Annotated in this window: 45 protein-coding genes and 1 pseudogene (1 of these 46 running past the window's edge); 36 read left to right on the top strand and 10 right to left on the bottom strand. The window is 35.5% G+C overall.

Going from position 1 to position 57,671, the window contains the following annotated elements; genetic code table 11:
- From ACFOUY_RS17720 to ACFOUY_RS17630, 19 genes are all read left to right on the top strand, one after another.
- A protein-coding gene (locus ACFOUY_RS17720; protein WP_378962555.1) for a 4-hydroxyproline epimerase crosses the window boundary here: on the top strand, positions 1-801 show its 3' portion. The gene continues 201 nt to the left of window position 1, outside the view; only the last 801 of its 1,002 coding nucleotides appear in the window; its start codon lies beyond the left edge, outside the window; its stop codon occupies positions 799-801.
- Positions 802-877: 76 nt separating this feature from the next.
- Complete coding sequence (locus ACFOUY_RS17715; RefSeq protein WP_378962554.1) at positions 878-2,116, top strand: NAD(P)/FAD-dependent oxidoreductase; 1,239 nt, start codon at positions 878-880, stop codon at positions 2,114-2,116.
- 218 nt (positions 2,117-2,334) lie between these two features.
- A complete protein-coding gene (locus ACFOUY_RS17710) occupies positions 2,335-3,237 on the top strand; it encodes an AraC family transcriptional regulator (RefSeq protein WP_378962553.1) in 903 nt (300 codons plus the stop codon).
- Positions 3,238-3,322: 85 nt separating this feature from the next.
- Positions 3,323-5,113: a DUF885 family protein gene (locus ACFOUY_RS17705; protein ID WP_378962552.1), complete on the top strand. Its 1,791-nt coding sequence runs from the start codon at positions 3,323-3,325 to the stop codon at positions 5,111-5,113.
- A 33-nt stretch (positions 5,114-5,146) separates the two neighbouring features.
- Positions 5,147-6,571: an APC family permease gene (locus tag ACFOUY_RS17700; protein WP_378962550.1), complete on the top strand. Its 1,425-nt coding sequence runs from the start codon at positions 5,147-5,149 to the stop codon at positions 6,569-6,571.
- Positions 6,572-6,627: 56 nt separating this feature from the next.
- Positions 6,628-6,849, top strand: a complete 222-nt coding sequence (locus tag ACFOUY_RS17695) for a hypothetical protein (RefSeq protein WP_378962549.1) — start codon at positions 6,628-6,630, stop codon at positions 6,847-6,849.
- 97 nt (positions 6,850-6,946) lie between these two features.
- Entirely contained in the window at positions 6,947-9,235 is a 2,289-nt protein-coding gene (locus ACFOUY_RS17690) for a S9 family peptidase (protein WP_378962547.1), read from the top strand.
- Between the two features lies 1 nt (position 9,236).
- Entirely contained in the window at positions 9,237-12,782 is a 3,546-nt protein-coding gene (locus ACFOUY_RS17685) for a family 43 glycosylhydrolase (protein ID WP_378962546.1), read from the top strand.
- Positions 12,783-12,927: 145 nt separating this feature from the next.
- Positions 12,928-13,161 carry a hypothetical protein gene (locus tag ACFOUY_RS17680; protein ID WP_378962545.1) on the top strand — a complete coding sequence of 78 codons (234 nt, stop codon included), beginning with the start codon at positions 12,928-12,930 and terminating at the stop codon, positions 13,159-13,161.
- Positions 13,162-13,357: 196 nt separating this feature from the next.
- Positions 13,358-13,912 (top strand): hypothetical protein, encoded by a 555-nt coding sequence (locus ACFOUY_RS17675; RefSeq protein WP_378962544.1) that lies wholly within the window; start codon positions 13,358-13,360, stop codon positions 13,910-13,912.
- A gap of 73 nt (positions 13,913-13,985) precedes the next feature.
- A complete protein-coding gene (locus ACFOUY_RS17670) occupies positions 13,986-14,483 on the top strand; it encodes a cupin domain-containing protein (RefSeq protein ID WP_378962543.1) in 498 nt (165 codons plus the stop codon).
- 133 nt (positions 14,484-14,616) lie between these two features.
- Positions 14,617-15,345 carry an acyl-CoA desaturase gene (locus ACFOUY_RS17665; RefSeq protein WP_378962542.1) on the top strand — a complete coding sequence of 243 codons (729 nt, stop codon included), beginning with the start codon at positions 14,617-14,619 and terminating at the stop codon, positions 15,343-15,345.
- A 246-nt stretch (positions 15,346-15,591) separates the two neighbouring features.
- Positions 15,592-15,921 carry a DUF1475 family protein gene (locus tag ACFOUY_RS17660; protein ID WP_378962541.1) on the top strand — a complete coding sequence of 110 codons (330 nt, stop codon included), beginning with the start codon at positions 15,592-15,594 and terminating at the stop codon, positions 15,919-15,921.
- Between the two features lie 83 nt (positions 15,922-16,004).
- The gene (locus ACFOUY_RS17655; protein WP_378962540.1) at positions 16,005-16,808 is read left to right on the top strand and encodes a DUF1295 domain-containing protein; all 804 of its coding nucleotides are present in this window, start codon (positions 16,005-16,007) and stop codon (positions 16,806-16,808) included.
- A gap of 68 nt (positions 16,809-16,876) precedes the next feature.
- Positions 16,877-17,944, top strand: a complete 1,068-nt coding sequence (locus tag ACFOUY_RS17650) for an SAM-dependent methyltransferase (RefSeq protein ID WP_378962539.1) — start codon at positions 16,877-16,879, stop codon at positions 17,942-17,944.
- A 27-nt stretch (positions 17,945-17,971) separates the two neighbouring features.
- Positions 17,972-19,255: an NAD(P)/FAD-dependent oxidoreductase gene (locus ACFOUY_RS17645; protein WP_378962537.1), complete on the top strand. Its 1,284-nt coding sequence runs from the start codon at positions 17,972-17,974 to the stop codon at positions 19,253-19,255.
- A gap of 118 nt (positions 19,256-19,373) precedes the next feature.
- Entirely contained in the window at positions 19,374-20,177 is an 804-nt protein-coding gene (locus tag ACFOUY_RS17640; RefSeq protein ID WP_378962536.1) for a DUF1365 domain-containing protein, read from the top strand.
- A gap of 17 nt (positions 20,178-20,194) precedes the next feature.
- On the top strand, positions 20,195-21,433 hold the full coding sequence (locus tag ACFOUY_RS17635) for a class I SAM-dependent methyltransferase (protein WP_378962535.1): 1,239 nt from the start codon (positions 20,195-20,197) through the stop codon (positions 21,431-21,433).
- 299 nt (positions 21,434-21,732) lie between these two features.
- A complete protein-coding gene (locus tag ACFOUY_RS17630; RefSeq protein ID WP_378962533.1) occupies positions 21,733-24,162 on the top strand; it encodes a TonB-dependent receptor domain-containing protein in 2,430 nt (809 codons plus the stop codon).
- 153 nt (positions 24,163-24,315) lie between these two features.
- Here the strand turns inward: ACFOUY_RS17630 and ACFOUY_RS17625 are convergent, their stop codons facing one another.
- Entirely contained in the window at positions 24,316-25,785 is a 1,470-nt protein-coding gene (locus ACFOUY_RS17625) for an ABC transporter substrate-binding protein (protein ID WP_378962532.1), read from the bottom strand.
- 211 nt (positions 25,786-25,996) lie between these two features.
- Between ACFOUY_RS17625 and ACFOUY_RS17620 the strand changes: the two genes are divergently transcribed.
- Positions 25,997-26,449 (top strand): substrate-binding domain-containing protein, encoded by a 453-nt coding sequence (locus ACFOUY_RS17620; RefSeq protein WP_378962531.1) that lies wholly within the window; start codon positions 25,997-25,999, stop codon positions 26,447-26,449.
- Positions 26,450-26,631: 182 nt separating this feature from the next.
- A complete protein-coding gene (locus tag ACFOUY_RS17615; RefSeq protein WP_378962530.1) occupies positions 26,632-27,705 on the top strand; it encodes a DUF2891 domain-containing protein in 1,074 nt (357 codons plus the stop codon).
- Between the two features lie 52 nt (positions 27,706-27,757).
- On the opposite strand, the gene ACFOUY_RS17610 is transcribed toward ACFOUY_RS17615, so the two are convergent.
- Positions 27,758-28,279 (bottom strand): NADPH-dependent FMN reductase, encoded by a 522-nt coding sequence (locus ACFOUY_RS17610; protein ID WP_378962529.1) that lies wholly within the window; start codon positions 28,277-28,279, stop codon positions 27,758-27,760.
- 183 nt (positions 28,280-28,462) lie between these two features.
- Between ACFOUY_RS17610 and ACFOUY_RS17605 the strand changes: the two genes are divergently transcribed.
- The 9 genes from ACFOUY_RS17605 to ACFOUY_RS17565 all read left to right on the top strand — a co-directional run bounded on the left by ACFOUY_RS17605 (position 28,463) and on the right by ACFOUY_RS17565 (position 40,728).
- Positions 28,463-29,266, top strand: coding sequence for a ParA family protein (locus tag ACFOUY_RS17605; RefSeq protein WP_056870038.1), 804 nt, complete (start codon positions 28,463-28,465; stop codon positions 29,264-29,266).
- 8 nt (positions 29,267-29,274) lie between these two features.
- Positions 29,275-30,180, top strand: a complete 906-nt coding sequence (locus ACFOUY_RS17600) for a ParB/RepB/Spo0J family partition protein (protein WP_378962528.1) — start codon at positions 29,275-29,277, stop codon at positions 30,178-30,180.
- The gene (locus ACFOUY_RS17595) at positions 30,180-30,899 is read left to right on the top strand and encodes a DUF5683 domain-containing protein (RefSeq protein ID WP_378962527.1); all 720 of its coding nucleotides are present in this window, start codon (positions 30,180-30,182) and stop codon (positions 30,897-30,899) included. Before ACFOUY_RS17600 ends, ACFOUY_RS17595 begins: the two co-directional genes overlap by 1 nt.
- Before the next feature lie 21 nt (positions 30,900-30,920).
- Positions 30,921-31,655, top strand: coding sequence for a 4-hydroxy-tetrahydrodipicolinate reductase (gene dapB, locus ACFOUY_RS17590; protein ID WP_378962526.1), 735 nt, complete (start codon positions 30,921-30,923; stop codon positions 31,653-31,655).
- Between the two features lie 80 nt (positions 31,656-31,735).
- The gene (gene lepB / locus ACFOUY_RS17585) at positions 31,736-32,932 is read left to right on the top strand and encodes a signal peptidase I (protein ID WP_378962525.1); all 1,197 of its coding nucleotides are present in this window, start codon (positions 31,736-31,738) and stop codon (positions 32,930-32,932) included.
- 142 nt (positions 32,933-33,074) lie between these two features.
- On the top strand, positions 33,075-34,268 hold the full coding sequence (locus tag ACFOUY_RS17580; protein WP_378962524.1) for an ROK family protein: 1,194 nt from the start codon (positions 33,075-33,077) through the stop codon (positions 34,266-34,268).
- A 93-nt stretch (positions 34,269-34,361) separates the two neighbouring features.
- Positions 34,362-37,628: a SusC/RagA family TonB-linked outer membrane protein gene (locus ACFOUY_RS17575; RefSeq protein ID WP_378962523.1), complete on the top strand. Its 3,267-nt coding sequence runs from the start codon at positions 34,362-34,364 to the stop codon at positions 37,626-37,628.
- Positions 37,629-37,648: 20 nt separating this feature from the next.
- Positions 37,649-39,244, top strand: a complete 1,596-nt coding sequence (locus ACFOUY_RS17570; protein WP_378962522.1) for a SusD/RagB family nutrient-binding outer membrane lipoprotein — start codon at positions 37,649-37,651, stop codon at positions 39,242-39,244.
- Positions 39,245-39,297: 53 nt separating this feature from the next.
- Positions 39,298-40,728, top strand: coding sequence for an alpha-L-fucosidase (locus tag ACFOUY_RS17565; protein WP_378962520.1), 1,431 nt, complete (start codon positions 39,298-39,300; stop codon positions 40,726-40,728).
- Position 40,729: 1 nt separating this feature from the next.
- On the opposite strand, the gene ACFOUY_RS17560 is transcribed toward ACFOUY_RS17565, so the two are convergent.
- From ACFOUY_RS17560 to ACFOUY_RS17535, 6 genes and pseudogenes are all read right to left on the bottom strand, one after another.
- Positions 40,730-41,815 (bottom strand): Ldh family oxidoreductase, encoded by a 1,086-nt coding sequence (locus ACFOUY_RS17560; RefSeq protein WP_378962519.1) that lies wholly within the window; start codon positions 41,813-41,815, stop codon positions 40,730-40,732.
- Between the two features lie 105 nt (positions 41,816-41,920).
- A complete protein-coding gene (gene bshC, locus ACFOUY_RS17555; protein WP_378962518.1) occupies positions 41,921-43,507 on the bottom strand; it encodes a bacillithiol biosynthesis cysteine-adding enzyme BshC in 1,587 nt (528 codons plus the stop codon).
- A 69-nt stretch (positions 43,508-43,576) separates the two neighbouring features.
- A pseudogene (locus ACFOUY_RS17550) lies at positions 43,577-45,334 on the bottom strand (alpha-L-fucosidase).
- A gap of 324 nt (positions 45,335-45,658) precedes the next feature.
- Positions 45,659-47,602 carry a DEAD/DEAH box helicase gene (locus ACFOUY_RS17545; RefSeq protein WP_378962516.1) on the bottom strand — a complete coding sequence of 648 codons (1,944 nt, stop codon included), beginning with the start codon at positions 47,600-47,602 and terminating at the stop codon, positions 45,659-45,661.
- 145 nt (positions 47,603-47,747) lie between these two features.
- Positions 47,748-48,536: a hypothetical protein gene (locus ACFOUY_RS17540; protein ID WP_378962515.1), complete on the bottom strand. Its 789-nt coding sequence runs from the start codon at positions 48,534-48,536 to the stop codon at positions 47,748-47,750.
- A 188-nt stretch (positions 48,537-48,724) separates the two neighbouring features.
- On the bottom strand, positions 48,725-49,192 hold the full coding sequence (locus ACFOUY_RS17535; RefSeq protein WP_378962514.1) for a DUF4293 domain-containing protein: 468 nt from the start codon (positions 49,190-49,192) through the stop codon (positions 48,725-48,727).
- 194 nt (positions 49,193-49,386) lie between these two features.
- Between ACFOUY_RS17535 and truA the strand changes: the two genes are divergently transcribed.
- From truA to rlmF, 6 genes are all read left to right on the top strand, one after another.
- Entirely contained in the window at positions 49,387-50,139 is a 753-nt protein-coding gene (gene truA / locus ACFOUY_RS17530) for a tRNA pseudouridine(38-40) synthase TruA (protein ID WP_378962513.1), read from the top strand.
- Between the two features lie 109 nt (positions 50,140-50,248).
- Entirely contained in the window at positions 50,249-52,012 is a 1,764-nt protein-coding gene (locus ACFOUY_RS17525) for an ABC transporter ATP-binding protein (RefSeq protein ID WP_378962512.1), read from the top strand.
- Positions 52,013-52,069: 57 nt separating this feature from the next.
- Complete coding sequence (locus ACFOUY_RS17520; RefSeq protein ID WP_378962511.1) at positions 52,070-53,095, top strand: isoaspartyl peptidase/L-asparaginase family protein; 1,026 nt, start codon at positions 52,070-52,072, stop codon at positions 53,093-53,095.
- Positions 53,092-53,928 carry a cyanophycinase gene (locus ACFOUY_RS17515; protein WP_378962510.1) on the top strand — a complete coding sequence of 279 codons (837 nt, stop codon included), beginning with the start codon at positions 53,092-53,094 and terminating at the stop codon, positions 53,926-53,928. Before ACFOUY_RS17520 ends, ACFOUY_RS17515 begins: the two co-directional genes overlap by 4 nt.
- Before the next feature lie 60 nt (positions 53,929-53,988).
- The gene (gene dctA / locus ACFOUY_RS17510; RefSeq protein WP_378962509.1) at positions 53,989-55,248 is read left to right on the top strand and encodes a C4-dicarboxylate transporter DctA; all 1,260 of its coding nucleotides are present in this window, start codon (positions 53,989-53,991) and stop codon (positions 55,246-55,248) included.
- A 242-nt stretch (positions 55,249-55,490) separates the two neighbouring features.
- The gene (gene rlmF, locus ACFOUY_RS17505; RefSeq protein ID WP_378962508.1) at positions 55,491-56,489 is read left to right on the top strand and encodes a 23S rRNA (adenine(1618)-N(6))-methyltransferase RlmF; all 999 of its coding nucleotides are present in this window, start codon (positions 55,491-55,493) and stop codon (positions 56,487-56,489) included.
- A 154-nt stretch (positions 56,490-56,643) separates the two neighbouring features.
- Here rlmF and ACFOUY_RS17500 read toward each other — a convergent pair whose 3' ends face one another.
- Together ACFOUY_RS17500 and ACFOUY_RS17495 are read right to left on the bottom strand one after the other, a co-directional pair.
- Positions 56,644-57,333 carry a VIT1/CCC1 transporter family protein gene (locus ACFOUY_RS17500; protein ID WP_378962507.1) on the bottom strand — a complete coding sequence of 230 codons (690 nt, stop codon included), beginning with the start codon at positions 57,331-57,333 and terminating at the stop codon, positions 56,644-56,646.
- A gap of 86 nt (positions 57,334-57,419) precedes the next feature.
- Positions 57,420-57,575 carry a cupin domain-containing protein gene (locus tag ACFOUY_RS17495; RefSeq protein ID WP_378962506.1) on the bottom strand — a complete coding sequence of 52 codons (156 nt, stop codon included), beginning with the start codon at positions 57,573-57,575 and terminating at the stop codon, positions 57,420-57,422.
- Positions 57,576-57,671 lie beyond the last annotated feature (96 nt).

Below are 57,671 nucleotides of genomic sequence, written 5' to 3'. Positions count from 1 at the left end.
CCTCATAACCCAGAAAATGATGTTGCTGTTCTTTTTATCGAAACCAGTGGCTGCTTACCTATGTGTGGGCATGGAACCATCGGAACCATAACTATTGCGATTGAAGAAGGCCTTATCCAACCGAAAATACCTGGGGTAATCCGTATGGAAGCACCTGCTGGTCTTGTTTTAATAGAATATAAACAGGAAGGAAAAAAAGTTAAATCAGTAAAACTGAAAAATGTGGCCTCTTATCTGGCTGCCGAAAACTTACAAATAGAATGCCCGGATTTAGGTTTATTAACCTTTGATGTTGCTTACGGCGGAAATTTTTATGCCATTGTAGATCCTCAGGAAAACTTCCCTGGACTTGAAAATTATACCGCTTCGCAGCTGATTACGTGGAGCCAGGCCATACGTAAACGCATTAATGAGCAATATACTTTTGTGCACCCGCTTGATGAGACGATTAATGGTTGCAGCCATATTTTGTGGACAGGTAAAACTTTAGACCCAACATCTACCGCAAGAAATGCAGTTTTTTATGGCGATAAAGCTATCGATAGGTCGCCTTGCGGAACAGGAACATCAGCTCGCATGGCGCAATGGTACGCCAAGGGAAAATTAAAACAAGGTGAAGATTTTATTCACGAAAGTTTCATTGGTAGCAAATTTACCGGAAGAGTAGAAGAAGAAGTAGATTTAAACGGTATTAAAGCCATTATTCCAAGTGTAGAAGGTTGGGCAAAAGTATTTGGGTACAATACCATAAAAATTGATGCTGAAGACGACCCTTATGCTTATGGTTTTCAGGTCATATAAATTCAAAAATACTATAGCCGATGTTGAACTATTTACATCGGCTTTTTCATTAAATTACTAAAAATAGAAATATCGCATGGCGAAGGTTTTAATCATAGGTGGTGGAATTATGGGTTTAAGTTCAGCTTATTACCTGCAAAAAAAAGGGTTCGAAGTAACAGTGCTTGATAAAGGCGATATCCGCGATAATTGTTCTTTTGGTAATGCTGGTATGATTGTGCCCAGTCATTTTGTCCCACTTGCAGCACCAGGAATGATTAGCCAGGGAATTCGGTGGATGTTTAACAGCAAAAGTCCGTTTTACGTACGTCCGTCGTTAAATGGAAACCTTATCAGCTGGGGATTAAAATTTATGAAACATGCAACAAACAAACATGTTAATCAAGCTGCAGAACCTCTACGCGATTTATCTTTATTGAGTAAAAAGCTTTACGAAGATTTAGCTAAAGAACCAGATTTCGATTTCGAATTAACAAACAACGGCATTCTTGCTTATTATAAAACAGAGAAAGCAGGAGAAGAAGAAGCGCATTTAGCAAAACGGGCAATAGAACTTGGTTTAGATATGGCCGTTTTAAATGCTGATGAATGTAAATTGCTTCAGCCAAAATTAAATTTAGATGTTTTGGGAGCTGTGCACTATCGTTGCGATGCGCATTTGTATCCAGCGAAGCTGATGAATGCATTACTTACGTATCTCGAAAAAAATAACGTAAAAATTATCCGCAATAAAGAAGTTGATAGAATCGAATCATCAGGCAATCGCATTACAAAAGTTTTTACTGGCGATACCAGTTGGGAGGCAGATCAATACGTAATTGCTACAGGTTCGTGGTCGCCGGCAATAGCCAAAATGGTCGATTTGAATATTTCACTCATGCCAGGGAAAGGTTATTCTTTTATGGAGAAAGAACCCTTAAACCGCTTAACTATTCCGGCTTTGCTTTGCGAGGCGAGAGTGGCTATTACCCCAATGAATGGCTGCATTCGCTATGGAGGTACAATGGAATTGGATAAAATTAACACTAGGATTAATATGGTTAGGGTAAAGGGAATCGTAGAATCTATACCAAAATATTTTCCCGATTTGCATCCCGAACTTCCACAACAAGAAGATGTTTGGTATGGGTTCAGACCTTCATCACCCGATGGCTTGCCTTATATTGGAAGAAGTACACAAAAAGAGAATTTAATTGTAGCCACCGGACATGGGATGATGGGCTTGAGTTTAGGTCCTGCAACTGGATTATTAGTAAGCCAAATTGTAGCCGAACAAACCCCAGAGTTAAAAATGGAGCCTTATGCAATACGATAGTCGCTGTGTTTTAAGCTTTATAGAATAGATTCAATTGAATGTTGTTTATTATCAGGTGTTTATGTTTATTATACTGAATGAGGTTTTAAACTTAGTTAATGTTAGTAGCTGTTAAATATTATCAGAAAGTAACCGTATTTTAACATTATTTGGCGTTTATTTCGATTTAAAAGTTAATATCCTTATATTCATTTCGTAATCAACAAACCAACCAAACCATGAAAGTACTACCATTTACTATGCTTGTTCCCGACGACAAGAGTGTAATCTCAGAGCATATTGAATTACCTTATTTTTATCAATATTTGCACCGTCATGATGAATGGCAAATTACATGGGTGCAGCGTGGCGAGGGTACGCTAATTGCTGGTAATGATATGCATGCTTTTCGTTCTGGCGACATTTTTCTGATTGGCGCAAAATTGCCACATCTTTTTAAAAGTAATCCAGAATATTTTGCTGGTAATGAAAATAAAACAATAAAAGCTTGCTCTATTTACTTCAATTCAAATGGTATTCTGAGTGCTTTATTTAATCTCCCTGAAATGAAAATGGCCAACTCATTTTTGACGCGTCATAAACACGGCTTTAAAATTCAACAGGGCTTTACTAAAGAAATTGCAAAAAAAATGCTTGCTGTGCACGAAGCTTCTGGAGAGGATGTTTTATTTAACTTTTTGAAGTTGATGAGAGGTCTTCAGGATTTAAATGAAAATGTTGATCCACTTTGTTCTGACATGTATTCTTCAAATGTTAGTGAGCACGAAGGAATGCGATTGAGTAAAATCATCAATTTTATCACCGAAAACTATAATAATCAAATTACACTTGAAGATGTCGCAAACGCTGCATTTATGACGCCACAAGCATTTTGCCGTTACTTTAAAAAGCACACCAGCCATACGTTCGTTTCTTTTCTAAATGAAGTACGTATAAATGATGCTTGTAAAAGCCTGATTTCTGGTGAAAAAGCAGACTGCATTTCTGGTGTTGCCTACAAAGCTGGTTTTAATAGTATTACCAATTTTAACAGGGTATTTAAAAGTATTATTGGCCAGTCTCCAAGAGCCTACATGGATACCTATAATAATGTAAGTAGGGTAAGTTACGTAGGTTCTTAAGGTTTACATAATATTTTTTTCTTATAAAATTGTCTGATTTTTTTAATCGGATGCAACGGCTATTGTCCAGTTTAAACCATTCTTTATGCGTAATAATTTAATTTTCTGCACCCTTTTTTTCATAAGCTTCGGTACACTTTTATCACCTAGGCTTTGTGCTCAAAACTCAACTTCAAGTCTTTACGAGCAAACCAGCGAAATGGGTACACTCATTGTTGGTTATGAAAAAGATGTTGATGCCATTAACGATTTCTATTACCCTTATTCGGTTGGCGGATATTATTCATCTCCACTTACAACTTTTAAAAGCCCTGTTCAGCGGAAACGCTTGCAAGAAATCAATAACGGCTACCTATTAAAGTTGAAAGCTGCAAACTTTAATACATTCAGCATTTACGGAAAGGTAGATTATGTACTTCTTAAAAAGCAAATTGAAGCTTCAGTTTTGCTGCTTAATCAAGAAGAGCAGGGCTACAAATCTTTGGCGAAATACTTTCCATTTGCCGATTCAGTTTATGGTTTGGAAGCATTACGTAGAAGAGGAACTTACAAAGACGGAGCACTTTTAGCTGCCGAACTGAATGCGACTGCAAAAATGATTGATTCGGCATCATTAGACTTAAAAAAGACAAACAAACTTAGCTCAGAACAATTAACAACAGCATCTGCAATTACGCTAAGTTTAAAGCATCGCTTAAAAGGATTTTATCAGTTTTACATGAATTATGAGCCTACTTTTACCTGGTGGGTTCCAAAACCGTATGAGAAAGCAGACATAGCATTGGGCAATTATGCAAAACAATTCTCCGCTAAACAAGATAGTTTAATGGCTGCAAAACATGATAAATTAGGTATAAAAGGTCTGCCAATTGGTCGCGATGAGTTAATTAGGCAATTAAATGTTGAGATGATTCCTTACACACCAGAACAACTTATTCAACTTGCTGAAAAAGAATTTGAATTTTGCGATACCGAATTGTTAAAAGCTTCTGCAGAAATGGGTTTTGGAAAAGACTGGAAAAAAGCACAGGAGAAAATAAAAAATAGCTATGTACCATTAGGTAAACAGCCAGAGTTGATTGTAAAACTTCAGGATGATGCTCTTGCTTTTATAAAAGCAAACGACCTTATAGAAATTCCGGCTTTAGCTGAAGAAACCTGGGGAATGGTTATGATGTCCGCCGAAAGGCAGCTTGTTAATCCGTTTTTCACAGGCGGCAGAGAAATTAGTATTTCTTATCCAACAAATGCAATGGAGGAAAATGATAAGTTGATGAGCATGCGTGGTAACAATCCATATTTTTCGAGAGGAACGGTTCAACACGAGCTTCTGCCAGGTCATCATTATCAATATTACATTAACAACAGATACAAAAGCTATCGCGAATCTTTCAAAACACCTTTTAGCGTAGAAGGCTGGCCATTATATTGGGAGCTTTTGCTTTACGAAAAAGGTTTTGCCAAAACACCTGAAGAAAAAATGGGGATGCTATTCTGGCGTATGCATCGCTGTGCAAGAATTCTGTTTTCGCTAAATTATCACCTTGGTAAATGGACACCACAACAATGTATCGACTTTTTGGTAGACCGAGTTGGTCATGAACGTGCAAATGCAGAAGGCGAAGTTCGTCGTTCGTTTCAAGGTAATTATAGTCCGCTTTATCAGGTTGCTTACCTAACAGGTGGTTTACAACTTTTTGCACTAAAGAAAGAGCTTGTAGATAGCGGAAAAATGAGTTTTAAACAATTTCATGATGCGGTAATTAAAGAAAATCTTATTCCTGTAGAGATGATTAGGGCAACCTTAATCAATCAACCCATAACAAGAGATTTTACTACTTCGTGGAAGTTTTACGATAAAATTGCCAAGCCTTAATCCAATCAGAACCATAGAATCGACATAAAGTTTATGAAAGAAGAAACCACTCAATTTAAGCCCTCACTGAAATTAATGGATGCTACCATGTTGGTAGCTGGAAGTATGATTGGTTCGGGTATTTTTATTGTTAGCGCAGATATTACACGTAATGTTGGCAGTTCTGGGTGGTTACTTATCGTTTGGCTTATTACTGGTTTTATGACACTTACTGCCGCTTTAAGTTATGGCGAATTAAGCGCAATGTTCCCTAAAGCTGGTGGTCAGTATATTTATCTTAAAGAAGCTTATAATCCGCTAATCAGTTTTTTATACGGATGGAGTTTCTTCACAGTTATACAAACGGCTACGATAGCTGCAGTAGGTGTAGCTTTTGCAAAATTTACAGCTTATTTAGTTCCCGCTTTTAGCGAAGATTTAGTCGCTCTTGATTTAGGTTTTTTTACCATATCACCAGCTCAATTGTTGGCAATTGGCGTGATTGTGTTGCTTACCTATATCAATAACAGAGGGGTTAATGGCGGTAAAATTATTCAAACCAGCTTTACGGTTGCAAAACTGCTCAGCCTTTTTGGGTTAATTGTTTTTGGTTTATTCTTTTTAGATGCAGATATATGGAAAAACAACTGGAAAAATATGTGGCAATTGGGCAGCCTTTCTGCCGATGGTTCTATTGCTTCTTATTCTACATTGGCAGCTTTTGGAGCAATTGCCGCCGCCATGGTTGGGTCTATATTTAGTAGTGATTCATGGCATAATGTAACTTTTATCGCTGGCGAAATTAAAAATCCAGCACGTAATATTGGTTTAAGCCTTGCATTAGGGACCATCATTGTAACTGTTTTATATATTCTTACCAATGTGATGTACACAGGCGTGCTCTCCCTACATGATATTGCTTATGCCGATAAAGACCGTGTGGCTGTATCTGCTGCGAATCATATTTTTGGTAGTGCAGGAACCATAAGTATTGCTGTAATGATTATGGTATCGACTTTTGGTTGTAATAACGGACTAATTATGGCTGGTGCCAGGGTTTATTATTCGATGGCAAAAGACGGTTTATTCTTTAAAAAAGTTGGCACACTAAACAAAAGTGCCGTTCCAGGTTTTGGATTGTGGATTCAATGTTTATTCGCCTGCTTATGGTGCATTAGTGGTAAATACGGCGATTTATTAGATATGATTTCGTTTGTAGTGGTGATGTTTTATATGCTAACTATTTTCGGGATTTTCATCCTTAGAAAAAAGCGTCCAAATGCAGAACGACCTTATAAGGCTTTTGGTTATCCGGTTTTGCCGATTATTTATATCATAATGGGCTTGGCTTTTTGCTTACTGCTTATTGTGTATAAACCTAAATTTACCTGGCCAGGATTAATCATCACCCTAATTGGTATTCCGGTTTATTATATAATTAAAAATGCATATCGGACAAAGGAAAATATCTCCCGATAAAGTATATGTTTTTCGAAATTTTTAAATAAATTTAGCTAAGGCTTCAATTAGGAAATATGAGAGATGTAAAAACTATACATTCTAAAGGAAATCAGCATTTTTTGCTATTTGCAATTCTATTTTGCAGTATATCTTCTGCATTGTTTTACCTATTCAACTTTAATAATCTTTCTTTAGCGTCTTTAATTTTAGCTGGATTGTTTTTGGTGAAAAAGAATTTATCTGATGTTGAAAAGGAAACTAAAACATCAAAAGCAGCATCACCGTTTCATTGCTAATCTCATTAAGATGGGTTAAAATCTTCTCGCTTTGCATCAATATTCAATGGTAATCTAAGTTACGACTAATTTATATTTACGGTCTAATTTAGCTATAATGAAAACTCATCTCCCCGTGCAAAAAGCAATTGCCATACTTTCTTTATTGTTTTTGTTTTTTAGTGCAAACGCTCAGAATGCGCCTTATAAGCCGAGCGCTACCGATATGGCAAACGCCTATTTAAGAGCAGAAAGGCTTGATACTGCTCTGCGAAATATTCCTACCAATAATGATATTGTCCCTTCATGGAAAAAGGATGGAACAGCTTTTTGGTACAAGAAAAATCTTCCGAATAAAAACTGGGAATACCTATATTTAAACGTAGTTTCGGGTGAGCGTAAAGTCGCATTCGATGCCAATAAATTAGTTAGCGGAATAGAAAAATCTACAGCTAAAACAGGCATTAATAATCTTTTAAGGTCAACAGATTTGTTTTTTAAAGATGAGCTTACCCTAAAGTTAAAATTAGACCAAAAATGGTATCAGGTTAACCTAAATGATTACAGTGTAAATGCGGTAACTGATACAAGTGTTTATCGATATAATCCTAAGAGCCGTTTACAACAAAAGCATTCGCGTTGGGCAGGCAGCGAAACTTTTAGCCGCTCACCAAATGGTAAAAACGAAATTAAAATTATTGGAGGCAATATTGTCGTTGTTGATTTAGATACAAAAGCTGAAACTGTTTTAAGTAAGGATGGAAGTATAGAAAAACCTTACAGTAATTTTGAATGGTCGCCCGATGGAAAACATATTATTGCTTATAAAACCGACCCGAAGGAAATTAAAAAAGTTCATTATGTTTTGAGTTCTGTTCAAGGAACAACTCGTGGCGTATTAAAATCTCGTGAATATGCCCAACCTGGAGATGATTTTACGTCTTATCAGCCTTATGTATTTAATTTAGCTACTAAAACGGTCACTAAAGTTGATGTAGAAGCTACCAATTTTTTCGGCCCACAGCCGCTACACTGGCGAAATAATAGTAGCAGGTATTTTACTTATGAAAAGGCAGACCGCGGGCACCAAAGATTTAGAGTTATAGAGGTTGATGTAGAAACTGGTAAAACGAAAAACATTATTGATGAGAAAACAAAAACGTTTATATACGAGAGCAGAATTTATACCCGCTATTTACAGAAGACAAATGAGATAATTTATACAAGTGAACAAGATGGCTGGCAGCATATTTATCTTGTAAATGCCATTTCGGGTAAACAACAGTTAATTACAAAAGGGAATTGGGTAGTTAGAGATATTGATAGTGTTGATGTTGCAAAGCGACAAATTTGGTTTCGGGCGAGCGGCAAGAATACCAATGAAGACCCATATTTTATTCATTATTACAGAATTGGTTTCGATGGAAAAGGCTTAGTCAATTTAACCCCTGAAAAAGGCAATCATGTATTAAGTTTCTCACCAGATAGAAAATATTATATTGATACTTATTCAGAAGTAAATATTCCACCTGTAACCAGTTTAAAGCTTACTGCAAACTGTAAAATAGTTAAAGAATTAGAACAAGGCGGTGTGCAGCCATTTCTACAAACAGGTGTAAAATTGCCAGAGGTTTTTGTTGCTAAAGGTAGAGATGGCGTAACTGATATTTGGGGTGTAGTCTGTAAGCCATCTCAAATGGATTCACAAAAGATTTATCCAATTATAGAATATATCTACGCCGGACCACAAGATAGCTTTGTACCTAAAAGTTTTTTGCCTGCAAGTGAAATGCAAAGTATGGCCGAATTGGGATTTATTGTGGTTCAAATTGATGGAATGGGCACAGCAAATCGCTCTAAAGCTTTTCATGATGTTTGTTGGCAAAATCTTGCCGATGCAGGTTTTACCGACCGCATTTTGTGGATGAAGGCAATGGCTGCGAAATATCCAAATGCTGATATTAATAAAATTGGTGTTTATGGAACTTCAGCCGGCGGACAAAATTCTACAGGCGCATTACTTTTTCATCCCGAATTTTATAAGGCTGCAGTTTCGGCTTGTGGCTGTCATGATAATCGAATTGATAAACAATGGTGGAACGAACAATGGATGGGTTATCCTGTAGGGGAGCATTATGCCAAGCAATCGAATATTACAAATGCAGCCAAACTTCAGGGTAATTTATTTTTAATTGTTGGCGAAGCTGATGAAAATGTTCCACCAGAATCTACTTATCGATTGGCAGATGCATTAATTAAGGCAGATAAAGATTTCGATATTCTTAGCATTCCGGGAATGGGGCATAGCGATGGCGGTATTTATGGCCGCCGCCGTAAAAGAGATTTTTTTGTAAGGCATTTACTTAATGCCGAACCCCCGCATACTAATCTTACACCATCAAAATAGTATGAAAATCTCTGAGTTGAAATTCTTTGTTTTTCTTGTATTTGGTTTTTATCAACAAATGGTTAATGCGCAATCTTCGCATCTGGATAAAGGAATGGGAAACCCGATTATACCAGGTTATTTTGCCGATCCAACCGTAAAGCAATTTGGCGATACCTTTTATATTTATGCTACAACTGATGGCAATGGAGGTGGTTTTGGTCCATCGCAGGTTTGGACATCTAAAGATTTTGTAAACTGGGCAATGCAGGATATGAATTGGCCAACAACGCATCATTATTGGGCACCTGATGCCACTTTAGGTCCTGATGGAAAATACTATTTATATTATTGTCAGCCGGTAGAAATATTCGGTGCATCGTCTTCAAGTCCGGTTGGCCCGTGGACATCCTTACTCGAACCTAAAAAACCGATTGTGCCTAATTTTTTAGTGCCTAACGTGATTACGCTTGATGGGCAAACTTTTAAAGATGACGACGGAAAGTATTATATGTATTGGGGAACTTGGGGTATTTATCCAAATCATGGTTGCGGCGTTGGCTTGCTTAATGCAGATATGAAATCGTTTTCTAAACTTGCTCAAATTCCGAACACGGATGCGAAGGACTTTTTTGAAGCACCATTTGTTTTCAAGAGAAATGGGGTGTATTATTTAACCTATTCATCAGGGTATTGTGAGGATGGAACATATCGGGTTCAGTATGCAACGGCAATCAGCCCGATGGGCCCATTTAAATATGCCGCTAATAACCCAATTCTTTCTACCAATGCACACGGAACCGTTCATGGTCCGGGTCATCAATCGGTATTGCAGCAAGGCGATGATTTTTACCTGATTTATCACCGTCATAATAATCCTCACGCAGATGGAGGATATCATCGTCAGGTAGCTGCAGATAAAATCATCTTCGATGATAAAGGAAATATTTTAAAATTGATTCCTACGCATACCGGAATTGGTTATTTGGGGAAAAATGAAAACCCACACCCAAATTTAGCACTAGGGAAAACCGTTTTGGCCTCATCTATTTACGATCAGGATTTTAAAGCAGAATATGCCGTTGACGATAACAATGGAACCTTGTGGAAGCCAAAAAATAACATCGGTAAAGCCTGGCTTCGGGTAGATTTAGGGAAAGTTACAAATGTGCGAAGTGTACATACCCAATTTGAATATGCCACTTGGTATTATCAATATAAAATCGAATACTCCTTAGATGGAAAGCTGTGGAAACTTTATGCAGATAGGAGCCGAAACACACAACACGGTAGTCCTATGATTGATTTTGGGAATGTGAACGCTAGATATTTACGAACAACAATATTGCGAACAGAATATCCAGGCTTGAATAAAGCGATTTGGAATATTAAGGTTTTTGATAATGCAGATTATCATCCTGAAATGAAAACGGTTGTTAAAAAATGGTCTTCTTTGGCGGAATTTGAATCCAAAGGTTTACTTATTGATTTGGATTTGAGTACGCTTAGAATCAGTTCACTGGTTAAAAATATACCCAACAAAGGAAAGCTTGGCGGATTAATCTCTGCATTTGATGCCTATAAACCTGAAGTTTCTATCATTGATGGTAAAAAAGCATTGCTTTTTCATGGTCGGGAGCGCCTAGTCTCTTCAAGTATTGCTCCAAAATCTCTAAGTGGAAACAGCAGCTATTCTGTAAGTATGTGGGTGCTCAATCCAGAAATTGCAGATGAAGAAACAATTGTTTCATGGACTAAAAAAGGTGGTAATGATTTAAGCAATGTTGGGATAAGTTATGGCAAAAGTAAAAGGGCAGGAGCTACTTCGCATTTGGGATGGGCAGATTTGGGCTATAAGCAATTACCAAAAGCAAATGTCTGGCATCATATTTCAATGGTATTTGATGGAACAATGGAACGTATTTATGTAGATGGTAAATTAGATAGGCAGGAGAGAAGGATGTTGTTCGTAAGTAACCTGTCACGATTTTTTATTGGTGGAAACGAAGATGAAAGCAATAATTTTTCAGGTGCCTTGGCTTCACTAAAAGTGTATGATAAACCATTGACAGAAAAGGAAGTTGTTGCTGAATACGATAAAGGGACAAGAAGCGATATTGCTGTTTATGCCGATGCGAAGAACCTAAATTATGGTTTGCTAAAGGAATGGACAAATAATGGCTATGCTTTAGGTAAATTATCAAGCAAAGGGAATTTAGAAGTTGCAGATGTGAATGGTAAAATTGCAGTTAAATTGGCCAGCGGAACTGGATTGAAGTTTGGCTCCGAGATAAATAAAGCAATAAGTTTATCAAAAGAATTTAGTTTCATTTTATCGCTTTTTTCTCCGATAGGTACAAAAACGAATCTTTTTTTTGGAAAGGATAATGAATCCGTTAGTTTAAGCGGAACAGGGAAATGGCAGCAAGTGATTTGCAATTTTAAAGATGGTAAATTTCAAATTTTAGTTGATGGCAAGTTATCTAAGAATTTTTTGATTAAGAACAAGCAGAAAAAAGAAGGTTTTTCAATTGCAGCTGATGGTAAAACAAATGGGTTCCAAACAGTAATATCTTCAATTTGCATCTATAATTACAGACTTGATGTAAAAGCAAGTTTGCAAGAATTTAATTATTGGAAACAAACTCAACAAACTAGTCAAATAAAAGCCAGTTTCGAATCAAAACCGCTGGCTGTTTCGCCAAATATGATTTATATGATTGCTGGTAAACCTAAGTTACCTGGCGAAAGTTTAGAATATCTTTTTTCTAAAGGAAATGATGGTAATAACGCAAATTGGGTTCGTTCTTCGAGTTATACAGATTTTTCGGTTTCTCCAGACACCAAATATAATTACAAAGTTAAGGTTAAAGATAATTACGGAAATGTTACGAAATTATCATTGCCAACTGAAGTAAAAACAGATTTATCGCTATTTAAAATAAAAAAAACGGATGGAGATTTAACCTCAATCCCATTATCGAACAAGGTTTTTTCTGGGGTTTCTTGGGATGGAGTTATTGGAAATGCAGATACCGTTATCCAGAATAAAGGCGTTTTAAAAATGGTTTCTCATAATACTTTTTGGGATGGAACGGAGCGAATCGGACCCTTTGCTTACCATAATGTTGAAGGGGGTTTTATCGCTGAAGTAAAAATTGATGACTTTTTAGGGCTTTCTCAAAAGAAAGTTTACGGTGCAAATGAGGTTGGAATTATGGTGCGTAATCCAAATAATAAGAACCTGCTTTTGCAAAATGGCGTTATGATGGGTTGGGGTGTTGGAAATATAATTACCAATTTAAGTAAGGAAGAACGTAAACAAACTAACAATCTTGCCGGATGGAATTTCTTTAGATATTTACAAATACAGCGGATTGGAAATACTTTCTTTATGCGTGGAAGTACGGATGGTAAGCAGTGGGCAGAACTTCCTGGTAGCCCAATAAAACGTGATGATGTGGTAAATAAACCATTGCAAATTGGCATTTATCAGGTAACAAATGGAGATATTTCTGGCTATGGAATTTTTAGCGACTTCAAAATTATCCAAAGAATAAATAAATAGGTAGGCCAGAATTATCGTGGTTTTTAAAATCGGATATTTGCCCAAAAGAACTTTTGAGTAAACTTTTTGATTAATATCACAAAAATAATTGCAAAAAGGGTGTTTTTACTGTATTATTAATTAGTGAAAATTATAAATTTGCACTATGGGAAATCTACAAAGACAATCAGATTTAAGCACCTTCCTGCAAAAAGTTAAGCAGTTAAGGGGTTTTGGTGATATGAATTCTTATAGCTTAGTTACAGAATTTAAAACCCTGGGAAACATTCCTGATTCTAAAATAAAAAACATAATAGAAGACATGTCTTCTCCACAAACGTGGAATAATGGCAAATCTATATTTATTGAAACGGTTTTAGAAAATATATTAGAAAATTAAAAGTATAAACTAAATAACTTAAAGTCTTGATTATTAAAATAGTCGAGGCTTTTTTTTTACACTATTTTTAATATCCTTAAAAAACTTTACCTTCAATAAAAACTAATTTATTATGAAGCTATCATGATTTTGCCAACCACACACCAATGAATAAAATCATGATAGCTTCATAACCATTGAAAATAATTTTATACATATGAAAAAAATTATCGCTATTTGTTGCCTTCTAGCCACAAGTTTAGGCTCTTATGCACAGAAGTTTGTGCCAGAGCTTAAAAATGGAACGGTTATGACGGCAACAGCAATTGTTGGCGGACAGGAATTTCCGCTGGCTTTAAAAATTATTAGCGCTACAGCTCCCGTTAGTATTGGCTGGGCCGTTGATGGCTATGGGGAAGGCTCTTTTGAAATGAGCGAGAAAGCTTTTTCAAGCGGGAGTGAATTGCTCCAGGTAACCCAACCTGCATTGGGAGCAACTAAGTTGAGTGATACTCAAAGTTTTTCTCTTATTTCTAAAGATGCATTTAAAACACTAACGGATACGAAAGCATTTACTTATGGTGGTGCCAAGTTTAAAATTAAAACTCCAGAAAGTGCAGCAATAAAAGTAAATGGTAAAGATGTAGATACTTTTCATGTATTAACTGAAGATGGGAAGCAAGAATTATGGATATTGAATAATGCCGCTTTTCCTTTAGTTATTCAAAGTGTCGGTCAGGCAACTGACATTATAATATCAGAAATTAAATAGAAGCTGATTTGTAAAAAAAATAAAAAGCCCGAGAGGGCTTTTTTAATTTCAAAGCATTATTTTTACGCCAATTATGGAAAACGACAAAAAAGAAATATTCGATAACGTTGCTCAACGTTTAAAAATTGAAGGTTTTAATGTAGTAAATCGCGATGAAACTCGTCCTTGGGGTGGTTTCTTTGTAATTGATGAAGCGCAAGCACAGCAATTTGCAGATACTTATTTTGATGGTTTAAATGTTGAAGACCTAAAGATAGGTGGTAAATTAAGTCCTAAAATTTTAATTGTTGCACCAAATACACGCCTATCTTGGCAATATCATCACCGCAGAGCCGAAATTTGGCAAGTAGTTACTGGTACTGTTGGTATCAAAACCAGCGAAACCGACGAAGAGGGTGATGTTAAAAAGTACGCTCCAAAAGACCAAATTAAATTACAACAAGGTGAACGTCACCGTTTAATTGGTTTAGAAGATTGGGGTGTTGTGGCAGAAATTTGGCAACATACTGATGCTTCCAATCCATCGGATGAAAGTGATATCGTTAGAGTTCAAGACGATTTTGGTAGATAATAATTCAATTTTATAAATCCTGTTCCATATTTTGGAGCAGGATTCTTTCAATTCTAAACCCCGCTCTATAGGTTTTCCATCCTTATAAAACTAAACGCCCTCTAATTTCGTTTATAAAGCATACACATAATACATGATAATTCTTATTTTTTTTCTTTGCCATTGGTTTTTATCCTTGTTTAGCCAAACCTTTTTCCTTCACCGTTACTCATCTCATAAAATGTTTAAAATGGAACCATTTTGGGAGAAATTTTTTTATCTGGTTTTACTGATTTCGCAAGGTTCATCATTTTTAAATCCGAGGGCTTATGCAATATTGCACCGTATGCACCATGCATATAGCGATACAGAAAAAGACCCACATTCGCCACACTTTTTTAAAGACGTATTTGGGATGATGATTGCAACAAAGAATATGTACATGGATTATCTTCAATTCAAAATACAGCCTGAACCTGCTTTTCAAGGTAATTATCCTGAGTGGCCTTTAGTTGATAGAATTGGTAATTCTTGGGCTTGGAGATTAGCTTGCGGATTATTTTACATCGGGTTTTACGTGATGTTTGCAAATCATTGGTGGTTATTTATTTTGTTACCAATACACTTTTTAATGGGGCCATTGCATGGCGCAATTGTTAACTGGTGTGGTCATAAATATGGTTATTCTAATCATGATAATGAAGACCATAGCAAAAACTCTCTTCCTTGGGATTTCCTGTTAATGGGCGAGTTGTTTCAGAACAATCACCACAAAAAACCAAATAGCCCAAATTTTGCATCGAAATGGTGGGAGTTCGACCCAACTTATCCGGTAATGAAAGTATTGCACTGGATGAAAATTATTAAGATCAGGAAGGTTTAAAGATAGTATCAAGTACAGGGTATCAAGTAAGGAGTGGCAAGTTAACTTTGGAAGCTTATAATAATGGGTTTTTATTTGCTTAAGCTTCTATAATTTTAGACTAACAATTGTTTTTTTTTCTTGCAATGTTTGATTTAGCTAAACAGTAGCGATCATGGAGTATAACGAGGTAAAGCGAATGGCGAGACTTTCGTAACTGATATGAACAGAACGATGCTTTTCGATAAAAAATAAAATCATCCCAATATGATCAACTTCCTTAAAATTGTTATTTCAGCATTGCTGATTTTTATGTGCTATAAAGTAATTAGCACTTCGTTAGAAAGTAACCTTTTCGAACAGTGGAATTTTTTAGGAAGCATCCCTTGGATGGCTGCAACCCTGTGGGATTTCTATGCTAACATCTTCATTATCGCATTGTGGATGTTTTACAAAGAAAAAAGTATTATTCTTAAAATCTCTATTGCAATTTTGTTCGTATGTTTAGGTAGCATTGCCACTTTAGCTTATGTTTTAGTTCATTTATTCAAACTAAAACCAGGCGAAGGTGTTAAAGAATTGCTGGTAAAAAGGTAGTAGGTTAAAGCGACAAGGCATAGGGTAAAACCAAAGGCAGAATCCGTTTTCCTAAACCTTATACCCAAAACCCTAAACCTTACATGGACCTACAACATTTACTTTTTATTACGCTTATTTCTTTAATTGCTTGTTGCATCATTATGTTTTTGGTTTGGCTTTGGGCAAAAAACATTAAAAATGCAGGTGTTGTAGATGTATTTTGGGCGTTAAATTTTCCTGTTATTACGGTAATAACTTTCTTTTTATCTGAAGGCTTCGAAACCCGAAAATTATTGATTTGTGCGATGTTTTTAATTGCCGAATTAAGGCTGGGTATTCATCTTTGGCAACGTGTTATTGGTCATTTAGATGAAGAAGAAGGGCGTTACCAACAGCTTCGTAAAGAATGGGGCGATAAAGCAAATCTGAATTTCTTTTGGTTTTTTCAATTTCAGGCCATTTCTAATGTTTTATTGGCTATTCCATTTTTTATTATAACGGCAAATCCATCACCACAAATAGCTACTTGGGAGTATGCAGGTATTGCGATTTGGGTTGTTGCCTTTTTTGGCGAAATGATTGCAGACCGACAACTGGCCGAATTCAAAAAAGACCCTAAAAACAAAGGTAAAGTCTGCGATACTGGTTTGTGGTACTACAGCCGTCACCCCAATTATTTTTTCGAATGGTTAACCTGGATGGCATATTTCATTTTTGCGTTATCATCGCCTTGGGGGATTTTGGCCGTAATTAGTCCGGCCATAATTTTATACTTATTAACCAAAGTTACCGGCGTTCCAAATAACGAAGAACAAAATTTGCGAAGCAAACCAGTGGCTTATAAAAAATATCAAGAAACAACAAGCGCTTTTTTCCCTTGGGGAAAAAGTCAGGAAGAGCGATGACCAAAGATATAGGTGCAAAATTGGACTGACTTAACAAAACCCTCAACCTTCTAACCTTTAACCTTAAAATGTGGTACGATAAACTTTTAGAAAACGATAAACTTCCAGATTCAGCTTTGCGTTTGGGAATTAGAAAACTTTGCAAACAACGTTTAGATGATGAAACTTTAGGCGACGAAGAGTTACAACAACAAAAATTTATGGATTTGGTTGCCGAGTTACAGCAATCGCCAATTGCGGTAAATACTGCCGAAGCCAACGAGCAACATTATGAGTTACCTACCCAGTTTTTTCAATATTGTTTGGGGAAAAACTTAAAATATAGCAGTGGTTATTGGAAACCCGGCGTTAAAGATATCGATACATCTGAAGATGATATGTTGGCTTTGACTTGCAAAAGAGCAGATTTACAAAGCAGACAAAATGTTTTGGAACTAGGCTGTGGATGGGGATCACTTTCGTTGTATATGTCCGCTAAATTTCCTGATAGTAGGTTTACTGTAGTTTCTAACTCGGCAACGCAGAAAATTTTTATCGATGAAACAGCAAAGCAACGAGGCATTGAAAATCTAACTGTTTTAACTGCAGATATGAATACGTTTACCATTGCCGATACTTTCGATAGGATTGTTTCTGTAGAGATGTTTGAGCACATGCGTAACTATAAATTCTTGTTGAACAAAGTTGCTGGCTTTTTAAAACCCGATGGTAAATTGTTTGTACACATTTTTACGCATAAAACTTTAGCCTACAAATTTGAGGTAATTGATGAAACCGATTGGATGAGTAAATACTTTTTTACTGGGGGAATTATGCCTTCGAACCATTTATTTTTCTACTTTAACGATGATTTAAAAATCGATAAGCATTGGGTAGTAAATGGAACCAATTACGGCAAAACATCAGAAGCTTGGTTAAGCAATATGGATAAACATAAAAAAGAAATCATGCCGATTTTGGAAAATACCTATGGTAAAGACCAAGCCGTAAAATGGTGGGTTTACTGGCGATTATTTTACATGAGTTGCGCTGAATTGTTTAATTACAATAAGGGAAACGAGTGGATGGTTTGTCATTATTTATTCAGCCCTACCCAACCTTCCCAAAGGGGAGGAGCTCAAAGTTCGCAAGCATAGTTTTTTAAAAATCGACAGCAAAATTACATGGAAGATACTAATTCCTCCCTTTCGGGGAGCCTGGGAGGGGCTAAGCTCGCCATTATTGGTTCAGGAATAGCAGGTATGGGTTGCGCACACAAACTGCAACATAAATACGACATCACCATTTTTGAAGAAGCAGATTATATCGGTGGGCACACCAACACCATTACGCTTGAGGAAGACGGCAAACCCATTTATTTGGATTCGGGTTTTATGGTTTTTAACCATGAAACCTATCCAAATTTAACGGAAATGTTTGCCGAAATTGGGGCACCTGTGATTAAAACAGATATGTCGTTTAGCGTACAGTTTTTGCCGAAAAAGTTAGAATATAGCGGTTCTAGTTTAAATCATTTATTCGCACAGCGGAAAAATATTTTTAATATTCCTTATTTGAAAATGTTGATGCAGATTAATCGTTTCAACAAGCAAAGCGTAGAAATTTTAGATAAAGCAGAATACCAAGATTATTCTATCGGTAAATTTTTTAAGGAATTTGGTTACAGCGATGATATGCTTTGGCAATACCTTATACCAATGAGCGCTGCGGTTTGGAGTGCGCCGATGGAGCAAATTTTAGATTTTCCGGCAGTTACGCTCATTCGTTTCTTCAAGAATCATGGATTTTTAGGTTTAGATACCCAGCATCAATGGTACACATTGGAGAACGGAAGTCAGGCTTACCGTGAAAAACTTATTGCGCCTTTTCGAGATAGGATCAAAATTAATAATAAAATTGTTTCTGTCAGGCGGTTAGAAAACGGAAAAGTTGAAGTAGAAAATTCAAAAGGAGAAAAATTCGAATTTGATAAAGTAATTATGGCTAGCCATGCCGACCAAACTTTCGACCTTGTAAAAGATAAAACGGCTTTAGAAACCGAGTTACTATCTAAGTTTCCGTATCAGTTAAATAAAGCAGTTGTACATACCGATGAAGACCAAATGCCAAAAGCAAAATTGGCTTGGAGCAGTTGGAATTATCGTGTAGAAAAACAGGGCGATAAACTTTTGCCAAGTACAATTTATTGGATGAATAACTTGCAGGGTGTTTCAAAAAAGACAAATTATTTTGTTTCGATTAATCCTACGGCAACTCTAAATCCTACTAAGGTAATAAAGGAAATTGATTACCATCATCCATTGTTTGATGTTCCGGCTATGCAAGCACAAGAACAATTACACAAATTAAACAAAAATGGTCCGATTTACTATTGTGGGAGTTATTTTAAATATGGCTTTCATGAAGATGCATACAAGAGTGCGGTAGATTTGTGTAGGGGATTGTAGATAAATCGTCCTTGCAAGGTACGAAGCAATCTATGCTTGGAAGTTTTATTTGGAAAGATTGCTCATTGCCGTCGTGCTTTAGCCACGGAAAAATATTTTTTATTAAATTTAATCATAAATGCCGATTACATCCTCGATATATACCGCAAAAGTAATGCATCATCGCTTAGCACCAAAAAAGCATTCTTTCTGGTACAACGTGTATATGTTTTATATCGATTTGGATGAAATTGATTTGTTGACAAAAAAACTCCGTTGGTTTAGCAGAAATAAATTTAACCTGTTCTCCTTTAGAGATGCCGAGCATTTACAATTACCCAGAGAAAAGCCAGATAAAACAAAAAATACCAGTCAACATTTAGAAGACTATTTGAGCCAAAATGGTGTTGATGGAACAAATTTAAAAATCAGGCTACTTACCAACTTAAATGTTTTAGGTTATAATTTTAATCCTGTTTCTTTCTATTATTGTTTTGATAAAAACGAGAATCCAGTTTGTTGTGTAGCCGAAATCAGCAATACATACCGCGAGATGAAACTTTTTTTCTTTGGAAAAGATGAATTACATGGCAATACATTTAAAAAAATCACCACAAAATATTTTTATGTTTCTCCTTTTATCGATCATGATGATGTATTCGATTTCAATTTAAAAATTCCAACAGATAAGCTTGAGATTAAAATTGATGATATCGATAAAAATGGTAATAAGTTTTTTATCAGTACATTAAATGGCGAACGCAAAACATTAAGCAATGCTAACTTGTTGAAATATTTTTTATCTATTCCTTTAATTCCTTTGCAAATTATGGGAATGATACATTGGCAAGCACTAAGACTTTGGCTAAAAAAACTATCTTTTCATCCAAAAGCCGAAAACCCTGAACTGCAACGTAACGTATATAAACCATACAAACCATAACAAACGCTTCAATAAATATGAATTCCCTAGTCGCTACCAAAACATCAACTAGTTTTTTCGAAAGAATTGTAATTAATGCACTTTCAAAAATGTCTTTAGGAAAACTCGAATTGTCTCTTCCTGATGGAGAAATTTTAATTTTTGGTAATGGTGAAGATAAAATATCGGCAAATATTCGCGTAAATCACCCCGATTTTTTTAAATCTATTGCTTTGTATGGTGATATTGGTTTTGGAGAAGGTTACACTGCCGGTCTCTGGGATACGCCGAGTGTTACAAACGTTATTAAGTGGGTAATTCTAAATATCGAAAATGCCCCATCAATTACCGGGAGCAAGGTGAAGTCTGCTGCCCTAAATCTTTTTAAATGGGTTAATAAGCTTACGCACATCCGTAGAGCAAATACTTTGGCAGGTTCTCAAAAAAATATATCAGAACATTACGATTTAAACAACGATTTCTTTGCCACTTTTTTAGATAAAACCATGACTTATTCCAGCGGTTATTTCGTAAACGAGGATGTTAGTTTGGAGGCTTCTCAGTATGCAAAATACGATAGGTTGGCGAAACAGCTGAAAATAAAATCAACCGATCATGTTTTGGAAATTGGCAGTGGTTGGGGTGGAAATGCAATTTATTTAGCTAAAAATTATGGTTGCAAGGTTACTTCGGTAACGATTTCTAAAGAACAACAAAAACTTGCAATTGAGCGTGTAAGGCAAGAAGGATTGGAAGATAAAGTTTCTATCATAATACAGGATTACCGTAAAATTGAAGGTAGTTATGATAAAATTGTTTCAATTGAAATGTTGGAAGCGGTTGGTCATCAATATTTGGAAACTTATTTTTCAAAATGCCAGGAACTGCTAAAGCCGAATGGAATTTTTGCTTTTCAGGTGATTACATCGCCCGATTCTCGCTACAATAAATTGCGAAATGGGGTAGATTGGATTCAGAAACATATATTTCCAGGGTCGCTTTTGCCATCTGTTTCTGCAATTAATAAAGCCATTAATAACACTGGCGATTTAACGTTGGTTGATTTAAAAGACATGGGTTTGGATTATGCTAAAACGCTTCACCTTTGGTATCTAGAATTTAATAAGAATTTAGAGAAAGTTAAAGACCTGGGCTTTGATGAAACATTTATTCGCAAATGGAATTACTATTTAAATTATTGTGAGGCAGCTTTTGCTATGCGCAATATAAATGTTATGCAACTGGTTTATTCTCGACCAAATAATACCAATAGGTAAGATGTAAAATGTTATGATTTTGAGTTAAAATGAATAATGGGATTGCATCGCTCATAAAAGATATTAAAAGGGGACAATAGTTTTAAGACATGTTGTTCTTTTAGGTTTCATTTTACCATCTCCCATCTTCCAGCATGCATTTTCCACCATCCATCTTACATATTTCCATTTCCTGCCTTTTTTACCGATAAAAATCTCACCTTTGCCGACCAAATTAATGCAGTCGCGTAAAAACTATTTTGTATTGATGTAACAAAATGCAATTTGCGTAGACTAATTACCAAATACTACTTATTAATATGAAAAGAATTCTACTATTAACCTTCATTGTTGGGATATTTTTTAACGCACATGCACAATTCGGCATGGGTGGTGCTCAAAAGCCATCTGTTTTGGGTCGTGTAACCATAACCGTTCAAGATTCGGTAACTAAAAACCCTATCGATTATGCTACAATTTCATTAATTTCTATTAAAACAACTAAATCTGTTAATGGAGGCGTAACTGATTCAAAAGGGAAACTGATTTTGCAAAATATTGCGCCAAGCGAGTATAAATTACTTATAGGTTTTATGGGTTACAAAACTAAAACTGTTTTGGTAACCACAACACCTGCTAAACCAGATATCAATTTAGGAACAGTTTATATTTCATCTACAGAAAATAATCTTGCTGATGTTCAGATTACAGGCACCAAAGCTATTATCGAAAATAAAATCGATAGAATGGTTTACAATGCTGAAGCCGATGGAACAAATGCAGGTGGCGATGCAACTGATGTAATGCGTAAGGTGCCAATGCTTTCAGTTGATCCTACGGGAAATATTCAACTTCGCGGCGGAGCTGTTCGTGTTTTAATTAATGGGAAACCTTCTGGTACAATGGCAAGTAGTGTTGCCGATGCTTTAAAAATGATTCCTGCAGAGCAAATCAAAACTGTTGAAGTAATTACCAGTCCATCTGCTAAATATGATGCTGAAGGGTCTGGTGGGATTATCAATATTATCACGAAAAAATCAAATGCTCAAGGTGTTAGTGGTTCGGTTAATGCTGCAGCAGGAACTCGCCAGAATAATGGTTCATTTAATTTAACAGCTAAAACTGGTCGATTGAGTGTAAATACAAGTTTGGGTACCAATTTAGCCTACGCTCAAAAATCGCAGACCGAATTTATTACGAATACAACTTATTTAAATGGCACTACAAATAATATTTCTCAAAGTGGGTTTTCTAAATGGAGCCGCAATGGTTATAATGGTAGTGTAGGTTTAGATTACGATTTCAATGCTTACAACAATATCAGTACAACTGCAAAATTTAATAGCTTTTCGAATGGAGGGCCAAGTGAAACTAATTATTTAATCAATAATTTGGCCGCATCTAATATTGGAGATATGGACATGACTTTCAGAAACTTAGATTGGAATGTTGATTATCGAAAAACAAGTAAAAAAGAAGGAGAGGAGTTTTCTGTATCAGCACAGTTATCAAAAGGCAGAACACCAACAAGTTTTAGTAATTTCCTTACTTCGGCTGCCTTTCCATCAGGTTTACAAACCATAAGCAATAATAATGGTAAAAATAATGAGTACACCTTTCAAACCGATTATACTTACCCTTTTAGTAAAAAGACAACACTAGAAGTTGGTGCAAAAGCAATTTTACGCGATATACAAAGTCAGTTTGATAATACTGCGCAAGATTTTGAATATAACCAAAACGTAGGTGCGGCTTATGGTGTTATTAGTTTCGATTTAACTAAAAAATTAAAATTTAAAGGTGGTGTTAGGGCTGAGTATACTCGAATAGATTTTAACACACAAAGTAGTGGTATTCAGAAAAATGATTATTTGAACGTGTTTCCAAGTGCAATTATTTCGCAAAATTTAAAAGGCGGGGGTACTTTAAAACTAAGCTATAACCGTCGTGTACAAAGACCCTCGCAATCTTATTTAAATCCATTCCGCAACGAAAGCGACCAGTTTAATATTATGCAGGGTAATCCTCAGTTAAACCCTGAGTTAAGTGATAATTTGGAATTAGGATATAGTACCTTTATCAAAGGTTCGATAATTAACGCATCGATATTTTACCGCCGTACAAGCGACGTAATTGAAAATTCAATTTCGCCTATTTCGGAAAATGGAGTGAATAAAACATTAACTTCTTATATTAATGTTGGTACTGCACCAGTTTATGGATTTAACGTTTTTGCATCATACAATCCTAAGCCAAAATGGACTTTAATGACCAACTTTGCTGGTAATACCTACTCGGTAAACAATAATGCAACGAATGTTAACACGGGTACCTTTTTTAACTTTAATTGGTTTGTACGCTCAGCATATGGTTTTGGTAAAGGTTATAACTTCGAATTGTTTAATGTAATAACTTCTAAAAGACGTACTTATCAAGGTGTTACCGATCCATTTTATATCTATGGAGCATCAATCAAAAAAGAAATATTTAAGAAGAAAGGAAGCATTGGTTTAGGTACATTGAATCCGTTTACCCGCGATTTGCATATCAAAACAATTAATAATGCCGTTAACCAAACAGGTACAATTTATCAAAGCCAAAACATTTACTATCCATTGCGTAACTACACTTTAAACTTTAGTTATACTTTTGGTAAACTTAAATTTACAGAAAAGAAAAAGATTAAAAACGACGATATTAAGCAAGACCAACAACAGCAAGGTGGTGGAATGGGTGGCGTTCAACAATAATTATAAAACCCAATTAATATATAAATCAAAGCTTCTGGTGCAAACTAGGAGCTTTTTTTGTTTAGTTTTTTGATTCTAAAACCATCATGCTTTCGAACTAAGCTAGGAAAACTTTTAAACCTTAAGTTTTAATCGATTAAAAATGATTTAGAACTAGCCTTTCTTTACCTTCTTAAGTATCATTAAACTTAACGGATTCATTGGATAGCCACTAATGTTATTCTGTAGCATTACAACAGATTGATCATAAAAAACGGGTATAACTGGCGAATAATCCATTACCATTTGATCCATTTGGCGATAAAGTTTAAAGCGTTTTTCGTTATCTGGCTCGTAGTAACTTTCTTCAAATAACTTATCGAAGGCTTTATTGTAAAAGGCCGTATAATTTGGTCCGTATGGAACTTTGTTTTTAGAATAAAACATCGACAAATAATTTTCGCCATCGGCATAATCTGCAATCCAGCTTCCACGGAAAAAGTTTACATTATTTTTCGACATTAAATCTCTCAAACTCGCACTCGGACTAACATCTATCTTCGTTTTTATTCCAATCGCATTTAATTCTCCCTGAATAAATTCTATTAAATCTTTATAAGTTGTTGTTGTATTTAAAGTAATTTCCGTCAATCCTTTTCCTTCCGGATAACCTGCTTCGGCTAATAATTTTGCCGCAAGTTTAGGATTGTAATAGTAGCCATGAACTGCTGAACTGTCAAAACCAGGCATTCCCTTTGGGATAAAACCAGAAGTTGCAGGTATGCCAATACCATTTCTTAAATATTTAATAAGTTTTTCTCTATCGATAGAATAGTTAATTGCCTGCCTAACTTTTTTAAACCTTAAAGGCGAATTCTTTACAATATCCAAAGTGCTATCAACTAAAATCCCAACATATTCGGTGCATAAATAAGGGCCTTTTCTTAGGGTAAATTTGCCTTTATATTTCGATGTCATTTTGCCGCTTTTAGTTAAAATGTCATCACGATAGCTTCCATCCACACTGTAGTAAAAATCCAAATCCTTTTTTAAGAAACTCATAAAACCACTTTGCTTATCAGTAATAAAAGAAGCTTTTAAAGCATCCACATAAGGCAATCGAATACCACTGGAGTCTTTTTCCCAATAATGCTCGTTTTTCAAAAGCACTAAAATTTCGCCTTCTTTCCAATATTTAAAACAGAAAGGGCCTGTGCCAACTGGATGGCTTCTAAAATCTTTGCCGTAATGTTCAACAACTTCTTTGGGTACAACAGAACAATATTGTGAAGTTAACAAACTCATAAAAGGAGGGAACGGTCTAACTAACTTAATTTGGAAAGTACTATCATTAACGGCAACGAAATTTCCTTGATCTTTTACTTTGTCGCTGAAAATCCAGCCACCAGATGATGCAACTTTTGGGTCAATTAAGCGATAAAAACTGTACGCAAAATCGCTTGCAATAACCTTTCTACCCTTACCATTTTTAAATATCGGATCATCATGAAAGTAAACATCATTTCGAAGATTGAAGGTATATGTTAAAGCATCATCAGAAATTTGCCAGGTTTTGGCAATACAAGGAACCGTTTGCAAAGTAGAATCTATTTGCACCAAACCATTAAAAATTTGGTTAGTCATCCATATTGCATTTTGGTTACGAGCAAAAGCAGGATCTAAAGAGGTTAAACCTTGATCTAAATTAATATTGAACGTTTTTTTGTCTTTGTTATTCGATTGCTCTTTGCAGGAAAAGAAAATAATGCCGCAAAAAAACCAAAATATATACTTAAATGAGCCTCGCATGAAATAAGGATTGTTATTTTTGCACAAATTAATAAATTTAATGCAGATGTCTTTTTTAAACGATTTATTTATTGGCTTAGACGCCACCAAGCAAGAAGATTTACAAGAACGTTTAGATATTGTAGAACACAAAATTAAATTTATGGATAAAATGCCGGTGGCTTTGTTAGATGTTAATAATCAGCCCAGCTACTTTTTATCTGAAGAAATTGCACTTGCCGGTGGAATGATAGAATCGGATATTTTAAATGCTGCATTTGTTATTTATTATCAACCAGGTAAAACGCTTACCGATTTAATGCGTGAAGTTCCTGCTGTTTTAGATTCTGATTGGCAAGCTGTCAAAAATAATCGAATAATACTATTAAATGATGATGTAAACCGCGAAAGATCGGCAGAAAATGCAGTTTCTTTGATAGAAGATATGGCAGAAATGCTTCATCCGGGTTCGTTTATTTTTGGCCATGAAGGCGATAAATGGATAAGATTTGGAGCGTAATATAATTTTGAATGATTGAATTTTGAATATTTAGTTAATTTCGAATTACCAATTAAATCCTGATAATTTTTTAATACTAAAAATCCTGGTCAAGACATGAAACCATCATGATTTTGCCAACCACAAACACCAATGAATAAAATCATGATAGCTTCATAACCATTGAAAATAATTTTATACATATGAAAAAACTTCTAGTGCTATTTTTGTTTTCTGCGATATACTGCACTGCAAATGCTCAAAATGTGCCAACTTTAACGGCAGACATTGCGGAGAAACTTTCGAAAATGCCAATGGGATGTATTATTCAAGAGTTTCCCAATAAAACCTCGCATGTTGCTAATACAGTTATTGATGGAAGATTATTGCCCAGCGAATTACATCCGGCTTTTTACGGTTGTTTAGATTGGCACAGTTCTGTTCATGGCCACTGGATGCTTTTGCGTTTGTTAAAAACAATGCCAGATCTTAAAAATAAGGCAGAAATAATTGCGCAGTTAAATAAAACTTTTACACCTGAAAAAATGCTTGCTGAAGCAGAATATTTTACGAAATATCAGGTTGCAAATACTTATGAGCGTACTTATGGCTGGGCGTGGTTGCTAAAATTAGACCAAGAATTGTATACTTGGGATAACCCGGATGCAAAGAAATGGTACGCAGCATTACAACCACTTACAAAGCAAATTTTAACGTTATGGAAAGCATACTTACCAAAACAAACTTATCCAAATAGAACCGGCGTACATCCAAATACTGCATTCGGTTTAGTGTTTGCATTAGATTGGGCCAGAACTTTTAAAGACACTGCTTTTGAAAGACAAATTGATGAGAAAGCCAAAGCTTTTTATTTAGATAATACAAAAACGCCAGCGTATTTAGAGCCAGATGGTTCTGATTTCTTTTCACCAAGTTTAGAAATAGCCGATTTAATGCGACGCGTTTTGCCTAATACACAATTTGTGAGTTGGTTAAATAAATTTTACGAGGAGCGGAGCATAAAAAGAATTAGCGATTTGCCAATTATTAGTGATATTAATGATTATCAGGGCGTACATTTGGTTGGCTTATCTTTTACCAGAGCGTGGTGTTTAAAAGGAATTGCCAAAGAGTTGCCGAATAACCATAAATGGAAAAAACATTTTGAAGTAACCGCCGATAAATTTTTAGCTAATGCATTACCATTGGTTTTTGCTGGTAATTATGGCGGCGACCATTGGCTAGCATCTTTTGCTGTTTATGCTTTAGAAAAGTAAGAAGATTTGTAATGAGTGAATTTTTAAATTCTGAAAATCCTTTAGTCTTTAACTAAAAATTAATAAACTTTTCAATCTGTTCGTTTGTAAATTTAATTGTGTCTTCTTTTATTAAATTGCCATCAGCATCTAACTCAGTTTTGATGTTAGGGATATGAATTCTTAACGGCAAAATATTTAGATGGATGTAATGGCACACACCAGTGAAGTGATCAACACCACGAATGTTGCCATATTTGCCAGATGATAAACCAACCAGTGCCGCTTTCTTATCATAAAAACTATCAGGGAAATTACAAGCATCAATAAGTACCTTTAAAACACCAGGATAACTGCCATTATATTCTGGCATTACAAAAAGAAATTTATCAGTAGTAGAAATCAAATCCTGTATCTTTTGGAAAGCCACAGAGCGTTTTCCAAACATATCGGTATTTAAAACATCAATAGGTAAGTGCTCCAAACTGAACAAGTTAGATTCTATACCTCTCGATTTAAGTTCGTGTTGGTAATATTTTGCAACTTTGAGCGTATTGCTGTTGGGTCTGTTGGTTGCGGCTATAATTGTGATCATGGATGAATTGTTAATAAGATGTTCAAAACCCGAATGCCCTTATTGCTAAAATTGCCATATAGTTTGTATCTTAGCTGATTGAGAAAAAGGGCGTAAACAACGCAAAAATAGAACTTTTTGCCGATTAAAAGGCATAAATTAAAAACGTCCAACGTAAACGTAAAGTAAATTTCGGATATATAGATGAGCAAAATTATTGCATTAGCAAATCAAAAAGGTGGCGTTGGTAAAACAACTTCATCTATAAACCTGGCTGCGAGTTTAGCCGTATTAGAATACAAAACTTTATTGGTAGATGCTGATCCTCAGGCGAATTCTACTTCAGGAATCGGTTTTGATCCCCGAAATATAAAAGATAGTATTTACGAATGTATCATTAATGATATCGACCCTTTACAGGCGATTCAGAAAACAGATACGCCAAATTTAGATTTACTTCCTGCTCATATAGACTTAGTGGGTGCGGAAATTGAGATGATTAATCTTAATAACCGCGAATATAAAATGAAAGCCGTTTTGGAGAAAATTAAAGATCAGTATGATTTCATTATCATAGATTGTTCTCCTTCATTAGGTTTAATTACCATTAATGCTTTAACAGCAGCCGATTCGGTAATTATTCCCGTTCAGTGCGAATATTTTGCATTAGAGGGTTTAGGTAAATTACTCAATACAATTAAAATTGTACAAAATCGTTTAAATCCTGAATTAGAAATTGAAGGTATTTTATTAACCATGTACGATGTGCGTTTACGTTTATCTAATCAGGTTGTAGAAGAAGTACGAACACATTTCCATGAGTTGGTTTTTGATACAATTATACAGCGTAATACGCGTTTAAGTGAGGCGCCTAGTTATGGCGTTTCGGTAATAATGCACGATGCAAACTGCAAAGGCGCTATAAATTATCTTAATCTGGCTCGCGAAATCGTTAAGAAAAACGGCTTGTTAAAGGAAGAAGAAAACATAGATACAGCAACTTTATAAATTTATAGATGACATCTTTTCAGCGAAAAACAGGTTTAGGAAGAGGGTTAAGTGCGCTTTTAGATGATAGCGAATCTTCTCATCCGCCGAAACAGCAGGTAAATGCTGTTAGCGAAACCGAGCAGATTGGTAATATCAGTCATGTAAGTTTAACTGAAGTTGAAACTAATCCATTTCAGCCTCGTACCGAATTTGACCAGGTTGCATTAAATGAATTAGCCGATTCGATTAAAATTCAGGGTTTGATTCAGCCAATTACGGTTAGAAAACTTGGTGCAAATAAATATCAGCTAATCTCTGGTGAACGTAGGTTCAGGGCTTCTAAATTGGCTGGTTTAACTCAAATTCCTGCATATATCCGCAGTGCTAACGACCAACAAATGTTGGAAATGGCATTAATTGAAAACATTCAGCGTGAAAATTTAAATGCAATTGAAGTTGCACTGAGTTTTCAAAGAATGATTGACGAAGTTGGATTGAAACAAGAGCAATTAGGTGAGCGTGTTGGTAAGAACCGTACTACGGTAACCAATTATCTTCGCTTATTGAAACTTCCACCTGCAATTCAAGCCTCCATCCGCGACCAAAGAATTTCTATGGGCCACGCAAGAGCGCTAATTAATGTTGATGGTGTGGATAGACAGTTATTCATCCACCAGGAAATTTTGGAGAAAGGATTATCTGTTCGTAAGGTAGAAGAATTGGTGCGTAACTTACAACACCAGCCTTTAAAAATCGAAAAACCTAAAGAAAAAGTAGCTTCATTTCAATACCAAAAACTTCAGGATGATTTGGCTTCTAAATTTGCAACTCGGGTAAAATTAAAAGTTGCTCAAAACGGCAAGGGCGCAATAGAAATTCCTTTCGTAAGTGATGACGACTTAAACAGAATTTTAGAGTTATTAGATTGGTAATGCTAAAAGCTAAGCGTTTAATACTGTTTTCTTTATTTACATTTTGTATTGTAAATCTGGTTTCTGCCCAGGTTAAGGATACACTATTAAAGCCTGTCGATACAATTAAAACAGCTCCAATAAGAGTTGTTCGGATAGATTCTTCTAAGAAAAAGGTTGATACTTTAAAGCAAAAATATGTAAATCCCGGTAAGGTTGCAGGTAGAAAGGCTATTTTCAAATCATTAATAATTCCAGGTTGGGGTCAGCTTTATAATAATCAATTACTTGTTGATGAATTAAATGCCAAGGGCGAAAAAACTGGTCATTTTTGGCAAAAAACCTACACGCTTGGTAAAATCGGACTGATATATACAGGATTTACCTTACTTACACTTTCTTATATCGATAGCGATAAAAACTATAAAATTTTTTTAAAAGAAGCGCAGTTTCGAGCCCAAAACCCTGGTAAAAAGGAAAACCTAGCTTTAGAACGGTATGGAGATACTAATGTTTTGGATGCTCAAGCGATTTATAAGAGAAACCGCCAGATTGTAATATTTTCTTACTTTGCGGTTTATGCTGTAAATGTTGTTGATGCTTACGTTGCTGCGAGGTTGCATTATTTTAATATAGATGATACAATTTCTTTTAAAATAACCCCAACTTTAATAAATAACCCCAATACGATGTATGGTTTTAATGGTTCTCCTGCATTAAAATTATCTTTAAGATTTTAAATAACATAAAAATATTACTCAATGAAAATTGCGCTTTTAGGGTATGGTAAAATGGGCCAGATTATAGAGAAATTTGCTCTGGAACGTGGCCACGAAATTGTTTTAAAAATTTCAATCGATAATCAGGAAGAGTTAACCCGCCAAAATTTAAGGGCAGCAGACGTTGCCATAGATTTTAGTACACCAGATTCGGTTTTGAATAACATAAACACTTGTTTTGATGCAAATGTGCCTGTAGTTGTAGGCACAACGGGTTGGTATGGCAAATTGCAGGAAGTTAAAAATGAATGCAATAGCAGTAACAATACCTTGCTTTACGGGTCTAACTTTAGTATTGGTGTTAATTTATTCTTTAAGCTAAACCAAACTTTGGCAAAGTTGATGAATAATTACCCAGCTTACGAGGTTCAGGTAGAAGAAATTCACCATACTCAAAAGCTAGATGCACCAAGCGGTACAGCCATTACAATTGCAGAAGGTATAGTTGATAATCTGGATAGAAAAACGGAGTGGTTAAATGAGGTTGTAGGAACAGATGTAGATGTTTTTCCGAAGGCTGAACAGCTGCTTATAGAATCGCATAGAATAGAAAATATACCTGGTACACACACCGTAATTTACAGTAGCGAGGTTGATGAAATTGAAATAAAACATACAGCGCACAGCAGAGCTGGTTTTGCGTTAGGTGCGGTTGTAGCTGCAGAATGGTTGAAAGATAAAAAAGGCTTTTTTAGTATTACAGATATTTTTGAATAGAACTAAAATAGTATCAACTAATAAATAATCAGATAAAAGTTAATCGGTTTTAATTAATCCTTAACCCAAAAATAAAATATATGAATTATAAATTCTGGCAGAAGAAAAAGGATGCCAATAAGAAGAAAAAAACAAAAACCCGTGAATGGGTTGATGCAATTGTTTTTGCTGTTGTAGCCGCAACAATAATTAGAGTGTTTTTTATTGAAGCTTACACAATTCCTTCTGGTTCAATGGAACGCTCTTTATTAATAGGCGATTTTCTTTTTGTCAGTAAAGTTAATTATGGCGCTCGTGTTCCGATGACGCCTGTTGCTTTTCCTTTTGCTCACCACACAATGCCTTTAACAACATCTACAAAAGCTTATTGGGATGGTGTACAATGGAAATATCGCCGTTTGCCAGGTTTATCAGAAATTAAAAGAAATGATGTTGTAGTATTCAACTTTCCCGAAGGTGATACCGTAGCTGTAGAAAATCAGGTGCCGAGTTATTATGATTTAGTTAGACAATACGGTAGAGCATCAATTCATAGTCAGTTTACAATTATTAGCAGACCTGTTGATAAAAGAGAAAATTTTATTAAACGTTGTATTGGTATTGCAGGCGATGTAATCAGTATGAAAAACGGTATAGCCAATATCAATGGTAAAGATGAGCCGTTAAAAAGTACTGGTATGATGCCTTATATTATTCAATTCAAAACCATGGATTTCAATTACAATGTATTTGATGATTTGAATTTGAAAATGGGTGATATGCAACCACTCGGAACAAATACCTATAGTGTAGAAATATCACCTGAAATGGCTGACGAAATAAGAGCATTCGACTTTGTTAAATCAGTTAAAATGACCGCTGCTACGGCTGCTGAAATTGAACCGGGGGGTACATTCCCTCACGATCCGAATCGTGTTTGGAATAGAGATAATTTTGGTCCGATTAAAATACCGGCAAAAGGATGGACTGTTAATATCGATAGCAATACTATGCCTTTATACTATAGAGCCATTAGAACTTACGAAGGTAATAAAGTAGAACAAAAAGGTAAAGATTGGTACATCAACGATAAAATTGCAACGACATATACTTTCAAAATGAATTATTATTGGATGATGGGCGATAATCGCCACAATTCAGCAGATTCTCGTTATTGGGGTTTTGTACCTGAAGACCATGTTGTAGGAAAAGCATTGTTTATTTGGATGAGTTGGAATAGTGAGGGATCTTTTCTGCACAAAATTCGATGGAGTAGGTTACTAAGGGGTATACATTAATATCAATCCAGAAAATCCAAACAAAAAAAGGCTTAAAGAAATTTAAGCCTTTTTTTGTTTGGAAAAAATACTTTTAAAAAAAATTATTAAGTTTGTTGTTCTTTTGTAAAAAATTATTAAGTTTGTTGTTAAACCAAATAATATGTCTGTAATAATAGAAAAAGGTCAACGATTGAGGGCTGATATTATTAAACATCTTTATTATAAAAAGGCCTTAGCGCTAACTGAATTGAGCAAACTCACTAATAAAAGTTTGCCATTGGTTACCTCTATTGTTAATGGTTTAATATTAGAAGGCTATGTTTTGGAGCAAGGTTTGGCGCCATCAACTGGGGGTAGAAGACCATCTATATATTTATTAAATCCCGATAACAAAAAATATATCGTTGCAGTTGCAATGGATCAGCTCATTACAAGGCTAACTATTTACGATCTATCCAGAAGGGTGGTTTTGCCTGTTCAGTATCTTGAACTTAACATGTCTGATTCGTTTGATGATGTTAATGTACTTGCTGATTTTATCAATAAAAGTATTACAAAATCTGATTTAGATAGAGATAATATAATTGGTGTAGGCATTGGTATGCCTGGTTTTGTTAATGCAGAGAAAGGGATTAATTCATCATTTCTCTTAATCAAAGATGCTTCTGCATTAGGGGATTATCTTTCAAAAGCAATAAAATTACCTGTTTCTATAGATAACGATTCTAGTTTAATAGCTCTAGCTGAACTTAATTTTGGCGAAGCTATTAATTTAAAGGATGTAATGGTGGTTAATATTGGTTGGGGTACTGGTTTAGGCATGATTGTAAATGGTCAGCTATATCGTGGCAGCGGTGGTTATGCAGGCGAATTTAGTCATATACCATTATCAGATAGTGATAAATTATGTTCTTGCGGCAAAAGAGGTTGCTTAGAGTTAGATACATCTCTGTTGGTTATGGCAGAAAAAGCTGAAAGGGCTTTAATGGATGGAGCAGAATCAAGCATGAAATTTCTGTTTCAGGATAAAACTAAACATCCGAGAGATCATTTTTTAGATGCAGTTAATGCACAAGATCCTTTGGCTATAAGTATAGTTTCTAAGGCAGCTTTTCAAATTGGAAAGGGCTTAGCAACGCTCATGCATATCCTTAATCCCGAATGTATAGTATTAAGCGGTAGAGGTGCCAAAGTTGGAAAAATGCTCTTGCCATCAATTCAGCAGGCTATAAATCAATTTTGTATGCCTCGAATTGCAGAGCTAACTACTATTAAAGTATCAACCCTTACAGATGAAGCGGAATTGCTAGCGGCAGCAAGTTTAATATTAGAGAACACCCAATTCGAATTATAAATAATTTAACTAATAATATATGGATAAACAAAAGAACTCAACAGTAAAATATCCCTTTTAAACTAAACTAATCAAACAAATAACCTAATCAATATGAAAAGAATGTACTTAAGATGCTTAAGTATGTTGTTGTTAGTCTTATCAACAATAACAGCTTTTGCACAAAAAAACATCACCGGTACGGTAAGCGATGCTTCAGGTTCACTACCCGGTGTAAGCGTTTCTATTAAAGGAACAACAAAAGGAACTCAAACAGATGCATCTGGTAAGTTCTCTATATCTGTAAACTCAAAAGAAATTTTGGTTTTTACTGCAATCGGTTATGTAAGACAAGAAATCCCTTACAATAATCAATCAACAATTAATGTGGTACTAAAAGAAAGTGCTAATCAACTCGATGATGTTGATATTGTAACTACAGCATTGGGTATTAAGAGACAAGAAAAATCTCTGGGATATGCAGTAAGTACCGTTACAGCAAAACAATTAACTGAGGCTGGTAATACAAACTTTGCATCAGCCTTATATGGTAAAGCAGCAGGTGTAAAAATTACAACTGCACCTGGTGGTGCTAGTAGTGCGGTAAACGTTCAAATTCGTGGTATCAACTCTATTAACTACAATCAACAACCTTTATATGTTGTAGATGGTGTAATGATTAGAAATGATGGTCAAAATGGCGCAGCTGGAGCAAATAATAATAACTATTGGGATGATCAGCGTGTTCGTGGTAATGGTATTTTAGATATTAACCCGGCCGATATTGAAAGTTTAACAGTTCTAAAAGGTGCAAGTGCCTCTGCATTATACGGCTCGGATGCTGGAAGCGGTGTTGTTGTTATTACTACAAAAAAAGGTTCTAAAAACAGAGGCCTAGGAATTGACTTCAATTATCAGGGTTCTGTAGATCAAGTTGCCTTTTTACCTAATTTCCAAAATACTTACGGACCAGGTTATGATAGAGAAACTAACGTAGCAAACGGTGCTAATGAAGAAGGATGGATTGCAGATCCACTTTCACCAACTGGTTTAAGGCCATACTTTAGAGCTTATGCTAACTTTGGGCCTAAAATGGATGGTCAACAAGTGAGATGGTGGGATGGTTCAATTCGTTCTTATTCACCTCAGCCAAATAACTACAAGGATGTTTATCAAACAGGCTATACTTCGAATGCGAACGTTGCAATATCTAATCAAACGGATGCTTTAAACTATCGATTTTCTGCATCTCGGTTAGATTATAAAGGAACTCAACCCGGAAACACAGGTTCTAAAAACTCATTTAACTTAAACTCAACAGTTAAACTTGCACCTAAATTATCTGCAGATGTTATTGTTAGTTATGTAAATACCAAAACGAGAAATAGACCATACCAGTTAGGTCAAGTTTTAGGGTCTTTCGCAGGCTTCTTTAGCCGTGCAGAAGATATGGGATTAATGAAAGAAAAATATCAAACTAGTAATGGTTACAAATATTCAACTTTCGACCAGACAGCTCGTCCTGAACCGTTCGTTTATAATATCAGAGCAACAAATCTGTTAGATTTTTATTGGCAACAATTAAAAAATACATACGATGAAAATGAAAATAGATTATTATCTAGTTTCACTTTGAATTATGATTTTGCTAAAAATCTAAAGTTTAGAGGACGTATTGGTAATGATTATACTGGTGTAAAAGCAGAAAATCGTCAATTTACAGAAATCCCAAGTGCACTAAATGGAAACACAAGTACTGGCTCGTACACAACAAACCAAGGACAGTATTCGATATTATATGGTGATGCATTAGTAACTTATTCAAATAAAATAGGTGAAGATTTTAATGTTTCATTAAGTGGAGGTTATCAGGGTAGAAAAGAAACTTATAAAGATTTAAAGTCTAATACTAGAGATGGATTAGTAACAGAAAACTTTTTTGCTTTATCTAACTCTTTTGGTGTTGCAGAAACAACAGAATCTCGTAAAGAACAATTAAAATATGCTTATCTAGGACTATTAAACTTAAGCTATAAAGATTTTCTTTTTGTTGAAGGAACTGCTCGTCAGGAATATGTTTCTACACTTCCTCCTGCTAATAACCAATATTCTTACTATTCTGTTAATGGTGGTTTTGTTTTTAGTGATTTGTGGAAATTGCCTAAATTTTGGTCATACGGTAAATTAAGAGCATCATATGGTGTTGTTGGTAATGCGCCTCCAGTTTATGAATCAAATATTTCGTATACCCAAACTTCTTTACAAACTATTAATGGCTCAGTTCCCTCTATCATTTCAGCTAGATCTTACGGGAATTTAGGATTATTACCTGAGAAAAAACATGAAGCAGAGTTTGGTTTAGAAACACGTTTCTTAAATGGAAGATTAGGTTTAGATGTTAGTTACTATAATAATAAAATCAAAAACCAGATCTTACCACTTGATGTAAGTTCTACAAATGGAGCTCAAACTCAAATTGTAAATGTTGGTGAAATAGGAAACCGTGGTTTCGAATTGGCTCTAAACGCTACACCAATTTCAGGTAAATTTAGATGGGATACTAGATTTAATTTCTCTACAAACAAATCTAAAGTAAATTCACTTAAAGACGCTGATTCTGAAATTAACTTCTATAATTCAGATCAGTCTACTGCTAAAATTGTTGCAAGAGCAGGCGAAGAACTGGGTAACATTTATATTCGCCCGAGAAAAACAGATGCTAGCGGAAACTATATAATTAATGATGATGGTTTCTACGTAATGGACAATTCGGTTTATGTAAAGGCCGGCAACATTATGCCTAAAGCGGTTGGTGGTTTTTCAAACACATTTAGCTATGGAAACATTGCTTTAGATTTTACAATTGATTATCGCTTCGGTGGTAAAATGATTGCACCAAACTTAAAGTATATGCGTGGTGCGGGTATGTTAGAAAACTCGATGGAATTTAGAGATGCTGATAACGGAGGTATAACTTATACAAGTAATGGTAAAACGTATAATGATGGCGTTCTTTTACAAGGTGTTAACCAAACTACAGGTTTGCCTAATACAAAAGTGCTTTCTGCAGCTGATTACTACATAACGACCTTTAACTGGGGTGAAGGTTCTTTAACTGAAGCAGAAATCTTTAAGAACAATTACATAAAGATGAGAGAGATTACATTAACTTATAAGATACCTGCTACTTTTACAAAGAAAATGGGTATTACAAACCTTCGTTTCTCATTAATAGGACGTAACTTATTCTACATACACCGTACATTAAAAGATTTAGATCCAGAGGCACCTCTAGGAAATAAATGGTGGTCTCAAGGGGTTGATGTGGGTTCAACAGCAGCATCAAGAAATTTCGGATTCTCACTAAATGCAAACTTTTAGCAACTAAAATTAATGATATTATGAAAAGGTTAATTATACAAGCAAGTTTTCTTTTGCTATCAGTATCCACTTTAGTTGGCTGTAAAAAGGATCTTGAAGATAAATTCAACAACCCAGAAAAGGTTTTAGACCCTAATTTACCTGGATTGTTTACTGGAATGTTAAATAACGACCGTGTAGCAGCAAAATACTGGAACGTTCGTACTTTTTTATCACAAATGCCTGGCGTATATGCGCAAACAAGTTACATTTCAAATGGCAATACCATTTACCAACAAAGCGATGGTTATTCTCAGCAATATTGGGATGATTTCTATAGTACTGGTGGTAACGGAAGTGGTGTTATGGCACAGTACCGTGTAATGGAATTAAAATACAATTCACTATCTGCAGCCGAACAGGCTAATCAAAAAGCAATTATGCAAGCAGCAAAAGTTGTTTTAATTGAGCAAGCAGCGAAAATGGTTGATTTGTGGGGTGATATTCCATATTCAGCAGCTGGAAGTTTAAACTCAACAAGTACAATCAACAATCCAAAATATGATGAACAAAAAGCACTTTACACAAGTTTTATAGCTGATTTAGCTGCTGCAGGTACTTATTTTAATAGTAATACTACAACAGCAGCATTCTCAAAATCAGATATCTTATTAAAAGGTAGCATGAACATGTGGGCTCGCTATGCAAATTCATTAAGACTTAGGTTATTAATGCGTATTTCGAAAACTGATGAAGCAACTGCAAGAACTGCTGTTTTACAAATGTTAGGTAACCAGGCAACCACGCCATTAATTGATGGTGGAAATGTTGGTACTTACAACCCAGGAAGTTCAGATGTTTTATTGCAGCCTTTAACCAATAGCACAAGCGATTTACATGATGCATTTTTTGAAGGTAGCTGGTATGCAACTGATTATGCTTTAAATACCGTTATGTTGCCTGCAAATGATCCACGTATTCCTGTGATTTATGATAAATTTGGTCGTACAGTAGGTGGGAAATTTGTTCAGAACGCAGGTTATAAAGCAATGCCTGTTACTTTTACAACTACACAACAAGAAAACAGTTTTGCAGATTATTCAGTCTTGGATTCAGCTACATTTTTATACAATCAAAAATTACCTGGAATTTTAATTACTGCTTCTGAAGTTAACTTCTTGAAAGCTGAAGCTTATGAAAGATGGGGAAGTACTACTGATGCGAAAACTGCATATGATAATGCTTTAAGACAATCGGTTACGTTTTACCATTACCTTAATAATTTAAACCAAGGTGGTGGCTTTAAAAACGTTGCGGCTCCAGCTTCTACAGTTGTAGATGCTTGGGTAAACACTTCAACTGCAACTTATGCAGGAGCATCAGCTGATAAACTGGCTTTAATTTACAACCAGAAATGGATTCATTATGGCGTTTTACAATCGACAGAAGCTTGGTCTGAGTACAGAAGGACTGGTTTCCCGGTATTAACTTTTCCAACAGCAGGAAAGTTGTCAGGATTTGATACACCACCAACACGATTGATTTACCCAGGTAAGGAGAAAACACTAAACAGTGCTAACTACCAGGCGGTACAAGCAAAGGATACCAGAAAAACTAAGATTTTTTGGATGCCATAATTAAATAATAAACTAATCCCAGCCTTTTAGGCTGGGATTTTTAATTACATACCATGAATAGAAAATTACTTATAATTCTTATACTAACCTGTTGCTCAAGTTTCCTTTTTGCTCAACAGAACGATATTATGCCTCAATCAACTCATTACGAATGGCCCAAAGATCCATTGGTAAAGGAAAAGCTTGATAACTGGCAGGATAAAAAATTCGGAATGATTGTACATTGGGGATTATATGCTATTCCTGGTATTATAGAATCGTGGACAATTTGTTCTGAAGATTGGATAGAAAGAGATTCAACAATTTCGTACGAAGATTATAAGAAATGGTATTGGGATTTTAGCAAGCAATTTAATCCAACTAAATTTAATCCCGAACAATGGGCGAAAGCAGGTAAAGACGCCGGAATGAAATACCTTGTTTTTACTACCAAACATCATGATGGCTTTGCCATGTTCGATACCAAGCAAAGCGATTTTAGTATTGCGAAAGGTCCTTTTGCAAATAATCCTAGAGCTGATGTAGCAAAGTACGTTTTCGATGCTTTCAGAAAACAAGGATTTATGATTGGGGCATATTTTTCAAAACCTGATTGGCATTCGCAATATTATTGGTGGCAGAAATATGCTACAGCAGATAGAAATAACAATTACGATATCAGAAAATATCCTTGGCGTTGGAATATGTTCAAGAACTACACTTATAATCAAATAAGTGAATTGATGAATAATTATGGTAGTGTAGATATTTTGTGGTTAGATGGAGGGTGGGTTCGTCCTCTGGAAACGGTAAATGAAGAAGTATTATCTTGGGGTGCAAATATCCCAAAATGGAGTCAGGATATTGATATGCCCAAAATTGCAACCATGGCAAGAAAAGCTCAACCTGGTTTAATCATGGTTGATAGAACCGTTCATGGCTCTTATGAAAATTATCAAACACCAGAGCAAAGAATCCCTGAAAAGCAATTAGATTATCCTTGGGAAAGTTGCATGACTTTGGGTGGCGCATGGGGTTTCGTGCCAAATGATAAATATAAACCAGCTGCAGAAGTTGTTCATAAATTAGTAGAAATTGTAGCGAAAGGTGGAAGTTTACTTCTTGGTATTGGACCTAAACCTGATGGAACTTTACCCGCAGAAGTGATAGCACAATTAAACGAAATTGGAAAATGGACATCTGTGAATGGTAAAGCGATTTATAATACCCGAATTACTAAAAACTATAATAGTGGGCAAACTTGGTTTACACAAAGTAAAGATGGGAGAAGCATCTACGCAATTTACTGCATCAAACCTGAAGAGAAGTTGCCGAAAACCATAAGTTGGAAAGGTAATATCCCAAAAAAAGGAACAACGATGAAACTAATTTCCAAGTCTTATAATCTTAAATGGAAAGTACTAAATGGCGAAACTATAGTTGAACTACCGTCAAACTTATCTGAAAGAAACGCATTAGCATTTGAATTTCAGGTGGCTAATTAAATTATTTTAAGCCTGCAATTCCTAGTTTTTCGGCTAAGTCATTTAAATCGTTAACAACAACATCAATCAGTGGGATACCACTGATTTTTCTTTTTTGCTCAAATTCGTATTCTGGTTCGCCAGGAATAATTACTTTTTTATCTGGATCAATTGTTTTAGCACTTTTAAAACGTTCTACCCAATTATCAAGGTGATTTTTGAAGTCTTCTGCCGGACGAAATCCATCTACTCGCATAGCGCCTAAAAAATGGCCTAATCCTTCGCCTACCGGATTATCGGATGGTTCTAAGAAAGCTACAAAAGGAGGTACCCAAGGGCCGTAATTAGCACCAGAAAGCACAGCTGATAAAATATCTACTGTTGCACTTAAACCATAACCTTTGTGGCTGCCGTGGTCTTTGTCGCTACCTAAAGGGAGTAAAGAACCACCACTTTTTAATTCGTTTGGATTTGTAGAGTTTTCTCCGTTTTTATCCTGAACCCAACCATCGGGAATACTTTTATTTGCTCTTTGTGCAATTTCGAGTTTTCCATTTGCAGCAGCAGCGGTAGCCATATCTACAATAACTGGGGGGTATTTTCCTGCTGGAAAAGCATAACACATCGGGTTGGTGCCCAATAAACGTTCGTTGGCATAAGTTGGCGCTACCAATGGGCTAGCATTTGTCATACTGATACCAATCATATCTTTTTCTACCGCCATTAAAGCATGATACCCAGCAATACCGAAGTGATTAGAATTTTTAACCGAAACCCAGCCGCTACCATATTTTTCGGCCTTTTCTATTGCAACTTTCATAGCAAAGGGCGCAACGACCAGACCTAAACCAGCATCACCATCAATAGTTGCTGTTGTAGGTGTTTCATGCACAATTTTGATGTTCGGGGTGGCATTAATCCTTTTCTTTTCCCAAAGGCGAACATAGCCACTTAAACGAGCCACACCATGCGAATCAATACCACGTAAATCAGAACGAATTAAAACATCAGTAGCCAATTCAGCATGTTCATCAGAGCAGCCCATTCTTTGAAAAACACTATTAGTAAAAATTCTGAGATTGGTTTCGGTAAAGGTTATAAAGTTCATTTTTATTTTTTGAATAAGGAACAAGGAGCAATGATATGTTGCTGCGAATTCCTTATGATAATTTTAATTATTTGTCTTTATTCTCTGGTTATTTATCCTTGCTCATCATGGCAACAATAAAGTAAAATCGCCGCCTAATGGTTCGAAATTTTCAATGCATGATGAAAGAAAATCTTCACCATAATTAACATACATTGGCGCAATATTTAATGTTCTTTCTTGCATTGTTCCGTTTGGAAAAAGGCGTTTCTTAACATTTTCTATTTGAACAAGGGCTGTTTCATGCTTACGCTTTTCAGCTCTGAAAAGTTTTTTTTCAAGGTTTGTTAATAAGCGATTTGTCTTTTGCTTAGCTGTATCCGTAGAAACAGAAAGTGTTTTATCAATCTTATATGCATTCAATTTAATTTGATCAAAAATGCTGTTTATGGCTCTTGTTTCATCGGCTAAACTTAATTGAGCTGTAGAATGGCGTTTCACCCAAATGTTTTTTAGTTCCTCTACTGGTAAAAAAATATCCTCCAGAGAAAAACCAAGACTGTACAAGTTTTCAGCGCTGCGTTTATCAATTAATAAGGCCGAATTGCGTAAAAGCAGAACCGGGAAATCAACTTTATAATAATCGAAATTTGTTTTTAATTGCATCCAATAAGCAACTTCTGCACCGCCACCAATGTAGGCAATGTTCGGTAAAATTACCTCCTGATACATTGGTCTCATAACTACGTTTGGACTAAAACGCTCTGGGTGATTTTCGATTTCGGCTCTTAATTCAGTTTCTGTAAAATTAATATCAGTATGGTTAACTAAATATTTTCCTTTCTCGAAAATTAAGCGCTCGCGTAAATTATCCTTTAAATAAAAGAAATTGATATCGCGACCATTAACCTGTGTTTTGTAGCCAAATTCTTCTAAACTTTTAGAGCTTTGTTCTATGTTTTTAGCGCTGTTATGTTCAATAACATCAGCTGTTATTATGTTGGAAAATTGCTTTTTTAATTGTATATCATCAGCGTTTACGATTACCAAGCCATATTTTTCAAACAGATTATTAACTAAGTACCTTGTTGCATCCGCTAAATTATCATGTTCCAAATAAGCTTGTTCAACTAGTTTTGCAATTCGCTTTCCATTCTTAGAAATACCTAAATACCCTTTGTAAGCGGTAACTGCTGCTGCAACTGTTTTAGTGCTTAATCTTCCGGTTGCGCCATTTGTATTTTGAATCCAGCTGATGTTTTTTTCATCAACACTAACGTGATTAATTTCCTCAAAATCATGATCTTCGGTAGCCATCCAGTAAATGGGTACAAAATTTTTATCCGGATGTGCAATTTTTAACTCGATAGCAAGATTTATCGCGGTAACGATTTTATAAATAAAGTAAAGCGGGCCAGTAAAAAGATTTAATTGATGGCCAGTTGTAACCGTAAAAGTATTATCTAAACCTAAAAGTTCTATATTTTTAGTAACCGATTTATTTGGCGTTAAACGCTGGTATTGGTTTTTTAAAACTTCAACTAAAGTTTGTCTATTGCCTAAAAAGTGCCTTTTTTCTAGTGCCTCTGCTAAACCATCCATGTCAGGGCGATAACTATAAAAAGCCTTAAGCTGTTCTTCGTTATTAATATAATCTAAAACCAGTTTAGAAAATGAACCAGTTTCCTGATAGGAAATATATTTTGCCTGCATAATTAGCGAAAGTAACTCAATTTGAGGATAATTATAAAGCCCAATAACTATTTTACATTCGTTAAATAATTACATGTTACTTTCGATAGCGCCAACTTTCTCTCTATATAAATCAATTGGCCCATCTAAAAGCACTGCTATAACAGTTAAATCCTTATCCAATTTGTCTTTTGGGATATCTATATAAACAATACCTGGAATTTTACTCCAGTATAATTTGTTATAAACTTCATGCGAAAGCATTGTACCTTCGCCAACCACCCTAATTCGACTGATATTATTTTTTAATCCCTTAATTGATATTGGGCCTGTTGGTTGGCCCTCCACAAATAAATATAAAGTTTGTTTATCGGCAGAAAGTGCAGTATTTCCAATATAATGACCAAAAGGGATTCCTTTTTGAGTGTTTGAAAGTGCTTCTGCATGGTTAATAACCCAGTTGTTTATGTTTGCATTAGCGTTTTTAATTCCCGATTCGAAACCTAAACCATCAATAGGAAGTTTAGTGTTTTTAAATATATTGATGCCATTATTTAAGTCACTTGCCAATATTTTTAAATTTATATTCATTAAATCTAAAGGTTGAGTTGCCCCAAATAAGGTTTCTAATGAAATTGGCTGTTGTTTTATTTCTGATAGCTGAATCGACTCATCGAATGTTATTTTTAAAACCGTTACGTCTGCATCGAAAGCCTCATTCGGAATATTTAAGAGATAGTCGTTTTGGTTAATCGAAGTAAACTTAGCTGGCGTTTTTTCGCCAATTACATTTACACTCTTAATTTTAGATTTTATCCCGATTAATCGAATTCCATTTAAGTCTTTATTTTCGAGATAGATGTATAGGTTCTTTTTATCTTTTGATAATGCAGTTTTTGCGTTAATATGCCCGTAGGGAATTCCAGATTGCGTTTCGTAAATAGCTTCGCTATGTTTTTTTGTCCAGCGACCTAAATCTTTTAAAATTTTAACTTGTTCAGGAGCAATCGTTCCATCGGCTTTTGGCCCAATGTCTAACAATAAATTTCCGCCCATACTGATGCAATCAACAAGGGTTCGAATAATCATGTTAGATGATTTGTAGTGGTTATCATAAGGTTGATAGCCCCAAGAATCATTCATGGTATAACAAAGTTCTCAGTATTTAGAATCGGGTTTAACAACTGGAACGCCTTGTTCTGGCGTGTCATAATCGCCATGTTTATCTAATCTTGAGTTGATAATGATATTGGGGTTCTTATTTTTTAATAAAGAATGTACTTTATCATTTTGCCATTCTTCTGATGTATGTTCCCAATCGCCATCAAACCATAATAAATCTGGATTATATTGTGAAGAAAGCTCTGTTAACTGACCTTGATAATAGTTTAAATAGCTGTTCCATCTTTTCAAATCCGTTTTTGAATCGTATCGTTTTCTTTCTCTGGTAAAAATATCATAATCAGCATAACTCCAATCTGGGAGAGAAAAATATAATCCAGTTTTAAGTCCTGATTTTTTAAGCTCGGCAACAAATGGCGATATTAAATCTTTTTTTGCTGCACTATTATTTAATGTTGTTGTTGCTTTTTGTGCTTTCGTATTCCAAAGTGAAACGCCATCGTGATGTTTTGAAGTGATAACAGCATATTTGGCGCCACTTTCTTTAATCAGATTTACCCAGTCTTGTGGGTTATATTTTTCAGCAGTAAATCCATTAAGCTGTTTCATGTAATTATCATGATTTATGTAATTGTTGTAAAACGCCCAGGATTCTGAAATGCCATTAACCGAATATATGCCCCAATGTATAAAAATGCCTAGTTTTGCATCTGCAAACCATTCCATTTTTTTGTCAGGACTAACTGACTTTTGGGCTAAAGCAGATGTGTTTAATAGGAAGGAAATAGCTATAAAAGAAAATAAGATTCGCATAGTTTTGAAGTGATGGTCACTAAATTAAAAGATTTATTCTGCCTTTTTAGTTAGCACATAAATAAAATAGATAGTGCTCGAAATTACCATAAGAAATCGAAAAATTAAAACAACAATTTTGGGTAGATTTACATCATTTAATGTTGAACTACATAAGCTGACACTATAAATTTTCGGCCATAAAAAAACCGCCTCGATAAAATCGAAGCGGTTTGTAAAAATATTTGGTTTAGTGATTTACCATTTTTTGCGACGCTCGCCACCTTCTCTGTTTCCGCCTTCACGACTTCCACCTTCTCTACGTCCACTGCCACCAGTGTTACCACCTTTATCATCACGACTACGACCAGAGAAATCTCTGAAACCGCCGCCGCCATTTCCACCTTCACTTCTTCCACCTTCTCTACGTCCGCTACCGCCAGAACTTCTTCTGTCGCCACCGCCGCTGTTTCCGCCACGGTAACCACCGCCACCGCCGCTTCTGCGTTCGCCACCAAATCCACCGCTACGTCTTTCACCGCCACCGCGTCTTTCGCCAGCACCTTCACCACGACCACCATCTCCACTTTTCTCAATACGTACCTGACGACCGTTGAATTCAACAGACTTAAAGCCTTCGAAAACGGTATCAGCAACAGCATCTTCAACTTCAAAGAAAGAGAAAACACCTTTTAAATCGATTTTACCAACGCTTTTGCCAGCAATTTTTCCGTTATTACAGATAAATGACAACATATCGCCACGAGTAAATTCATCTACTGAACCTAAGTTTATAAATAAACGAGTGTAACCTTCGCTACCACGTCCACGTCTTTCACCACGTTCGCCTCTTTCGCCACGGTCATCGCCAACAGCTGCATTTAAATCAGGTGCTTTTGAATAGTAATCTAAGAAACGGTTAAACTCTAAAGATGCAAAACGTTTAATTACATCCTCTTTAGACAAATCTTTAAATTCATCCATTATACGAGGAATGTATTGATCGATTTGCTCTACATTAACTTCTACGTTATGTACTTTATGCACTAACGAGAATAATTGTTTTTCGCAAACATCAAATCCTGTAGGTAATTCAGCTTTAGTAAATTGTTTACCAATAATACGTTCTAACTGACGGATTTTACCAACTTCTTTTGAGTTGATGATACAGATAGAAATACCCGTTTTACCAGCACGACCAGTACGGCCAGAACGGTGAGTATAACTTTCAATCTCATCAGGTAAAGAATAGTTAATTACGTGAGTTACACCGCTTACATCGATACCACGAGCAGCAACATCTGTAGCAATTAATAATTGCATGTTACGCTCACGGAAACGTTGCATAACTTTATCACGTTGTTGTTGCGATAAATCGCCGTGTAAAGCATCAGCATTGTAACCATCTTTAATTAAATGCTCAGCAACATCTTGTGTATCCAATTTGGTTTTACAAAATACTACTGCAAAAATTTCAGGGTTGAAATCTACAATACGTTTTAAGGCAGCGTATTTATCACGAGCACGAACGATATAATATTCGTGTTCGATGTTTACGTTACCAGTGTTTTTTGTGCCCATGGTTAATTCAACAGGATTGTCCATATAGTTTTTAGCTATACGGCGAACTTCTGCAGGCATTGTAGCCGAGAATAACCAGGTTTTTTTGTCATCAGGAGTAGTTGATAAAATGTCGTTAATGTCATCCTGGAAACCCATGTTTAACATTTCGTCAGCTTCATCAAGCACAACATATTTAACAGAAGAGAAATCAATTGCCTTACGGCCAATGATATCCAACATACGGCCAGGCGTGGCCACTACGATTTGAACGCCTTGGCGTATTTCGCGTAGTTGTTGCATAATGTTCGCGCCACCGTAAACGGCAACAACGTGGGCATTAGCAACGTTTTTAGAAAAGTTTTTAAGGTCGTTAGCGATTTGTAAACATAACTCACGTGTAGGGCATAAAATTAATGCCTGTGGTTTGTTAATTTTAAAATCGATTAGTTCTAACAGCGGCAAACCAAATGCGGCTGTTTTTCCTGTTCCTGTTTGGGCCAAACCAACAAAATCATTAGTGCCTTCTAACAGTACAGGAATACTTTGTTCCTGAATAGGAGTTGGAGTTTCAAATCCAAGGTCCTTTACGGCATTAACGACGTCATCACTTATCCCCAATAATTGAAATGGGTTTGTCATTCGTCTTTTATTTATTTAAGCCGCAAAGGTACAGTTAATATTTTGTATTTTACTGATGGTTAGGTAAATAGTTATTTAATGTAAAGGCTTGTAAATTAAGTGTTAAGCTTTTTTTAAATACAATAAGTTCGATTGAAGGTTCTGGTTAACCTTTTTGAATGTCAATTTTGCTTAACATATGCTTAAAAATAGGCTCACATTTTTCTCTACAGCAAGGGTAAAATTGCCCATGTTTCCAAAAATCAGACTTTGGTGATTGACCCCACCAAAATTCTGCTAGTGCAATTGGCTTCATTTTATGTTGAAAAGCGTATTGTAAAAGTTTAGGTGCAGCACATTCGCCTGCGCCAGCCGGTGGATTTTTATAACCTATATCTTTAAATATTTCTGACAAGCTTTTTTCTGCTCCTGCTTGATTTAAGAAATGATAATGATTGAAAATTTTATTTTGTAGAGCGATAGAGTGATTTTTTCTTTTGAGTTTTAAATCTCTAATATGCGTTAGGTTTTCATTATATCCCTGTGCTTCTAGATCTCTTATTTCTTGATTTAAGTGTGTAAGTTCTTTCATTCCGGGATTTAGAAAGCCATTTTCGGTAAGTAAATCGAAAACTGGCGGAACGAATTTGGCGTGCTGATTACAGCCTGCCAGTTTACCAGAGAAAGCAGATAAATAACCTAATTCATTTTCTTGATTTTGAACCACAAGTACGCCGAACATTTTACCAATAATTGGGGTTTCATCATCATCAGATAAACCGAAATTGTGTATCCAATCGGTTTGATTGCTGAGGTAATCTTGCAGCTCACCAGCCGCTAATAAGCATAACGGGTGTGGCTCATCAATCATCAAATTAAACTTTTCAGGAATAATCTGATGATTGATTTTAGTTTTGAATTTTGAAAAATAAGTGTCTTTAATTTCTTTCGACATTTTAATTAGTTACCGAATGCCAAATTTTAAAGCATTTTTTTAAAAATTCTTCATATTGTCATTGCGAGGTACGAAGCAACATATTTTGACAGGAGCGATTGCTTCGTACGTCGCAAAGACGATCGTTTTAAAGATGAATTATATTTTTCTTTACGTTATCTATACAAGGAAAGTTTCTTAGAATTTATTTATCTCAGTCTTTCAGCAGAGCGGATTAATCTTTCATCTTTATTAATACCGAAAATTGCGAGTATACAAAATAGAATAGCAACAGCAGGTAAATAAGCACCGAAATCGAAATGAGCACCATCAATACCACCTGGTAATTTTTGAGCGAAAATACTGCACCAAAATGCAAAACCAATAATTGCAATGATCGAAAATATTGCAATTCGTTTTTGCATACTTCTTCTTTTGAAATTAAAAATATTAACAAAACAAAGTACAGCGACTACAATATTTGTAATTAAAAGAGGTGTAAACTGCTCTTTCATCTGGCCAGAACCTGGTTTCCCAACAACGTCCTGATATAAGCCAATCGTGTGGATTTCTGTTTCAGTTGTTGTGTTTTCTTTGCTAATTAGGGGTAAAAAAAGCATTAAAATTAAGGCTATTGCTGCTAAAAAAAGCCAGATAGATTGTATTCTTTGTATCATGTTAATTTAATATTTTCAACAAACTTAGCAACAATAATTACAAGGAACAAAGATAAAAGAGTAAGGAATAAGATTAAACTTCTAATATGCATGAGAAAGCAGAAATTACTGTGAAAAGCTGGTTGCTCATTTATCTTTGTTTGTTAATCCTTACTCTTTTATTCTAACATACTAAACTGTACTTTTGCATCGCTTTGAGTAAAAAAAGGTATTTCATACAAATCGCTTACGATGGCAGCTTATACCACGGCTGGCAAATTCAACCCAATGCAATAACTGTTCAAGAGTTGTTGGATGGCGCTATGAGTATAATTTTTAGGCAACCAATAGAAACATTAGGTTGTGGCAGAACAGATGCAGGCGTGCATTCAACTGAATTTTTCGCTCACTTTGATGTAGAAAACATAGATGAGGTTAAGGTTTTAAATTCTATTGCAAGTATTAACGCAAAACTGCCTTACCAAATTGCAGCTAAAAGGATTGTGCCTGTTGCCAATGACGCACATGCTCGTTTCCATGCTACAGCAAGGGCTTACAAATATTATATTCATTTCGAAAAAGATCCTTTTAAACTAAACCGTTCGTGGTTGGTAAAAGATAAATTAGATATAAATTTGATGAATAAAGCCGCGTCAGAATTATTAAATTACACTGATTTTTCTTGCTTTAGTAAATCGAATACGCAAACCTTTACCAATAATTGTAAAATTGTACAGGCTGTTTTCGAAGAACAAGATGGAAGTATTGTTTTTACAATAGAAGCCGACCGCTTTCTTAGAAATATGGTTAGGGCAATCGTTGGTACATTGGTTCGGGTAGGCAAAAAAGAAATCGATATTGAAGATTTTAAAGTAATTATTGATAGTAAAAACCGAAGCAACGCCGGACAATCGGTTCCTGCTTGCGGTTTGTATTTAGTTAAAGTAGAATATCCGTACATAAATTAGTTACGAGTTGCGGTTTATAGGTTATAAGTCTGGATGTATAAAAAAAATATAAAATTCGCAAACGATTAAACCTTTGCTCAAAACAAATTCTAAACCCATAACCCATAAAATGGCAGTAACAGGCGAAGTATATAATAAAGGATTACTTAAGCGTATTTTTGAATATGTTAAGCCTTATCGTTCTGTTTTTATTTCCTCAGTAATTTTAACTGTTTTACTTGCTGCAATTTCTCCTGTTCGCCCGTTTTTAATTGGTTATGCATTAGATAATTATATTTTAAAAGGTGATTATAATGGTTTAGTTACCATGACCATTCTGATGATTTTAATGCTGCTTTTGCAAAGCATTATTCAATACAGTCAAACACTTCTAACCAATACTTTAGGTCAATCGGTAATACGCGATTTAAGAATCAACGTATTTAATCACATTACAAAACTTAGGTTAAAGTACTTCGATAAAACCCCAATTGGTCAGTTAATTACCCGAACAGTTTCAGATTTAGAAACCATTGCCGATATTTTTTCTGAAGGATTAATTTCCATGATTGGCGATTCTTTACAGGTTATCGTAATTGTTGGCGTTATGTTGGCTATCGATTGGAAACTAACTTTAGTCGTTTTAATTCCTGTTCCATTGTTAATAATGGCCACAAGGAAATTCCAGAAATCGATTAAAGCAGCTTTTCAGGAAGTAAGAACCGAAGTTGCAAACTTAAATACCTTTTTGCAAGAACATATTAGCGGTGTTTCCATAGTGCAATATTTTGCCAGAGAAAGGCAAGAGTACAAGAAATTCTACAACATCAACAAACGCTATCGCGATGCAAATATTCGTTCTAACTGGTATTATTCTATCTTTTTCCCCATAGTAGAGTTAATTTCAGCAATGTCTTTAGCCTTATTAATTTGGTATGGAGGTAAAAGTATTTTCAGCAGTTCGATAACACCAGGAGTAATTAATCAGTTTATTATGTACTTGGCAATGGTTTACACCCCAATTCGCCAACTGGCTGATAAATTTAATACTTTACAAATGGGGATGGTTGGTGCCGAACGTGTTTTTAAAGTCTTAGATACTGATGAGAAAACAATTGACACGGGACAAATTGAACCTCCAAAGCTGGATGGAAACATCAAATTCAAAAATGTTTGGTTTGCTTACAACGATGATAATTATGTTTTGAAAGATTTATCTTTCGAAGTAAAGGCAGGCGAAACAGTAGCTTTAGTTGGTGCAACCGGAGCGGGTAAATCATCGACAATTAATATTTTAAACCGTTTTTACGAGGTTAAAAAAGGAGAAATAACAGTTGATGGAATACACATTAAGGACTTTAAACTCGATTATTTGAGAAGTCATATTGCAACAGTTTTACAAGATGTTTTCTTATTTTCAGATACAATTTTAAATAACATCACCTTAAATAATCCAAAAATTACGATTGACGAAGTAGTAAATGCTTCGAAAAAAGTTGGTGCTCACGATTTTATTGAGCGTTTGCCTGGCGGTTATCAATATAATGTAATGGAAAGAGGTTCGACACTTTCTGCCGGACAAGCACAACTCATCTCTTTTATTCGTGCTTTGGTTCATAATCCGACAATTTTGGTATTGGATGAAGCCACTTCATCTGTAGATACTGAAACAGAATTGTTAATTCAAAAAGCGATTGATAATTTAATGGAAGGCCGAACTTCAATTGTTATTGCCCACCGTTTATCAACCATTCAAAAAGCCAATCAAATTATTGTTTTGGATAAAGGCGAAATTAAAGAAAAAGGAACTCATCAGGAATTATTAAGGCTAAACGGTTACTATAAAAAGCTTTACGATTTACAATTTTCTTCAGAAGGTATTGCCAAAGCATAAATCTTAATTATTTCGAAGTAATTTCTTAATTTAACATCTTCTTAAAATCAATAGAAGATGAAATCTTTAAAACTATTCGCTGTTCTGTTAATCTCAGTTCTTGCTCTGAATGTTTCTGCACAGCAGAAAAAATATGTTATGGTTATTCATGGCGGCGCCGGAACAATCTTGAAAAAGAACATGACGCCCGAAAAAGAAGCTGCATATATCGCTGCTTTAACCGAGGCTTTGAAAGCTGGTTATGCAAAAATTCAAGAAGGAAAAAATAGTTTAGATGCAGTAGAAGCAACTATTCATGTAATGGAAAATTCGCCCTTGTTTAATGCAGGTAAAGGCGCAGTTTTTACCCATGATGGTCGCAACGAGCTTGATGCGGCAATTATGGATGGCAAAACGCAAATGGCTGGAGCAGTTGCAGGTATTACAACAGTCAAAAATCCTATCTCAGCAGCCAGAGCAGTAATGGAAAAATCAGAGCATGTAATGATGGTTGGTTCTGGAGCAGATTTATTTGCAAAAGATGCTGGATTGGAAATTGTCGACCCTAAATATTATTGGACTAAAGAACGTTGGGACGGTTTACAACAGGCAATTAAAGAAGATTCTACCAAAGCGGTTTTAGACCACGGAAGTAAAAAATCAGAGCTTTTAGGTTCGAAAAATCACGATTATAAGTTCGGAACTGTTGGTTGTGTGGCGTTAGATAAAGCAGGCAATTTGGCTGCTGGAACTTCGACTGGTGGTATGACAAATAAAAAATACGGTCGTGTTGGCGATGCACCAATAATCGGCTCCGGAACTTATTGTAATAACGAAACTGCTGGTATTTCTTGTACGGGTTGGGGCGAATTTTACATTCGTAATGTGGTGGCTAAAACCATCTCCGATTTAATGGAATATAAAGGTTTATCGGTTATCGAAGCATCGAAAATTGCTTTAGATAAGGTTGGTAAAATGGGTGGTGATGGCGGTTTGATCGCTTTGGATAAAAAAGGAAACGTTGCAATGCCTTTTAATACTGAAGGTATGTATCGTGGAACAATTACTGCCGATGGCAAAATAGAAGTAAGCATTTACAAATGATGAAGAAACTGTTTACATTACTTGTAATCATAAGCCTTTCGACTTTTGTAAAAGCCCAAAATAAAGGCAATTTATTCATAATTGGTGGAGGAAATCGCTCGGATGCGTTAATGAAACAGATGCTGCAAACAGCCGATTTAAAATCTACAGATTATATTATTGTTTTGCCAATGGCAAGTACAATTCCCGATTCTGGATTTAAGAGTTTTTCTGCTCAAATGAAAAAGTTGGATAATCGAATGATCAGAAATTTCAATTTTGCAAAGCATGATGTTAACGATAAGAAATGGATCGATTCTTTGGCTTCAGCAAAACTGATTTATATTCTTGGCGGCGACCAAAGTCGTTTTATGAAATCAGTTTTAAATACACCAGTTTACGCTGCAATTCATAAAGCGTATAAAAATGGTTCTACAATAGCAGGAACAAGTGCCGGCGCTGCGGTTATGAGTAAATATATGATTACTGGAAACCAACTTTTAGATACCGTTTACAAAGAAACATTTAATAAACTTTGGGATAAAAATATTGAGTTTGAGGAGGGCATGGGCTTGCTGGAAAACACAATTATCGACCAGCATTTCTTAAAAAGAAATCGATATAACCGTTTAATTTCTGCTTTAGCTGCCCATCCAGATTTAACATCTGTAGGAATTGATGAAAGCACAGCAATTATTGTTCATGGCAATAAAGCAACAGTTGCAGGGGAAAGTCAGATAATACGTTTATCGAACCCAAAAGATTTAAAGAAAACAGACAAAGGTTTGCTGAAATTTAATCAGGCTGATTTCGGGATTTTTACTGCTGGCGATGTTATCGAAATTAAACCTTAAAAGAGTAAAGTCGGGTTACATAGAAGAATATTTCTATATTCCATTTTCAAAATCGAATTAATGAAATTTATAAAACAGCTATTTTCTAATTTAACCTTCCAGGTTATAGTAGCCATAATCATAGGCATATTTGTTGGAACATATTTCCCAGGGTTTGCGCCAACGGCTAAACTAATTAGTCAGGGTTTTATTAACCTGATAAGTATGTTAATTGCACCAATTATTTTCTTTACCATTGTTTTAGGTATTGCCCATATGGGCGATATGAAAAAGGTAGGTAGAGTTGGTGGAAAAGCCCTTTTGTATTTTGAAATTGTAAGTACAGTAGCTATTGCAATTGGTTTATTAGTTGCTAATATTCTAAAACCTGGTGCTGGGATGGTCGCAAAAGCAGGCGATACTACAAAAATTGCTGGTTATGCAGAACAGGCGAAGGATATGAACTGGGCAGAATTTTTTCTTCATATTATTCCGCATAATGTTATCGCTGCTTTTGCCGAAGGAAACATTTTGCAGATTCTATTATTCGCAATTCTGTTTGGCTACGGCTTAAATAAATTAGGTGGCGAAGGAACTTCAGTTTTAAATGCTTTTGATAAAATTTCTAAAGTACTTTTCAAAATAATGAAAGTAATTATGCGTTTGGCTCCAATAGGTGCTTTCGGTGGTATGGCTTTCAGTATTGGTACGCATGGTGTTCAAAGCATTATTGGCATGGCCAAGCTAATGGGATCGGTTTATCTAACTTGTATTTTATTCATTTTTGTGGTTTTAAACGGTATTTGTCGATATTATAATTTCAGTCTTTGGCAGTATCTTAAATTTATCCGCCAGGAGATTTTAATAGTTTTGGGTACTTCTTCCTCAGAATCGGCTTTACCAAGTATGATGCAAAAAATGGAAGCAATCGGCTGCGATAAATCTGTTGTTGGTTTGGTTATTCCAACGGGTTATTCTTTTAATTTAGATGGAACAGCAATTTATCTGGCAATGGCGGTAATATTTCTCTGTCAGGTTTTCCATGTCGATTTATCCTTAGGCCAACAAATTACCGTTTTAGGTGTGCTTATGGTTACTTCAAAAGGGGCAGCAGGCGTAACAGGAAGTGGTTTTATAGTTTTGGTTTCGACCTTAACTGCGCTTAAAATTATGCCGATTGAGCATATTTCTATACTAATTGGTGTAGATAGATTTATGAGTGAAGCCAGAGCAATTACAAATGTAATCGGCAACGGCGTTGCTACAATTGTAATAGCAAAAAGCGAAAATCAATTTGATGAAGTGAAGTATAAGCTGGCAATAAAGGATGTTAAAGGTTAAAGGTTACAAGTCTGGACGCATAATTTGCTTGCGAGTTATACGTGTGAATTTGAAAAAGAACTGGATTTGAAAAAGAATACAAAAAAATCGCAATCGATTAAACCTTTTCATAAAACAACTTCTAAACCCATAACCCATAACCCATAACCCATAACCCATAACCCATAACCCATAACCCAACTCTTTTCCCTACCTTTGCGTTAGAAACCTGCACACAGCTTGTTTAATTAATCCAGAACACATTGGCTCAAAAAGAAAATAACCGCAATGAAAAAAGCGAGTTACACGGACGTAACAAACACCGTTCACGTTACAATTTCAAACAACTTATTACTAGTTCAAAAGAATTAAAGCGTTTCGTTTTTAAGAACGAACACGACGATGATTCTATCGATTTTGCTGACCAAAGCGCCGTTAAAGCACTTAATAAGGCATTGCTGAAGCATTTTTATAACATTCCGCAGTGGGATATTCCTAAAGATTATCTTTGCCCGCCAATTCCAGGCAGAGCAGATTATATACATTATGTTGCCGATTTATTAGGCTCGAGTAACAAGGGTAAAATTCCAAAAGGGAATAACATTAAAGTATTAGATATTGGTGTAGGCGCAAACTGTATTTACCCAATTATCGGTCATCAGGAATATGGATGGAATTTCGTAGCTTCTGATATCGACCCGCTTTCAATCGAATCAGTTCAGCGTATTGTAGATGCAAACAAGCCATTGCAAGGCGCTATCGAAGCTCGTCTTCAATCTTCGAAAATGGGGATTTTTAGAGGTATTGTTGGCGCAAGAGAGCAATACGACTTAACGGTTTGCAACCCACCTTTCCACTCATCTTTAAAAGAAGCAGAACAAGGTACCCGACAGAAATGGCGTAATTTGGGTGGCACAGAAAAAGAAGTAAAACACGTATTAAACTTTGGTGGTAATAAGGCAGAGCTTTGGTGCCCGGGTGGAGAACGTGCTTTTGTAGAGCAAATGATTATTCAAAGCGCTCAAATCAAAAATCAGGTTTTATGGTTTAGTTCTTTGGTATCTAAAAGTGCCAACTTAAAAAGTATTTACAATAACTTGGTTAATGCAAATGCTTTCGAAGTTCGTACCGTTCAAATGAGTCAGGGCCAAAAAATTAGCCGTTTTGTAGCCTGGACATTCCATAATGAAGAAGAACAAGCAGAGTGGGCAAAAAAATGGAAAGTTGAAACTAAGCCAAAAACAGAAGTTAAAGAAGCATAGTAAAAATATATTTAGAAAAGCAAAGCCGGATTAACGATTAAAGTTAGTCCGGCTTTTTGTTTGTATTCCCGAAGAAAAATCGGGAGATACCACTTCAATCCGGTTTATTTCCAAAAAGTAAGTGCAGCTATTTAAGGTTAACATAACGCCAAATCTACCCGGTTTTTGCATCGAAAATATAACCTGCTAAAGCAGTTACAGCCATTGCAACAGTTCCCCAAAAGCAAATACGAATAATTCCTTTTAACATATTAGAGCCACCTGCTTTTGCTGCAACGGCACCAGAAAGCGCTAAAAAAACGATTGCAAAACCGTACTGGTAAAAAACCATCGATTTAATTGGAGCAAAAAATGCGACCAAAAATGGAAGGATTCCACCGCTTATAAATGAAGCACCAGAGGCTAATGCTGCTTGAAGTGGTTTGGGTTGTGTATGTTCGTTTATTCCTAATTCATCTCTGGCATGAGCTTGCAATACATCTTTCTCTGTAAGCTGAATGGCAACTTGCATGGCTAAGTCTTTGTCCAAACCTTGGGCAACATATATTTTAGCAAGTTCTTTTAATTCAACCTCTGGCATGGTTTCGAGCTCAATTTTCTCTCGTGCCAAATCTGCAGTTTCTACATCAGCTTGCGAACTAACCGAAACGTATTCTCCAGCAGCCATAGATAATGCTCCCGCTACTAAACCCGCCAGTGCGGCAAGTACAATTGGGTTTCTGGTATCGCTTGCAGCGGCTACGCCAATAACAAGGCTTGCTGTAGAAATAATTCCATCGTTTGCGCCTAAAACAGCCGCCCTTAGCCAGCCAGTTCTATTGGTGTAATGTTGTTCTAATTCCATTGTTGGATTAATTTAATTATCTCAAATTTAGGTAAATGAGTTAATTTAATTATTTGCTAGCACAATACAGAAAGATTCTAATGTTTCTACTTCTTTTCGTAAACAATCAGGATAACCAAATCATTATCTGAATTTGGTGCAATTCCGTGCGAACTTCCAGGGCGGGTTAGTATAGCATTGCCAGGTTTTACTGGAATACTTTTACCATTCATTTTCATCACTCCATTACCACTCAGGGTCAACGCACTTAAATTTGGTTAAACACTTGCAATAGATACTGATTGTCCCATCCAGCCTTGAGTCTTTTAGTTACTAGAGAGCCCTTGGATGGATCTTTT

The organism is Pedobacter jamesrossensis (genome assembly GCF_042650905.1).
Classification (GTDB): Bacteria; Bacteroidota; Bacteroidia; order Sphingobacteriales; family Sphingobacteriaceae; genus Pedobacter; species Pedobacter jamesrossensis.
This window is presented reverse-complemented; position numbering and strand designations above follow the sequence as displayed.

Excerpts from the sequence above, each read along its gene's own strand:
- ACFOUY_RS17715 (WP_378962554.1), top strand. The coding sequence starts at position 878 with ATGGCGAAGGTTTTAATCATAGGTGGTGGAATTATGGGTTTAAGTTCA.
- ACFOUY_RS17710 (WP_378962553.1), top strand. The coding sequence starts at position 2,335 with ATGAAAGTACTACCATTTACTATGCTTGTTCCCGACGACAAGAGTGTA.
- ACFOUY_RS17705 (WP_378962552.1), top strand. The coding sequence starts at position 3,323 with ATGCGTAATAATTTAATTTTCTGCACCCTTTTTTTCATAAGCTTCGGT.
- ACFOUY_RS17700 (WP_378962550.1), top strand. The coding sequence starts at position 5,147 with ATGAAAGAAGAAACCACTCAATTTAAGCCCTCACTGAAATTAATGGAT.
- ACFOUY_RS17695 (WP_378962549.1), top strand. The coding sequence starts at position 6,628 with ATGAGAGATGTAAAAACTATACATTCTAAAGGAAATCAGCATTTTTTG.
- ACFOUY_RS17690 (WP_378962547.1), top strand. The coding sequence starts at position 6,947 with ATGAAAACTCATCTCCCCGTGCAAAAAGCAATTGCCATACTTTCTTTA.
- ACFOUY_RS17685 (WP_378962546.1), top strand. The coding sequence starts at position 9,237 with ATGAAAATCTCTGAGTTGAAATTCTTTGTTTTTCTTGTATTTGGTTTT.
- ACFOUY_RS17680 (WP_378962545.1), top strand. The coding sequence starts at position 12,928 with ATGGGAAATCTACAAAGACAATCAGATTTAAGCACCTTCCTGCAAAAA.
- ACFOUY_RS17675 (WP_378962544.1), top strand. The coding sequence starts at position 13,358 with ATGAAAAAAATTATCGCTATTTGTTGCCTTCTAGCCACAAGTTTAGGC.
- ACFOUY_RS17670 (WP_378962543.1), top strand. The coding sequence starts at position 13,986 with ATGGAAAACGACAAAAAAGAAATATTCGATAACGTTGCTCAACGTTTA.
- ACFOUY_RS17665 (WP_378962542.1), top strand. The coding sequence starts at position 14,617 with ATGATAATTCTTATTTTTTTTCTTTGCCATTGGTTTTTATCCTTGTTT.
- ACFOUY_RS17660 (WP_378962541.1), top strand. The coding sequence starts at position 15,592 with ATGATCAACTTCCTTAAAATTGTTATTTCAGCATTGCTGATTTTTATG.
- ACFOUY_RS17655 (WP_378962540.1), top strand. The coding sequence starts at position 16,005 with ATGGACCTACAACATTTACTTTTTATTACGCTTATTTCTTTAATTGCT.
- ACFOUY_RS17650 (WP_378962539.1), top strand. The coding sequence starts at position 16,877 with ATGTGGTACGATAAACTTTTAGAAAACGATAAACTTCCAGATTCAGCT.
- ACFOUY_RS17645 (WP_378962537.1), top strand. The coding sequence starts at position 17,972 with ATGGAAGATACTAATTCCTCCCTTTCGGGGAGCCTGGGAGGGGCTAAG.
- ACFOUY_RS17640 (WP_378962536.1), top strand. The coding sequence starts at position 19,374 with ATGCCGATTACATCCTCGATATATACCGCAAAAGTAATGCATCATCGC.
- ACFOUY_RS17635 (WP_378962535.1), top strand. The coding sequence starts at position 20,195 with ATGAATTCCCTAGTCGCTACCAAAACATCAACTAGTTTTTTCGAAAGA.
- ACFOUY_RS17630 (WP_378962533.1), top strand. The coding sequence starts at position 21,733 with ATGAAAAGAATTCTACTATTAACCTTCATTGTTGGGATATTTTTTAAC.
- ACFOUY_RS17625 (WP_378962532.1), bottom strand. The coding sequence starts at position 25,785 with ATGACTAACCAAATTTTTAATGGTTTGGTGCAAATAGATTCTACTTTG.
- ACFOUY_RS17620 (WP_378962531.1), top strand. The coding sequence starts at position 25,997 with ATGTCTTTTTTAAACGATTTATTTATTGGCTTAGACGCCACCAAGCAA.
- ACFOUY_RS17615 (WP_378962530.1), top strand. The coding sequence starts at position 26,632 with ATGAAAAAACTTCTAGTGCTATTTTTGTTTTCTGCGATATACTGCACT.
- ACFOUY_RS17610 (WP_378962529.1), bottom strand. The coding sequence starts at position 28,279 with ATGATCACAATTATAGCCGCAACCAACAGACCCAACAGCAATACGCTC.
- ACFOUY_RS17605 (WP_056870038.1), top strand. The coding sequence starts at position 28,463 with ATGAGCAAAATTATTGCATTAGCAAATCAAAAAGGTGGCGTTGGTAAA.
- ACFOUY_RS17600 (WP_378962528.1), top strand. The coding sequence starts at position 29,275 with ATGACATCTTTTCAGCGAAAAACAGGTTTAGGAAGAGGGTTAAGTGCG.
- ACFOUY_RS17595 (WP_378962527.1), top strand. The coding sequence starts at position 30,180 with ATGCTAAAAGCTAAGCGTTTAATACTGTTTTCTTTATTTACATTTTGT.
- dapB (WP_378962526.1), top strand. The coding sequence starts at position 30,921 with ATGAAAATTGCGCTTTTAGGGTATGGTAAAATGGGCCAGATTATAGAG.
- lepB (WP_378962525.1), top strand. The coding sequence starts at position 31,736 with ATGAATTATAAATTCTGGCAGAAGAAAAAGGATGCCAATAAGAAGAAA.
- ACFOUY_RS17580 (WP_378962524.1), top strand. The coding sequence starts at position 33,075 with ATGTCTGTAATAATAGAAAAAGGTCAACGATTGAGGGCTGATATTATT.
- ACFOUY_RS17575 (WP_378962523.1), top strand. The coding sequence starts at position 34,362 with ATGAAAAGAATGTACTTAAGATGCTTAAGTATGTTGTTGTTAGTCTTA.
- ACFOUY_RS17570 (WP_378962522.1), top strand. The coding sequence starts at position 37,649 with ATGAAAAGGTTAATTATACAAGCAAGTTTTCTTTTGCTATCAGTATCC.
- ACFOUY_RS17565 (WP_378962520.1), top strand. The coding sequence starts at position 39,298 with ATGAATAGAAAATTACTTATAATTCTTATACTAACCTGTTGCTCAAGT.
- ACFOUY_RS17560 (WP_378962519.1), bottom strand. The coding sequence starts at position 41,815 with ATGAACTTTATAACCTTTACCGAAACCAATCTCAGAATTTTTACTAAT.
- bshC (WP_378962518.1), bottom strand. The coding sequence starts at position 43,507 with ATGCAGGCAAAATATATTTCCTATCAGGAAACTGGTTCATTTTCTAAA.
- ACFOUY_RS17545 (WP_378962516.1), bottom strand. The coding sequence starts at position 47,602 with ATGACAAACCCATTTCAATTATTGGGGATAAGTGATGACGTCGTTAAT.
- ACFOUY_RS17540 (WP_378962515.1), bottom strand. The coding sequence starts at position 48,536 with ATGTCGAAAGAAATTAAAGACACTTATTTTTCAAAATTCAAAACTAAA.
- ACFOUY_RS17535 (WP_378962514.1), bottom strand. The coding sequence starts at position 49,192 with ATGATACAAAGAATACAATCTATCTGGCTTTTTTTAGCAGCAATAGCC.
- ACFOUY_RS17525 (WP_378962512.1), top strand. The coding sequence starts at position 50,249 with ATGGCAGTAACAGGCGAAGTATATAATAAAGGATTACTTAAGCGTATT.
- ACFOUY_RS17520 (WP_378962511.1), top strand. The coding sequence starts at position 52,070 with ATGAAATCTTTAAAACTATTCGCTGTTCTGTTAATCTCAGTTCTTGCT.
- ACFOUY_RS17515 (WP_378962510.1), top strand. The coding sequence starts at position 53,092 with ATGATGAAGAAACTGTTTACATTACTTGTAATCATAAGCCTTTCGACT.
- dctA (WP_378962509.1), top strand. The coding sequence starts at position 53,989 with ATGAAATTTATAAAACAGCTATTTTCTAATTTAACCTTCCAGGTTATA.
- ACFOUY_RS17500 (WP_378962507.1), bottom strand. The coding sequence starts at position 57,333 with ATGGAATTAGAACAACATTACACCAATAGAACTGGCTGGCTAAGGGCG.